The organism is Marinilabilia rubra, assembly GCF_003121985.1.
Lineage (GTDB): Bacteria > Bacteroidota > Bacteroidia > Bacteroidales > Marinilabiliaceae > Marinilabilia > Marinilabilia rubra.
Window position 1 is genome coordinate 1 of record NZ_QEWP01000015.1, and the last position, 57,671, is coordinate 57,671.

Annotated in this window: 43 protein-coding genes and 1 tRNA gene (1 of these 44 running past the window's edge); 16 read left to right on the top strand and 28 right to left on the bottom strand. The window is 42.0% G+C overall.

What is annotated here, in order from left to right; all coding sequences use genetic code 11:
- Positions 1-298 precede the first annotated feature (298 nt).
- From DDZ16_RS15570 to DDZ16_RS15610, 9 genes are all read left to right on the top strand, one after another.
- Entirely contained in the window at positions 299-913 is a 615-nt protein-coding gene (locus tag DDZ16_RS15570; protein WP_109265416.1) for a Spy/CpxP family protein refolding chaperone, read from the top strand.
- Between the two features lie 18 nt (positions 914-931).
- Complete coding sequence (locus tag DDZ16_RS15575) at positions 932-1,156, top strand: SHOCT domain-containing protein (RefSeq protein ID WP_449405532.1); 225 nt, start codon at positions 932-934, stop codon at positions 1,154-1,156.
- A gap of 114 nt (positions 1,157-1,270) precedes the next feature.
- The gene (locus tag DDZ16_RS15580) at positions 1,271-3,436 is read left to right on the top strand and encodes a copper-translocating P-type ATPase (RefSeq protein ID WP_198416736.1); all 2,166 of its coding nucleotides are present in this window, start codon (positions 1,271-1,273) and stop codon (positions 3,434-3,436) included.
- Between the two features lie 112 nt (positions 3,437-3,548).
- Complete coding sequence (locus DDZ16_RS15585) at positions 3,549-3,935, top strand: DUF302 domain-containing protein (protein WP_109265418.1); 387 nt, start codon at positions 3,549-3,551, stop codon at positions 3,933-3,935.
- A 229-nt stretch (positions 3,936-4,164) separates the two neighbouring features.
- Positions 4,165-5,712 (top strand): sensor histidine kinase, encoded by a 1,548-nt coding sequence (locus DDZ16_RS15590; RefSeq protein ID WP_109265419.1) that lies wholly within the window; start codon positions 4,165-4,167, stop codon positions 5,710-5,712.
- 39 nt (positions 5,713-5,751) lie between these two features.
- Complete coding sequence (locus tag DDZ16_RS15595; RefSeq protein ID WP_109265420.1) at positions 5,752-7,209, top strand: PAS domain S-box protein; 1,458 nt, start codon at positions 5,752-5,754, stop codon at positions 7,207-7,209.
- 1 nt (position 7,210) lies between these two features.
- Entirely contained in the window at positions 7,211-7,852 is a 642-nt protein-coding gene (locus tag DDZ16_RS15600) for a response regulator transcription factor (RefSeq protein ID WP_158275687.1), read from the top strand.
- A 351-nt stretch (positions 7,853-8,203) separates the two neighbouring features.
- Complete coding sequence (locus tag DDZ16_RS15605; protein WP_146192249.1) at positions 8,204-8,587, top strand: response regulator; 384 nt, start codon at positions 8,204-8,206, stop codon at positions 8,585-8,587.
- A 50-nt stretch (positions 8,588-8,637) separates the two neighbouring features.
- Positions 8,638-9,120, top strand: a complete 483-nt coding sequence (locus tag DDZ16_RS15610; protein ID WP_109265423.1) for a hypothetical protein — start codon at positions 8,638-8,640, stop codon at positions 9,118-9,120.
- A 1,720-nt stretch (positions 9,121-10,840) separates the two neighbouring features.
- Here DDZ16_RS15610 and rpoC read toward each other — a convergent pair.
- The 17 genes from rpoC to tamL form a co-directional block, all read right to left on the bottom strand.
- Positions 10,841-15,115, bottom strand: coding sequence for a DNA-directed RNA polymerase subunit beta' (gene rpoC / locus DDZ16_RS15620; RefSeq protein WP_109265425.1), 4,275 nt, complete (start codon positions 15,113-15,115; stop codon positions 10,841-10,843).
- A 73-nt stretch (positions 15,116-15,188) separates the two neighbouring features.
- Complete coding sequence (gene rpoB / locus DDZ16_RS15625; RefSeq protein WP_109265426.1) at positions 15,189-18,998, bottom strand: DNA-directed RNA polymerase subunit beta; 3,810 nt, start codon at positions 18,996-18,998, stop codon at positions 15,189-15,191.
- A 105-nt stretch (positions 18,999-19,103) separates the two neighbouring features.
- A complete protein-coding gene (gene rplL / locus DDZ16_RS15630; RefSeq protein WP_109265427.1) occupies positions 19,104-19,481 on the bottom strand; it encodes a 50S ribosomal protein L7/L12 in 378 nt (125 codons plus the stop codon).
- A gap of 42 nt (positions 19,482-19,523) precedes the next feature.
- Positions 19,524-20,042 (bottom strand): 50S ribosomal protein L10, encoded by a 519-nt coding sequence (gene rplJ / locus DDZ16_RS15635; protein WP_109265428.1) that lies wholly within the window; start codon positions 20,040-20,042, stop codon positions 19,524-19,526.
- A gap of 32 nt (positions 20,043-20,074) precedes the next feature.
- Positions 20,075-20,770: a 50S ribosomal protein L1 gene (gene rplA / locus DDZ16_RS15640; protein ID WP_109265429.1), complete on the bottom strand. Its 696-nt coding sequence runs from the start codon at positions 20,768-20,770 to the stop codon at positions 20,075-20,077.
- Positions 20,771-20,785: 15 nt separating this feature from the next.
- Positions 20,786-21,229 (bottom strand): 50S ribosomal protein L11, encoded by a 444-nt coding sequence (gene rplK, locus DDZ16_RS15645; protein WP_109265430.1) that lies wholly within the window; start codon positions 21,227-21,229, stop codon positions 20,786-20,788.
- Positions 21,230-21,345: 116 nt separating this feature from the next.
- A complete protein-coding gene (gene nusG, locus DDZ16_RS15650; RefSeq protein WP_109265431.1) occupies positions 21,346-21,885 on the bottom strand; it encodes a transcription termination/antitermination protein NusG in 540 nt (179 codons plus the stop codon).
- Positions 21,886-21,909: 24 nt separating this feature from the next.
- Positions 21,910-22,104 carry a preprotein translocase subunit SecE gene (secE, locus tag DDZ16_RS15655; protein WP_109265432.1) on the bottom strand — a complete coding sequence of 65 codons (195 nt, stop codon included), beginning with the start codon at positions 22,102-22,104 and terminating at the stop codon, positions 21,910-21,912.
- Positions 22,105-22,151: 47 nt separating this feature from the next.
- Positions 22,152-22,224, bottom strand: a tRNA-Trp gene (locus DDZ16_RS15660).
- 51 nt (positions 22,225-22,275) lie between these two features.
- Positions 22,276-23,463, bottom strand: coding sequence for an elongation factor Tu (gene tuf / locus DDZ16_RS15665; RefSeq protein ID WP_109265433.1), 1,188 nt, complete (start codon positions 23,461-23,463; stop codon positions 22,276-22,278).
- 383 nt (positions 23,464-23,846) lie between these two features.
- A complete protein-coding gene (hpf, locus tag DDZ16_RS15670) occupies positions 23,847-24,146 on the bottom strand; it encodes a ribosome hibernation-promoting factor, HPF/YfiA family (protein ID WP_109265434.1) in 300 nt (99 codons plus the stop codon).
- A 19-nt stretch (positions 24,147-24,165) separates the two neighbouring features.
- Positions 24,166-25,050, bottom strand: a complete 885-nt coding sequence (locus DDZ16_RS15675; protein WP_109265435.1) for a tyrosine-type recombinase/integrase — start codon at positions 25,048-25,050, stop codon at positions 24,166-24,168.
- Positions 25,051-25,137: 87 nt separating this feature from the next.
- Entirely contained in the window at positions 25,138-25,329 is a 192-nt protein-coding gene (gene rpsU / locus DDZ16_RS15680; RefSeq protein ID WP_109265436.1) for a 30S ribosomal protein S21, read from the bottom strand.
- A 241-nt stretch (positions 25,330-25,570) separates the two neighbouring features.
- On the bottom strand, positions 25,571-26,497 hold the full coding sequence (locus DDZ16_RS15685) for a helix-hairpin-helix domain-containing protein (protein WP_109265437.1): 927 nt from the start codon (positions 26,495-26,497) through the stop codon (positions 25,571-25,573).
- A gap of 67 nt (positions 26,498-26,564) precedes the next feature.
- A complete protein-coding gene (locus DDZ16_RS15690; protein ID WP_109265438.1) occupies positions 26,565-27,884 on the bottom strand; it encodes a sodium-dependent transporter in 1,320 nt (439 codons plus the stop codon).
- Between the two features lie 184 nt (positions 27,885-28,068).
- Positions 28,069-29,148, bottom strand: a complete 1,080-nt coding sequence (gene fbaA, locus DDZ16_RS15695) for a class II fructose-bisphosphate aldolase (protein ID WP_109265439.1) — start codon at positions 29,146-29,148, stop codon at positions 28,069-28,071.
- 326 nt (positions 29,149-29,474) lie between these two features.
- Positions 29,475-31,790, bottom strand: a complete 2,316-nt coding sequence (gene tamL / locus DDZ16_RS15700) for a translocation and assembly module lipoprotein TamL (RefSeq protein ID WP_232526759.1) — start codon at positions 31,788-31,790, stop codon at positions 29,475-29,477.
- A 28-nt stretch (positions 31,791-31,818) separates the two neighbouring features.
- Between tamL and DDZ16_RS15705 the strand changes: the two genes are divergently transcribed.
- A complete protein-coding gene (locus DDZ16_RS15705; RefSeq protein ID WP_232526761.1) occupies positions 31,819-32,661 on the top strand; it encodes a TrmH family RNA methyltransferase in 843 nt (280 codons plus the stop codon).
- Here the strand turns inward: DDZ16_RS15705 and DDZ16_RS15710 are convergent.
- The 4 genes from DDZ16_RS15710 to purL form a co-directional block, all read right to left on the bottom strand.
- Positions 32,648-34,213 carry an NAD(P)/FAD-dependent oxidoreductase gene (locus DDZ16_RS15710; protein ID WP_109265440.1) on the bottom strand — a complete coding sequence of 522 codons (1,566 nt, stop codon included), beginning with the start codon at positions 34,211-34,213 and terminating at the stop codon, positions 32,648-32,650. The two genes, DDZ16_RS15705 and DDZ16_RS15710, sit on opposite strands and share 14 nt — an antisense overlap.
- Positions 34,213-34,923, bottom strand: a complete 711-nt coding sequence (gene porT, locus DDZ16_RS15715) for a type IX secretion/gliding motility protein PorT/SprT (RefSeq protein WP_449405533.1) — start codon at positions 34,921-34,923, stop codon at positions 34,213-34,215. Before porT ends, DDZ16_RS15710 begins: the two co-directional genes overlap by 1 nt.
- 49 nt (positions 34,924-34,972) lie before the next feature.
- Entirely contained in the window at positions 34,973-35,695 is a 723-nt protein-coding gene (gene ubiE, locus DDZ16_RS15720; protein ID WP_109265442.1) for a bifunctional demethylmenaquinone methyltransferase/2-methoxy-6-polyprenyl-1,4-benzoquinol methylase UbiE, read from the bottom strand.
- A 580-nt stretch (positions 35,696-36,275) separates the two neighbouring features.
- Positions 36,276-38,507, bottom strand: a complete 2,232-nt coding sequence (gene purL, locus DDZ16_RS15725; protein WP_109265443.1) for a phosphoribosylformylglycinamidine synthase subunit PurL — start codon at positions 38,505-38,507, stop codon at positions 36,276-36,278.
- Between the two features lie 204 nt (positions 38,508-38,711).
- Between purL and DDZ16_RS15730 the strand changes: the two genes are divergently transcribed.
- Positions 38,712-39,467: an SDR family NAD(P)-dependent oxidoreductase gene (locus DDZ16_RS15730; RefSeq protein ID WP_109265444.1), complete on the top strand. Its 756-nt coding sequence runs from the start codon at positions 38,712-38,714 to the stop codon at positions 39,465-39,467.
- Between the two features lie 249 nt (positions 39,468-39,716).
- Here the strand turns inward: DDZ16_RS15730 and DDZ16_RS15735 are convergent, their stop codons facing one another.
- Positions 39,717-40,937: a serpin family protein gene (locus DDZ16_RS15735; RefSeq protein WP_109265445.1), complete on the bottom strand. Its 1,221-nt coding sequence runs from the start codon at positions 40,935-40,937 to the stop codon at positions 39,717-39,719.
- A gap of 436 nt (positions 40,938-41,373) precedes the next feature.
- Here DDZ16_RS15735 and DDZ16_RS15740 point away from each other — a divergent pair, with 436 nt between their 5' ends.
- Positions 41,374-42,456 carry an Ldh family oxidoreductase gene (locus DDZ16_RS15740; RefSeq protein ID WP_109265446.1) on the top strand — a complete coding sequence of 361 codons (1,083 nt, stop codon included), beginning with the start codon at positions 41,374-41,376 and terminating at the stop codon, positions 42,454-42,456.
- An 827-nt stretch (positions 42,457-43,283) separates the two neighbouring features.
- On the opposite strand, the gene DDZ16_RS15750 is transcribed toward DDZ16_RS15740, so the two are convergent.
- From DDZ16_RS15750 to DDZ16_RS15780, 6 genes are all read right to left on the bottom strand, one after another.
- A complete protein-coding gene (locus DDZ16_RS15750) occupies positions 43,284-43,592 on the bottom strand; it encodes a hypothetical protein (RefSeq protein ID WP_109265448.1) in 309 nt (102 codons plus the stop codon).
- A gap of 544 nt (positions 43,593-44,136) precedes the next feature.
- On the bottom strand, positions 44,137-47,373 hold the full coding sequence (locus DDZ16_RS15760; RefSeq protein WP_109265450.1) for an efflux RND transporter permease subunit: 3,237 nt from the start codon (positions 47,371-47,373) through the stop codon (positions 44,137-44,139).
- Between the two features lie 395 nt (positions 47,374-47,768).
- A complete protein-coding gene (locus tag DDZ16_RS15765; RefSeq protein WP_109265451.1) occupies positions 47,769-48,839 on the bottom strand; it encodes an efflux RND transporter periplasmic adaptor subunit in 1,071 nt (356 codons plus the stop codon).
- Between the two features lie 153 nt (positions 48,840-48,992).
- Entirely contained in the window at positions 48,993-50,330 is a 1,338-nt protein-coding gene (locus DDZ16_RS15770) for a TolC family protein (protein WP_109265452.1), read from the bottom strand.
- A 645-nt stretch (positions 50,331-50,975) separates the two neighbouring features.
- Positions 50,976-51,719, bottom strand: a complete 744-nt coding sequence (locus tag DDZ16_RS15775; protein WP_109265453.1) for an NADPH-dependent oxidoreductase — start codon at positions 51,717-51,719, stop codon at positions 50,976-50,978.
- A gap of 315 nt (positions 51,720-52,034) precedes the next feature.
- On the bottom strand, positions 52,035-52,955 hold the full coding sequence (locus tag DDZ16_RS15780; protein ID WP_109265454.1) for a helix-turn-helix domain-containing protein: 921 nt from the start codon (positions 52,953-52,955) through the stop codon (positions 52,035-52,037).
- Positions 52,956-53,320: 365 nt separating this feature from the next.
- Between DDZ16_RS15780 and DDZ16_RS15785 the strand changes: the two genes are divergently transcribed.
- The 4 genes from DDZ16_RS15785 to fucP form a co-directional block, all read left to right on the top strand.
- The gene (locus tag DDZ16_RS15785) at positions 53,321-55,108 is read left to right on the top strand and encodes an L-fucose isomerase (protein ID WP_109265455.1); all 1,788 of its coding nucleotides are present in this window, start codon (positions 53,321-53,323) and stop codon (positions 55,106-55,108) included.
- 185 nt (positions 55,109-55,293) lie between these two features.
- A complete protein-coding gene (fucK, locus tag DDZ16_RS15790; protein WP_109265456.1) occupies positions 55,294-56,775 on the top strand; it encodes an L-fuculokinase in 1,482 nt (493 codons plus the stop codon).
- A 17-nt stretch (positions 56,776-56,792) separates the two neighbouring features.
- The gene (fucU, locus tag DDZ16_RS15795; protein ID WP_109265457.1) at positions 56,793-57,224 is read left to right on the top strand and encodes an L-fucose mutarotase; all 432 of its coding nucleotides are present in this window, start codon (positions 56,793-56,795) and stop codon (positions 57,222-57,224) included.
- Positions 57,225-57,284: 60 nt separating this feature from the next.
- Positions 57,285-57,671, top strand: the start of a protein-coding gene (gene fucP, locus DDZ16_RS15800; RefSeq protein WP_109265458.1) for an L-fucose:H+ symporter permease. Its footprint extends 900 nt past the window's final position; only the first 387 of its 1,287 coding nucleotides appear in the window; it begins with the start codon at positions 57,285-57,287; its stop codon lies off the right edge, out of view.

Below are 57,671 nucleotides of genomic sequence, written 5' to 3' on the forward strand. Positions count from 1 at the left end.
TAGAAGTTAGAAGCTGGAAACTTTCGAAGTTAAGAAATTTTGATTCTTTTTGCGGCATATTTAAAAAACTAAGAAAATTATAAAAAACACGTTTTAAATGGTTTATGACTTTACTTAGATAAAAGATGTTGAGATTATAGCTAAAAAGATGTTTGAGTGCTATACACTTTAAAATTAGCAGACTAACTATCAGCTCTATTAAAATATCTTTTATCTAACAATCGAATTTCCTAACACCTCATCATCTTAAATCTCATTATCTCAAATCTAAAAATCTAACAAAACAGGAGGAATTATTATGAAAGCAACATTAATCGCAATCCTGATTATGCTATCAGGAACATTAACTGTGAATGCTCAGATGGACAAGCAGAAGAAAGAAAAATCCATGGAGCAAAAAGAGATGATGATGCATCAGGAAGAAAAAGAAATGTCGGGTATGCAGGGTATGGTGCCCGGAATGAAGATGATGCAAATGATGCAAAAGCACATGATGATGCCTGGGCAAGGCAACATGATGATGCAGGATATGCCCATGCGCCGTTATATGATGATGGTGAATAGGCTGCCAAAAATGCAGGACAAACTTTCCCTCTCTCCTGATCAGACAAAAGAACTGATCGACATGAAAGCTGAATTTGAAAAACAACAAGTGGACATGAAGTCTGAAATGGCCAAAAAACAAAAACAATTAAAAGAACTTCTGAAAAATGAAGCTTCTCCTTCTGAAGTTGAGGCTCAATTGCAGAAATGTGCCGAATCCAGAGTAAAAATGCACGTTGCTGCTTATGAGACAGCTATGAACATGCGGAACGTCCTCAACGAAGAGCAAAAAGAAAAAGCGTGTAAAATGATGAATGATGACTCGAAGGGTATGATGCCCGGAATGAGACAAGGCATGATGAATCAATAACCACAAACCTTCTATATTATGCAAGGACTAGGACACGGCTGGGGAATGGGCTTCGGATGGATTATTGGTATTATCATTTTACTGATAATCCTATGGTTGGCCTTCAGAACTTTTCGCTCCGGTGATACGAATCAAACTTCTTCCGGCCAGAAATCACCTTTAGACATCTTAAAGGAACGGTATGCAAAAGGTGAAATTGACAAAGAGGAGTTTGAACAGCGCAAAAAGGATTTGGAGAATTAGGTCTGGCGGATTCCGATCCGCCCAAATATTTGGCCGAAATGGCGAGGCTCAGTCCTTTCCGCTGAAATTATTTACCGAACTTATGACCGACCATAAACTCTAAAAGCAGACTTTATGCAACACAACCATAAAGATCACATAAATTCATCTCATCAGAATCATGGTCACGATCATAAAAAAGAAAAACATGATCATGAGCATCAACATAAAAACCATTCAAATCATAACCATGATGGTCACAACCATCAACACGATAATGGTGACAACAGGGGCCATGGGGGCAACGAAGACCACCAGGGACATGAGGGACATGGTGGGCACGACCACTCGCAGCACCATGCCATGATGATCAAAGATTTCCGGAAACGCTTCTGGATTTCTCTGGCCATCTCTATCCCCATATTGGTATTGTCTCCCATGATCCAGGGCCTTCTGGGCTTTGAATTCTCACTGACGCAGGGAGCTGACAATTATCTCCTGTTTGCACTTTCCACCATTGTATTCTTTTATGGTGGATGGCCCTTCCTCACCGGATTGGTGGACGAACTCAAAAAGAAACAACCCGGTATGATGACCCTCATTGCAGTGGCCATCACCGTAGCCTGGGGGTATAGTTCTGCTACTACTTTCGGACTTGAAGGAAGTACCTTCTTCTGGGAATTGGCAACATTAATAGACATAATGCTGCTGGGACACTGGATTGAGATGAAATCTGTAATGGGCGCATCCCAGTCTCTTCAAAAGCTTGTAGCACTCATGCCTTCAGAAGCTCATCGTCTTAAAGATGGAGAAACTGAGGACGTGAAAGTGGACGAACTAAAAAAGGATGATAAAGTATTGGTTCGTCCCGGGGAGAAAATCCCGGTTGATGGTGTTATTACGGACGGCGAAAGCAGTGTAAATGAGTCGATGGTAACCGGAGAATCCAAGCCGGTTAAGAAATCAAAAGATGACAAGGTAATTGGCGGTACCATTAATGGCAATGGTTCGCTCACCCTTTCGGTAGAGCAAATTGGAGAAGAGGCTTACCTCAACAAAGTCATCAATATGGTTCGGGAGGCACAAAGTAAAAAGTCAAAGACCCAAAATCTGGCCGATCGTATTGCTGCCTGGCTCACTATCATTGCGCTCACCACTGGTTTTGGAACCCTGGTAACCTGGTTGTTAGTGGGGGAAAGTTTTGTTTTTGCATTGGAACGTATGGCCAGTGTTATGGTTATTACCTGTCCGCATGCTCTCGGTCTTGCTGTGCCACTGGTAGTAGCCATATCAACATCGTTATCGGCAAGCAAAGGGTTACTTATACGCAACCGCACTGCCTTTGAGAACTCACGCAAAATATCGGTTCTCGCCTTCGACAAGACAGGAACTTTAACAAAAGGAAACTTTGCGGTAAGTCGTTACGATGCCCTTTCAGATGAATATGAGAAGGATGATATCCTTAAACTGGCCGGAGCTCTGGAATCAAAATCGGAACACCCTCTGGCAACCGGAATCATGCAAAAGATTAAAGAGCTTAACCTGGATGTCAAAGAGGCGGATGACTTTAATTCCATAAGCGGAAAAGGTATTGAGGGAAAGGTGGGCAACAAAAATGTGAAGGTTGTAAGTCCAGGCTATCTTAAGGAGAACAACATTGAGATACCCGAAAACGAAGAAGAAAACCAACAAGAAACGGTGATTTATGTGCTGGTAGATGATAAGGCTGCTGGTGTTATTGCCCTGGCTGATGAAATAAGACCCGAGTCACACAAAGCCATTTCAACGCTAAAAGAAAATGGCATTAAAGTGATAATGATGACCGGGGACAACGAGAAAGTGGCCAAAGCCGTAAGTGACGAACTCCAACTGGATGACTATTTTGCAGGTATCTTACCCGATCAAAAACTGGAGAAGGTAAAAGAGTTGCAAGACAAAGGCGAATTCGTAGCCATGACCGGCGACGGAATCAACGACGCCCCCGCCCTTGCCACTGCAAATGTAGGCATTGCTGTAGGCTCGGGGACCGATGTAGCTGCCGAAACGGCAGATATCATCCTGGTTAACAGCAATCCGCAAGACATTGCGTCACTCATCACCTTTGGTAAAGCCACTTATCGCAAAATGATTCAGAATTTCGTCTGGGCCACCGGCTACAACGTAGTGGCCATTCCCCTGGCAGCCGGGGTTTTATACAGCGCAGGCATTCTGATCAGTCCGGCTGCAGGTGCAGTTCTTATGAGTTTAAGCACGGTTGTTGTGGCCATTAATGCACAGTTATTGAAAAGAAAACTAAAATAGTGGCATAGAGCAGGGGAGCCAGGGGCATAGAGCATGGCGCAACAGCTAAATGCACCGTGCTCTCAGCTCCATGCCCTCTGCCCAAATTGTATAACAATAAAAATCCACGACTATGAACTATTACATTGAAACAACTCTGAACACAGATTTTGATTCTGCAGTAGAAAAAACCAAAGAAGCTTTAAGTGAGCAAGGTTTTGGTGTTTTATCAGAAATCGACATCCATGAGAAACTGAAAGCTAAGTTGGGTGTGGATTTCCGGAAATATAAGATTTTAGGGGCCTGCAATCCTCCAAATGCCTACAAAGCATTAGAGCAGGAAAACAAAATTGGAACCATGCTTCCGTGCAATGTTATTGTTCAGGATCTACAAGGTGGAAAAGTTGAAGTAGCAGCTGTAGACCCGGTTGCCTCAATGATGGCAGTTGAAAATGATAAACTGGCCCCCATTGCCCAAGAAATAAGAGAGCTTTTGAAGAAAGCCATTCAAGCCCTTTAATCAGAATCTTTAGTTTTAAGCTAAAAAGACAGGCAATGTTGCACTTAACAAATGTTTTTGCTAACATTGCCTGTTCTACGGCCCTACCCCATCTTATTCAATTGGTTACCACCAATTACTCCTTTTCGTTTATCAGCTACAACCTCCTCAATAAAATATTTCTAATAACTTAATTATTTTTACCCCGTAAAGTTTAAATCGTATAAAACCAATAATATTACGCGGGCGAATGGAGAAACTATGGAATTGGATTTCATTTAACGGACTGGCCAATGGCGAAAAAGACCGGCGTGACCTGATACTGCTCAATAAAATGGCCTTTATACTAGTGATTTTGACCCTCTTCATCACTCTGATTGAGGTCTTTAACCTAATGCTTTTTGACAACTCCATGGAGTATGGGAGTCAAAGAATCATTCTGGTATGGATGATCTCCTTATTCTGCTTAATACTTAACAGCAAAAGACTTTTCTTTTTCAGCAAATTAATATTATCGATAGTTCCGGTTTTTCTTCTTACGCTTTACCCCTTATTATTCAATGCTGCCAGAAATGAATACATATTGTACAACCCCATCATTGTCATTGCTTTTTCGATTATCCCACATGTATTATTTTCCTCGCCCGGGGAGAGACCATACTATTACGGGAGTTTGATATATTTGTTATTTCTGGTAATGATCGTGGATGTAATCTATCTAAAAGCCGGTGAAATAAGCCTGACTATTTATGACGAGGTTTCAAGCAACCTGTTTTACATGAAACTGGCCCACTTCATGACATTTATCTTCATCAACTCAGGCATAATATATTTCAAGCGCATTACAGAAAATTCTGAAGCCAAACTTGAAGCCAAAAACCTTCAACTTAAAGATCATAAGGAAGAATTACTGGCACAAAATGAAGAATTAATCTCCTTTCAGGAAGAATTGCAGTCAAAAAACGAGGCACTGACCGAATCTATGCAAAAACTGGAAAGTGCCCAAAGTCAACTTATCATTTCAGAGAAAATGGCTTCTCTGGGACAATTAATGGCAGGCATCGCTCATGAAATCAACAATCCGGTTAATTACATCCAAAGAGGGGTGACAGGATTAAAAGAGATTTTACGGGACTTTGAAGAACTTGTGGACATTATTAACAGCCACAAAGACGATCCACCGGGAGATACCTGCAGAAGAATAACCGCATTCACAGAATCACGTGATCTGACCTCTGCTAAAGAAGACATAAATACCATTGCAGACACCATTCTTACCGGTATTCAAAGAACTACTGAAATACTTAAGGGATTGAGGCATTTCTCTTACCACAATACAGAGAAATATGTACTGTACAACCTTCATGAAGCTATTGACACAGGCCTTATTTTACTGCATAGCAGGTATAAGGATCACCTCAACATCATTAAAGAATACGGTGAAATCCCATTAATTGAATGCTCACCCGACCTATTAAGCCAATTGATGCTGAATATTTTAGACAATGCCATAACGGCCTCACCAGATAATGGCAATATTAGAATTAGTACCACTCCTGAAAACAAAGGGGTCCTTATTGAAATACATGATGAAGGATCAGGAATTCCGAAAGTATTGCAGTCAAAAATATTCGAACCATTCTACACATCGAAAGAAATTGGACAAGGAACAGGACTTGGGCTATCTATCAGTTATGATATTATTGAAAAACACAAAGGAAAAATTTGGGTTGAAAGCGCCTCAAACAAAGGAACCAGTTTTTTCATTTATTTAAAAGAACGAATTGGGAACCAATAAATATATATTTTCACACAACCATTGAAATTAAGCACAAAAATGCCCAAAGATTCAATTCTTTACATTGATGACGAACCAGGAAATCTGACAGGTTTCACATATACATTCAAAAGATATTTTGATATCACTACCGCTCTCAGCGCTAAAGAAGCTTTGGCGATTTTGGACAAACAGCACTTCAAAGTTATTATTTCTGATCAGAGAATGCCTGAGATCACAGGACTGGAATTGTTTGCCAGACTTAACGAAACACATCCGGATGCTATACAAATCATTTTGAGTGCCTATGCCGACAATGCTATCATTATAAAAGCCATTAATGATATTGGTATTTACCGGTTTCTTACCAAACCCTGGGACAAGGATGACATGGAGGTTACCATCAGAAGTGCAATAGACAAATACAACCTTAAAAACGAAAATCAACAATTAATCCAAAACCTGCAAAAAGTTAATTCTGAACTCCATCGCTCTTACTCACTCCTGGAAGAGAGCGAAGAAAAATTTCGAAACATATTCAATCAAAGTCGCGATGCAATCGTTATTTCTGACATAGAAGGCACCTTCATTGATCTTAATCCCATGGCCCTCGATTTTATAGGCTATACCATTGAAGAAGCCCGCAAGCTATCCGCTGAAGACATAATAAGCCCTAAAAGTAAAGAGATCCTGCTCAAAAGACGGCAGAAACTAATTGATGAAAAGTTCGTGAAGGCCCGGGAAATGGATATCTTCAATAAAAAAGGGAAAAAAATGACTGTTGAAATTCAAAGCCAACTTCTTAAACTCAGAAACCGACCATTAATATTATCTCTTATCCGCGATATAAGCGACAGAAAACAAAAGGAAAGAGAAATACTTAAAACCATTATTGATACTGAGGAAAAAGAAAGAACTAAATTCTCCGCCGAGCTGCATGACGGCATGGGGCCACTGCTCTCAACACTAAATCTTTATATGGGATCACTAAAAAAAGATGAGGTTCCTAAACATGAAAAAAACCGACTCATCAATGAAATACAAAGCATTCTGGATGAAGCAATAACAACAACCAAAGAAATATCCAATAACCTGAAACCCTCCATTCTGAATGATTTTGGACTAATAGTTGCGTTGAATGCATTCATCCAAAGAATAAACAGCTCTCAACACCCTATAATTGAATTAGAGGCTGACAGATACACGCAAACTCACAACGAGAACATTGAGTTGAACCTATACAGAATAGCAACAGAGCTAATAAATAACACCTTAAAACATGCCCGGGCCACCGAAGCCCGATTATCTTTGGCGTCAGATAAAAACGAATTGTCGCTGAATTACTGTGACAACGGCTTAGGATTTGATCTTTTCAAAACAAACAGCCATAAGCCTCAACACGGCCTTAAGAATATTGCGTCCAGAGTGAGCTCCATTAATGGAACACTTGAAATCAAAACAGCAGAAAACAAAGGGTTTAAAATAAAAATTCAAATTCCTGAACCAAATGCCGGATAGTATGGATAAAATTTTCAAAACCGTCATTGTTGATGACCACAAGATTTTCAGAACCGGATTGGAGTATATCCTAAATAATCTTTCTTGCATAAAGGTTATTGGAGAAGCAGGCAATGCCAAAGACTTATTCAACCTCCTTAAAAGATCCCGGCCAGACCTAATATTCATGGATATAAAACTACCTGATACCGATGGAATTGAAACCACAAAAATGGTAAAAGAGAAATTTCCTGACGTAAATGTAATTGGCCTCACAATGTTTAGTGAAATTGAATATTTCAATAAGATGATTGAGGCTGGCGCCAGTGGTTTTTTGCTTAAACATACTCAGGAAGATGAGCTTGAAGAAGCCATAAAAACCGTAATGGATGGCGATTACTACTTCTCCAAAGAATTTCAGGCCAATACTCTTCAAAACCCCATTCTCAATAAAAAGAAACACAGTATAAGCTATACTAAAAGAGAAATAGAAATTCTGGAGTTGATTGCCAGAGGAATGAGCAACCATGAAATTGCCGACCAACTCAACATCAGCGTCTACACCGTGGACGGGCACCGTAGGAACCTCATCAGTAAAGCAGGGGTTAAAAATTCTGCCAATCTCATCTTCTTTGCTATTCAAAATGGTATTATAGACCCTTGATTATCATTGCCGGCAAAAGAAATCTCCGCACAAGAACTTTTAAACCCCATTTCCCTCATTTCACTACCCCCTGAAATCTGGTGTTTTTTAAAAAAAAGACATTTTCCTCATAAATACATAAAAAACTACTAATAAACACCTTAACTCAAACCACAAACATACCCCCACCAACATCCCCTTCAATACATTGATTTATTGATACATACCCACCCCCTCTTTTAAGGGGGTAAAATCAGGTACATTTTCACGTCTGTTTCAGCCTGTTTGCTCTCCTTACATTTGTAATGTGAAAAACCGGATAAATTACCATCCCAAAATTTCCGGAGATTGTTAGAAAAAAACAGAAAGGCTATGGCAAAACGAATAATAATTGTTGACGACTCAGAAAGCACGAGGTACGTGGTAAAACTCGCCCTTGCCCAAACTGATGCTACAATAATTGAAGCATCTGACGGAACTGAGGCCCTGGAGCTATTTGATGGTAGAAAAGTTGATTTGTTAATCACCGATTTTAACATGCCTGAAATGAATGGAGATGAACTCATTAGAGCCGTCAGAAAAAATGATAATTATCTGGAAACCCCTATTCTTCTATTAACAGGAAAAGAAAAAGAGTTCTCAGATAATCAACTGATGAATGAATTAAGAGGGTGGATAAAAAAACCATTCATCAAAGACAGTTTTGTCAAAGAGGTAAAAAACTGCCTTTATCAAGAATCACTTTGCTGCCGCTAATACAAACGAAAAACAAAATTGCATTACATAACTAATTAAAAGAAATTGAAATGTCAGGAAAAGTATTAATCACGGTACTGGTAGTAATTTTTGCTTTTGCACAAACAAGCCTGAATGCTCAGGAATGCCAGTCATCCGAAACACAATCACAGGAAATATGTGCTGAAAAAAAAGCCAGATTAGAACAACTTGCCGATATGGACTTTGAGGAATTAATGGATATGGCAGTTGTTTCTGAAAATTCAAAGGAAGCTATAAAGTCCAATTCCAGAGACTTAACCATTATTTCAGAAAATGAAATAAACCAATCCTCTGCAAAGAATCTGATTCAACTATTAAAGGAAGTTTCCGATTCAAAATGCTCAGAATATATTCTTGATGGAAAAAAATTGAATACAGAAACCAATCAGAATGAAAAACAGGCCTTAATTGATCTGCCTATTCAAAACATTCAGCGAATTGAAATAAAAAAAGAAAATACTGATAAAGAAAACCAAACAATTAAAACTGTCCGTATTTTCACAAAAGGATAGACAATGAAGCGTTTCTGAGTAATATCTTCTCTTTTAAGACAATAGATCGTTGGACTTTAGGATTTAAGTAAATCAGTCGCATGCCGTTAGACAGCAGAAAACAGGTTTGGCGGATACCAGTCCGCCACTGTTGAGCTGCCGTACGAAGCCCTTTTGCAGTATTCCCAAAGATCTAACAGTGGAACGTGTCTTGTCAATTGGAAGTGTAGCAGTTTGTAAAAACTCGTAATGTTCAGACCTTACGTTTCAATGGTGCCTTTGAGCCCATATGACGTATAGGGATATATGCTTTTAGAAAAAACCGGATGAGCTATCGTAAATGCCATAATCGAAGGAGAGCGGAGCCCCGCACGTTTAGCTTCATTTCGTAAAAGTAAAATCACGTCTCAGTCAAATCAAACAGCCCAAATTTAATGTAGCCCGGCATATTTTTAATGTTCATGGAGCTGATGTATTGGAGATTTATGGTTTTAAGCAAACGGCTGCTCTAACAGTATTATGAGAGACAGGCTCTGACCTTTAGGAAAAGTTCCAACTGTAAAACGATTTCTTTCCGGGTTAAATGTAATGCCTAATAATTAAATTTCCGGGGATAAACAATTAAACCCAAAAGTCAGAAAAAGGAAAAACAAGGCTGGTCAGCCCTTCAGAGAAGCTGCAAATAGATTATGAAATTCTCATACTCCTTTTGGTTGTTCCTGAGTCATCTTCAAAACTTTCTAACGTTGCAAAAATAAGAATTATTAACAACAAGACAAGGTTTTTATACAATTTCCTTCAGATCTTTTTTTCTCAAATTATAAATTAAAAATGAGAGAACCCTTTCTTTACGTTTTGCATAGCCCAAACCGTTGCCCCGTGAAATCAAAGTCTAACCTTATCCCTAAGCTTGTTTACACTCTTAGGATGGATTCTAAAGAGAACCTCACCTTTTACATGATAAAAGGAGTAGCTTTAGAATTTAATCCTACTGAAGAAAACTACCCGGGTTTTTGATTTATTGACTTTTAAAAACAGACGGTGCTCGATAAACTGAGTAACATCCAACTGCCTTTTACTCGCTTTATCCTTGGGTATTTCGACCCTGCGCACCGGATTCGGATGGTACTTTATGGATTTTATTCTACCCTTGACTTGACAATGGTGTCAAGTCAAGGGTAGAATGTCTGGTAAGCCGCCGCTATTTTTCACCTTGTGCAAAACAACAAAAAAGTAAGCATAGCCGTAGCTACGTGAGTCTTTTTTTTAAGAAGCACAAGGTAGAAAGAGCAAGGCTTGGGCCGGCAGACTATGCTTGACTTGACACTAGTTTTGACCATGTAGCATGTCCCGTTCCAAGATGTCCGAGATACCTCCCATGGTAAAATAAATGGTTTTCACACCATGTTCCCACCATATTTACATTCCTGTATCCGTATAGTTTTTGGACATCGTTTGGTTTGGCAAACTCATCCTACAGGATATGCCTGATGCGGTTCGTAATCCTAAGGACAGTAATTTGCTTCCAGCTTCCTTTATCCCGAAACATTGGGAGCCTCGCGATGGACACCATTGCCTTCAGCAAATGGCTTACACTATAAACCTCTACCGTGGACTTGCACCACCTAACAATTTAGCATGTACGACACAAAAAAAGCGCAACTCCCTAAAAAGGAATTGCGCTCTCTTTCTTATCTCGTTCCAATGATAATGAACCACTGGAAAGTAAATCTAATCAATGTTACTCTCCTACCTGTTCGGTCTCCCGTTTTGTGACAAGTTTATCGTACTCTTCCTGAGACCCGACAATAATCTTATCATATTCACGCAATCCCGTTCCGGCAGGAATAAGGTGACCACAGATAACATTCTCTTTAAGCCCGTCTAAGCGGTCAATTTTACCCTGTATGGCAGCCTCATTTAGCACTTTTGTGGTTTCCTGGAAGGATGCCGCAGACATAAAGCTCTTAGTCTGCAATGCTGCTCGGGTAATCCCCTGAAGAACCTGACCTGAGGTTGCAGGAACTGCGTCACGGGTTTGAACCAGTTTGAGGTCTTTACGCTTAAGCTGAGAATTTTCATCCCGTAAGCGACGAGCGTTAACAATTTGCCCCGGACGCAATGTACTTGAATCACCTGCATCCACAACAACCTTTTTGCCCCATATCTCATCGTTCTCTTCCATGAACTCAATCTTATCGACAATCTGACGTTCAAGGAATCGTGTATCACCAGCATCTGCAATCTCAACTTTACGCATCATCTGACGTACAATGATCTCAAAGTGCTTATCGTTGATTTTCACGCCCTGAAGACGATAAACATCCTGAACTTCATTTACGATATACTCCTGAACGGCGGTAGGTCCTTTAATGGCCAAAATATCTGAAGGTGTGGTAGCACCATCTGACAGAGGTGTACCTGCACGAACATAATCGTTTTCCTGAACAAGAATCTGCTTAGAAAGCGGAACCAGATATTTCTTCACTTCACCATTCTTGGAGGTCACAATGATCTCACGGTTTCCTCGCTTGATTTTACCGAAAGCCACTTCACCATCAATCTCAGAAACAACAGCAGGATTAGATGGATTACGAGCTTCAAACAACTCGGTAACACGCGGCAGACCACCGGTGATATCACCTGAACGTCCCATAGCGCGCGGAATCTTGGCAATGGTTTCACCTTGCTTGATTTCCTCTCCTTCATCAACAGAAACGTGAGCTCCTACAGGAATGTTGTAAACCTTAAGAACTTCTCCATTTGAATCCAGAATGTGAATAGCCGGGTTCTTCGTCTTGTCACGGGTCTCGATGATTACTTTCTCACGGTATCCGGTTTGTTCATCGGATTCCTCTTTATAAGTAATACCATCGATCATATTCTCGAATGAGATCTTACCTGTTTTTTCAGTAATGATCAAGGCATTAAACGGATCCCATTCACAAATCAAGTCGCCTTTCTTAAGTTCTGTACCATTCTTAATATAAAGCTTGGCACCATAAGGTATAGGCTGAGTGGTCAGTGATATATTTGTATTCTTGTCAACAGTCCGTAACTCAGCCAAACGACCAATTACTACATCCACTTCAAGACCTTCTTCAGTAGTATAAGGTACCGTTCTCAGTTCATCAATTTCGGCAACACCTTCATACTTAGCCAACATGCTATTCTCAGAAGTAACATTCGAAGCGGTACCCCCCACGTGGAAAGTACGCAATGTCAACTGAGTACCGGGTTCACCAATTGACTGTGCAGCAATAACACCAACAGATTCTCCTTTGTGGACAAGATTACCGGTAGAGAGGTTTCGACCATAACACTTGGTACAAACGCCTTTCTTGGACTCACAAGTCAATACAGAGCGGATCTCTACACGCTCAATTGGAGATTCATCCATGATTCGTGCTTCCTCTTCAGTGATTTCTTCACCGCTCTTAACGATGATTTCCCCTGTATTAGGATGATACACATCATGAACAGAAACACGTCCAAGAATACGTTCATAAAGCGAGGCAACGACTTCCTCGTTACTCTTAATAGCAGAGGCAGTCAATCCCCGAAGAGTACCACAGTCAACTTCGTTGATGATCACATCCTGAGAAACATCTACCAGACGACGAGTAAGGTATCCGGCATCGGCAGTTTTAAGGGCGGTATCGGCCAAACCTTTACGAGCACCGTGAGTAGATATAAAGTACTCAAGTACAGAAAGACCCTCCTTAAAGTTAGACAAAATCGGGTTCTCGATAATTTGTCCACCTTCGGCTCCTGACTTCTGCGGTTTTGCCATTAGACCACGCATTCCTGACAACTGACGAATCTGTTCTTTTGATCCCCTTGCACCTGAGTCGAGCATCATATAAACGGAGTTAAATCCATCTTTATCTGAACTCAGCTGATTCATCAGGGTCTGTGTCAATCGCGCATTTACATGCGTCCAGATATCAATGATCTGGTTATATCGCTCGTTATTGGTGATGAATCCCATGTTATAGTTATTCATCACTTCCTCAACTTCCTGATATCCATCGTCAACAAGGGTAACTTTCTCGGCAGGAATAATAACATCCTGAAGGTTAAATGAAAGTCCTCCTTCAAATGCCAGACGGTAACCAAGTGATTTGATATCGTCAAGGAAATTGGCAGTTTTGGGAGTACCACAGATTTTATGAACCTTACCAATAATATCCCTAAGTGCCTTCTTAGTCAACAATGTATTGATGTAGCCTACTTCTTTGGGAACAAATTCGTTAAACAGAATACGACCAACAGTAGTATCTAACATCACTTCTTCCAGCTCTCCTTCTTCATTAAGATCCTGAGTTTTCACTTTAACCTTAGTATGAAGCTCAACTTTTTTCTCATTGAAAGCAATTTTCGCCTCCTGAGGAGAATAGAAAACCAAACCTTCATTTCTTGCTCCCGGACGTGCTTTGGTCATATAATAAAGACCAAGTACCATATCCTGAGAAGGAACAGTAATAGGAGCACCGTTGGCAGGGTTCAATATGTTCTGGCTGGCAAGCATTAACATTTGGGCCTCGAGAATTGCAGCATTTCCAAGTGGTAAGTGAACCGCCATTTGGTCACCATCAAAGTCGGCGTTAAAGGCCGAACATGCTAACGGGTGCAACTGAATAGCTTTACCCTCAATCAGCTTTGGCTGGAAAGCCTGAATACCCAAACGGTGAAGTGTTGGAGCCCTGTTTAGCATAACCGGGTGTCCTTTAAGTACATTTTCAAGGATATCCCATACAACAGGATCTTTACGATCAACAATCTTCTTAGCCGATTTAACCGTTTTAACGATGCCTCTTTCGATCAACTTACGAATAACGAAAGGTTTATAAAGCTCGGCCGCCATTTCTTTAGGCAACCCACACTCATGCATCTTAAGCTCCGGCCCAACAACAATAACCGAACGAGCAGAATAGTCAACACGCTTACCAAGAAGGTTCTGACGGAAACGCCCCTGCTTACCTTTCAAACTGTCACTAAGAGATTTCAAAGGACGGTTAGCATCTGTTTTAACAGCATTCGATTTACGAGAGTTATCGAATAATGAATCAACCGATTCCTGAAGCATACGTTTCTCGTTTCGAAGAATTACTTCAGGCGCCTTAATCTCTATCAAACGCTTCAATCGGTTATTTCGAATAATAACACGACGGTACAAATCGTTCAAGTCAGAGGTGGCAAAACGACCACCATCCAACGGTACAAGAGGTCTCAATTCCGGTGGAATGACAGGAACAGTTTTCACCACCATCCACTCAGGACGATTAACCCCTTTGGACTCTCTAAAAGATTCAACAACCTGAAGACGCTTTAAAGCCTCGTTCTTACGCTGCTGAGAAGTTTCAGTATTGGCCTTATGACGTAAATTGTATGATAATTCATCCAAATTAAGACGAGAGAGGATCATATGCAATGCCTCAGCCCCCATTTTGGCAATGAATTTATTTGGGTCTTCATCTTCCAGGTGCTGATTGTCTTTTGGAAGGGTATCTAAAATATCCAAATATTCCTCTTCAGTGAGGAAATCCATATATTTAACACCATCCGCAGCAGTTACACCAGACTGAACAACCACATAACGTTCATAGTAAATAATAGAATCAAGCTTCTTGGTAGGAAGCCCCAAAAGGTATCCGATTTTGTTGGGCAATGAACGGAAGTACCAAATATGAGCTACCGGTACAACCAAGGAGATGTGCCCCATTCGCTCGCGACGCACCTTCTTCTCAGTAACTTCAACACCACATCGGTCACAAACGATACCGCGGTAACGAATTCTTTTATATTTTCCACAATGACACTCATAGTCCTTAACAGGTCCAAAAATGCGCTCGCAGAACAACCCGTCCCGCTCGGGTTTGTATGTACGATAGTTAATCGTTTCAGGTTTAAGTACCTCACCGCTTGATCTCTCAAGAATCTCTTCCGGAGAGGACAAACCAATTGTGATGCGGGTAAAATTACTCTTGACTTTCTGATCTCTTCTGAATGCCATATATAGCCGAGTATTAGAATTTAAAAACTAAAAGAGGCAAAGTGTGCTGCCACTGCAGCACACAGCCAGAGTATTATTCAAGATTCACGCTCAGTCCAAGACCGCGCATCTCATGTAACAGAACATTGAGTGACTCGGGGATACCCGGCATTGGGAGCGGGTCACCTTTTACAATGGTTTCATAGGCCTTGGCACGTCCAAGTACATCATCCGACTTAACAGTCAAAATTTCCTGCAATATATGCGATGCACCAAACGCCTCAAGTGCCCAAACCTCCATCTCACCAAATCTCTGTCCCCCAAACTGGGCTTTACCACCTAGTGGCTGCTGAGTAATAAGCGAGTATGGTCCTATTGAACGGGCGTGCATCTTATCCTCAACCATGTGTCCCAGCTTCAACATATAAATCACCCCTACAGTTGCAGGTTGGTGAAAACGTTCTCCGGTACCACCATCGTACAGATAGCTTTTACCAAAGTCAGGTACTTTAGCTTTGCGCGTCCAGTCAGTGAGATCTTCATTCGAAGCACCATCAAAGATAGGTGTAGCAAATTTCACACCAAGAACTTCTCCGGCCCATCCAAGAACGGTTTCATAGATCTGACCAAGGTTCATCCTTGATGGCACACCCAATGGGTTAAGCACAATGTCAACCGGTGTTCCGTCTTCAAGGAAAGGCATGTCTTCCTGACGTACGATACGGGAGACAATACCCTTGTTACCGTGACGACCGGCCATCTTATCTCCTACGGTAATCTTACGCTTCTTGGCAATGTAAACTTTAGCCAGCTGAACAATACCGGCCGGGAGTTCATCACCAATGGTGAGATTATACTTCTGACGTTTCTCCTTGGCTTCAAGTTCTTTATGCTTCATCCGGTAATTGTGAATCACCTTCTGAATGAGCTCGTTTTTATCCTTGTCAGTAGTCCACTTGTTTGGATTAACTGCAAGATAATCGATATCCTGGAGAATCTTTTGAGTAAATTTGGTTCCTTTGGAAATCAAATCAGCTCCAAGATAATCTTTAACTCCCTGGCTGGTTTTTCCATTAATCAAGGTGAACAATTTATCTACCAAACGGCCTCTCAATTCTTCAATAGAACGATTAAACTGCTCATCAATTTTAGCAAGAGCGGGTTTATCTGTAACGCGGTTTTTCCGGTCTTTAACCACTCTTGAAAAGAGCTTTTTATCTATAACCACACCAGATAAAGAAGGAGACGCTTTCAAAGAAGCATCCTTAACGTCACCAGCCTTTTCACCAAAAATGGCACGCAACAGTTTCTCTTCCGGTGTAGGATCACTTTCTCCTTTTGGAGTAATTTTACCAATCAGTATATCCCCAGGTTTAACGTGGGCACCAACTCTGATCAGACCATTTTCATCCAATTCTTTTGTTGCATCCTCACTAACGTTGGGAATATCTGAGGTAAGCTCCTCAAGTCCTCGTTTTGTATCACGTACTTCAAGTGAGTACTCATCAATGTGCACTGAAGTAAAAACGTCCTCCCGAACCAACCTCTCTGAGATAACGATGGCATCCTCAAAGTTATAACCTTTCCATGGCATAAAGGCTACCTTAAGGTTACGACCTAGAGCTAATTCACCTTTTTCAGTAGAGTATCCTTCCGTCAATATTTGACCAGGTTCAATACGATCCCCCTTCTTAACCAAAGGTTTCATATCTACTGTAGTACTCTGGTTGGTTTTTTGATATTTAATGAGGTTATATCGTTTGGTTTCCGGATCAAAGCTCACGAAACGTTCATCATCAGTAAGGTCATACCTCACGACAATTTCCTGAGCATCTACAAAGTCAACAACTCCATAACCTTCCGATACAATCTGGGTACGTGAATCACGAATCAGCTTACCTTCCAGTCCGGTTCCAACGATAGGCGAATCCGGTCTCAATAATGGAACTGCCTGGCGCATCATGTTAGATCCCATCAAGGCCCGGTTGGCGTCATCATGCTCAAGGAAAGGAATCAACGAGGCAGCAACAGAAGCAATTTGGTTTGGTGCAACGTCCATCAGATCGATCTCGTCCCTGTCCAAAAGCGGGAAGTCACCATCGTGACGTGCCTTAACCTTATTGTTAGCAAATACCCCCTCCTCATCCAACGGGGCGTTGGCCTGTGCAATAATCTTAGCTTCCTCTTCTTCAGCGGTAAGGTAATAAACACCCTCATTGGTAAGATCCACTTTACTGGATTCAACCCTTCTGTAAGGCGTCTCGATAAAACCAAGGGTATTGATCTTGGCAAAAACACACAATGAAGAAATCAATCCAATATTAGGTCCTTCAGGGGTCTCGATAGGACAAAGGCGTCCATAGTGCGTATAGTGAACATCCCTAACCTCAAAACCTGCTCTTTCACGTGAAAGACCACCAGGCCCAAGTGCTGACATACGGCGTTTATGCGTAATTTCAGCCAACGGGTTTGTCTGATCCATAAACTGGGACAAAGCGTTGGTTCCAAAGAAGCTATTTATAACCGATGACAGAGTTTTACTATTGATCAAGTCAATAGGGGTAAACACCTCATTATCCCTAACGTTCATCCGCTCACGGATGGTTCGTGCCATACGGGCAAGACCAACACCAAATTGATTGGCCATTTGCTCTCCAACGGTACGTACCCGGCGGTTACTCAAGTGGTCAATATCATCCACTTCAGTCTTAGAATTAATCAATTCGATCAGGTACTTTATAATGGCGATCATATCATCGCGTGTAAGCACCTTAGTGTCGAGGTCAATGTTTAGGTTAAGCTTTTTGTTTAAGCGGTAACGGCCAACATCTCCAAGATCGTAACGTTTATCAGAAAAGAAAAGTTTATCAATAACGTCACGGGCAGTAGCCTCATCTGGTGGTTCGGCATTACGTAATTGTCGATAGATGTGTACAACAGCCTCTTTTTCGGAGTTACAGGGGTCTTTCTGAAGTGTATTGTAGATAATGGCAAAGTCAGAAAGATTTTGGTCTTCTTTGTGAAGAAGAATGGTTTTAGTCCCTGAGTCAATAATCTCTTCTATATGCTCATCCTCGAGAACGGTCTCACGGTCTATTACAACCTCATTTCGTTCGATAGAAACAACCTCTCCGGTATCTTCATCCACAAAATCCTCAATCCAGGTTTTAAGAACCCTTGCAGCAAGTTTCCTGCCGATCACTTTCTTAAGACCGGTTTTCGAAACTTTGATTTCATCAGCGAGGTTAAATATTTCAAGGACGTCTTTATCGCTTTCATACCCGATAGCCCTTAACAATGTTGTAACCGGCAATTTCTTTTTCCGATCAATGTAGGCATACATAACATTGTTAATGTCGGTAGCAAATTCAATCCATGAACCTTTGAAAGGGATAATTCTGGCAGAATATAATTTGGTCCCGTTGGCATGTACACTTTGTCCGAAGAAAACACCGGGCGAACGGTGCAACTGAGACACGATGACCCTTTCGGCACCATTGATAATAAAGCTACCTTTATCGGTCATGTATGGTACAGTTCCCAAATAAACATCCTGTACAACGGTGTCAAAATCTTCGTGCTCCGGATCGGTACAATAAAGCTTCAACTTAGCTTTCAGGGGCACACAATAAGTAAGTCCTCTTTCAATGCATTCTTCGATGGTATAGCGGGCGGGGTCAACACCAAAATCAAGAAACTCCAGAACAAAGTTGTTCCGGGTATCTGTTATTGGGAAATTCTCCATAAAAACCTGCCACAACCCCTCTGTTTGCCTTTCCTCGGGGGTCGTTCCCATCTGGAAAAATTCACGGAAAGATTTCAGCTGAATTTCCAGAAAATCAGGATAGTCCAACTGGTTTTTGATGGTAGCAAAGCTAATCCTTTCGGTAGTAATTGGAGTCATCTATCAACTAATTATTTGAACTTAAACATATAAGCATAAAAAGGTTTAGGATCCCAAATGAATGGGTTCCTAAACCGTCACCATATTTCAGGTATATTGTCCTGTTTACTTAAGTTCAACTTCTGCTCCAGCTTCTTCTAATTGAGATTTAAGGCTTTCAGCTTCTTCTTTAGATACTTTTTCCTTAAGAGGAGCAGGTGCTTTGTCAACAAGTTCTTTTGCTTCTTTCAGGCCAACACCAGTCATTTCTTTAACCAGCTTTACGATAGCCAATTTAGAACCACCTGGTGAGTTCAAAATAACATCAAACTCAGTTTGTTCAGCAGCACCGCCTTCTTCACCACCGGCAGCACCACCAGCAACAGCAACAGCTGCAGCTGCAGGCTCAATGCCATATTCTTCCTTCAAAATTTCAGCAAGCTCGTTAACATCTTTCACAGTCAAATTTACTAATTCTTCTGCAAGTTTTTTAATATCTGCCATTGTCTTAGGTATTAAATAATTTCAATTTCAGTTTGTAAAAATTTATTCCTTTTCACTAAGGGTTTGAAGAATTCCGTGGATTTTAGTTCCGCCGGACTGCAAGGCTGAAATAACGTTCTTCGCAGGGGACTGCAGAAGAGAAATAACATCGCCAAGCAATTCTTCCTTCGACTTAATAGTAGTAAGTACTTCTAATTGATCACTGCCGAGATAAACGGATTCCTCAACATATGCTCCTTTCAATACGGGAAGCTCAGTTTTTTTCTGGAATTCTTTTATCAATTTGGCAGGAGCATTTCCTGTATTACAGAAAAGAACAGCAGAAGTACCTATAAAGGCTTCGTCCATGCCTTCAACCTCCTTGTCGCTCTGCTCAAGGGCCAATTTGAAGAGGGTATTCTTTACCATCATCATTTTAATGTCCTTCGCAAAGCAGGCGCGACGTAGATCACTGGTTTTACCGGCATCCAAACCAAGAGTATCTGTCACATAAAAATGACTGTACTCATTGAGTTTTTCCGATAGCTCTTTAATAAGTGCGCTTTTATCTGTTTTTTTCATGATTCCTAATACTCTTCAGTTAACATTAAAAATTAAACCTCAACCGATTTGGGTTCAACACGAATACCGGGACTCATGGTACTAGAAAGCGCGATGCTTTTAATGTAAGTACCTTTAGCAGCTGAAGGTTTCAGCTTAATAATATTACCTACAAATTCACGCACATTCTCAGCGAGCTTATCAGGGGAAAACGAGACTTTTCCAACAGTAGAATGGATAATACCATATTTATCTACTTTAAAGTCAATTTTACCTGCTTTAACTTCGCTTACAGCTTTTGCAATATCCATGGTAACAGTACCACTCTTGGGGTTAGGCATCAGACCACGAGGTCCGAGAATGCGTCCCAAGGCACCTACCTTAGCCATTACGCTGGGCATGGTGATGATAACATCAACGTCGGTCCATCCTTCTTTGATTTTATCAATATACTCATCCAAGCCAACATAATCAGCACCGGCAGCCTTTGCTTCCTCTTCCTTATCGGGAGTACAAAGTACCAAAACCTTAGTTTCTTTACCAGTACCATTAGGAAGGGTTACAACACCGCGCACCATTTGATTTGCTTTACGAGGGTCTACACCCAGACGTACGTCAATATCAACTGATGCATCAAACTTAGTATTGGTAACTTCCTTTACCAAGTTTGCAGCTTCTTCAATGGGATATTGCTTTCCGGCATCGATTTTTTCTAACGCTAACTTTCTATTCTTTGTTAGTTTTGTCATTGTTGCAAACGGATTTTAATTGTTAACCGGAAACTCACCATCTACGGTGATTCCCATACTTCTGGCAGTACCAGCAATCATCCTCATTGCAGAATCAACAGTAAAACAATTCAAGTCGCTCATTTTGTCCTCAGCAATGGCCTTAACCTGATCCCAGGATACTGAAGCCACCTTTTTACGGTTAGGTTCAGCTGAACCTGACTTCAATTTGGCCGATTCCAATAACTGCACAGCAGCCGGAGGAGTCTTTACTACAAAGTCAAATGATTTGTCTTTGTAAACTGTAATTACAACAGGTAAAACCTTACCGGCTTTTTCCTGAGTACGAGCATTGAATTGCTTACAGAATTCCATAATGTTCACACCTTTGGCACCCAATGCGGGTCCTACCGGTGGAGATGGATTTGCTGCGCCACCCTTAATCTGAAGTTTGATTAAAGTTTCTACTTCTTTAGCCATCGTAGCAATTCGTGTTGGTTATTAATAATCAGGATTAATCAAGAATAAGTTCCCTTTTCATCTGCAGAGGCAATTAAAACAATTGCCCTGGAAGCTCCGCTGCTCGATGAACAGTCCTATTCTTTTTCTACCTGTAAAAAGCTAAGTTCCAGGGGAGTTTTTCTTCCAAAAATCTTCACCATAACTTTCAACTTCCGCTTTTCTTCATTCACTTCTTCAATAACACCGTTAAAGCCATTAAATGGTCCATCAACAACTTTAACTGTCTCCCCAACATAAAACGGAATGTTGATTTCTTCTTCGTTCTCAGTCAACTCATCTACTTTACCAAGCATGCGATTGACTTCAGACTCACGCATTGGAACCGGACTATCGTCGCCGAGAAATCCAATTACGTGCGTAATATTTTTTAGAATATGAGGTATTTCTCCAACCAAAGCAGCCTCTATAAACACATAACCAGGATAAAAAGTTCGTTCTTTATTAATCTTTTTACCGTTACGTATTTGATAAACTTTTTCGGTGGGTATTAAAACCTGGCTAACATAGTCCTGAAGATCCCGGCTGGAAATCTCACTTTCAATAAATTCTTTGGCTTTTTTCTCTTTACCCGTGACAGCCCGGACTACATACCATTTTTTCTGAATTTCACTCATCGGAATAATTCCTTCTTCCTGTTTTTAATACAATTGCTGATAAACCCACTGCAAAACGTTGTCAAAAGAATAATCCATCACATAAACCACAGCAGCGATAATAACCGAAGCTACCATTACAACAATAGCACTGTTCTGCAGTTCTGACCAGGTTGGCCAGGAAGTTTTGTTTACTAGTTCATGATGAACATCCTGAAAATAGGCTTTTATCTTCTTCATATTCTATCTGGTGCTAATTTCTTTTCCCACATGGGAATTATATTTTGCACGGGAGGAGAGGCTCGAACTCCCGACACCTGGTTTTGGAGACCAGTGCTCTACCAACTGAGCTACACCCGTTTGTAAAGAAGGATGGAGAAATTCTCCATCCTTAATATAGTTGGGAATAAATTATTCCACGATTTCAGTTACCTGACCGGCACCTACAGTACGACCACCTTCGCGAATAGCGAAACGCAGACCTACGTTCAATGCTACAGGGTAAATCAGGTCAACAGTAATTGTTACGTTATCACCAGGCATTACCATTTCAGATCCTTCTGGAAGAGTGATCTCTCCGGTAACATCAAGAGTACGCAAGTAGAACTGAGGACGGTATTTATTATGGAAAGGAGTGTGACGTCCACCTTCTTCTTTTTTCAATACATAAACCTCAGCTTTAAACTTAGTGTGAGGAGTGATTGAACCAGGCTTAGCCAATACCATTCCACGCTTAATGTCTTTCTTGTCAACACCGCGAAGCAACAAACCTACGTTGTCACCAGCCTGACCATCATCAAGAATCTTACGGAACATCTCAACTCCGGTACATACAGTTTTCTTACCTTCTGCACCAAGACCAATCATTTCCATTTCGTCACCAGTATGAATCACACCAGTTTCGATACGACCAGTAGCAACAGTACCACGACCGGTAATTGAGAAAATATCCTCAACAGGCATCAAGAAGGGCTTCTCATTGTCACGCTCAGGAGTAGGAATCCACTCATCAACAGCGGCCATAAGTTCAATGATTTTCTCTTCCCACTTCTCATCGCCTTCCAATGCTCCAAGAGCAGAACCTTTGATAATGGGCACATTGTCTCCGTCAAATTCGTAAAAACCTAACAGATCACGTACTTCCATCTCAACAAGCTCAAGAAGCTCTTCGTCGTCAACCATATCAACTTTGTTCAGGAATACAACGATACTAGGAACGTTTACCTGACGAGCCAGAAGAATGTGTTCACGAGTCTGAGGCATGGGACCATCAGTACCGGCAACTACCAAAATAGCACCGTCCATCTGAGCAGCACCAGTTACCATGTTCTTAACATAGTCGGCGTGACCAGGACAGTCAACGTGAGCATAGTGACGGTTTTCAGTCTGATACTCTACGTGAGCAGTGTTAATTGTAATACCCCTTTCTTTCTCTTCAGGAGCATTGTCAATAGAATCAAATTCTTTGATTTCGGACCAACCTTTCTTTGCCAACACTTTTGTGATAGCAGCAGTCAGAGTAGTCTTACCATGGTCTACGTGACCAATGGTACCAATATTAACGTGAGGCTTCGTCCTTTGAAATGTTTCTTTAGCCATAACTCGAAATTATTAGACAATTAGATATAAATTGAAACCACTTATTTTTATACAAAATAAATATCAGCACAAAACGCTTTATCTGCTTGATTATCTAAATCAAAGAAATAAAAACGCCTTTTTTGGGGGCATAAAGATAAACATTTTCAGAGCAATATTCCACAAATCAATATTCTTTTTTTCCAAAAGATCAGCGCAATACCCCAATCAAAAATCAATTTTTTTGCTCTGAAAAATCTTCGCCCTTTCATTTTAATAGGCTGATTATTAACTATAATCAGCCTATTAAAACAATCTCCGGAGGCCTTAAACGCCACCGAAAACGGTGTGCAAATGTATAATATTTTTCAAATAGCACCAAAAAATGTCACATTCTTTTTTGACTATTTGGCTTTTAACTTTTCTTTTCGTTTAATCAACTGTTTTCTTAAAGCCTCGCAAGCCAAATCAACGGCTTCTTCAAATGTCTTATTTTGCTTTTTTGCAAAAAGATTACTTCCGGGAATATCCAATTGAACTTCAGCCAACTTGTTATCAGAACTCTCAGACTTATCCACTCGCAGAATAACTTCTGCAGTAATTATTTCATCCGAAAACTGATCCAGCTTGCCTACTTTCTGTTGAATAAATCCTTCAAGCCTTTCAGAGGCATCAAAATGCACCGATTGAATCGTAATATTCATAGACACTCCTCCAACTAATTTAAGCCCTTGGATGGGCTTGATTATAAATAGATGATAATTTCTCAAAAGTATTATGTGTGTAAACCTGGGTCGCATTAAGGTTAGCATGCCCAAGCAATTCTTTTATAGCGTTTATATCGGCTCCACGATTAAGCAATATGGTGGCATATGTATGTCTTAAAATATGCGGACTTTTTTTCGCTAATGTTGTCACACTTCTCAAATGCTTGTTTACAATCCTGTATACCAGTTTGTGATAAATGGCTTCTCCTTTATCGGTGAGAAAAAAACTCTTGGCTTTATTTTCTCCAAACTCTTGATTGCGCCTTAGCATATAATTTGAAACGCTGTTCAGGGTTGTTTGGTTCAGAGGCACAAGTCTCTCTTTGTTTCGTTTACCTAGCACCTTTACCAGACCACTCCCAAAATCAAAACTACGATCCTTTAAGGCAACCAATTCAGATAAACGAATACCGGTTCCATAAAACAAATCAATAATTGTGCGATCCCGAACCCCTGGGTAATCTTCACCAAAAGGAACATGATCTAACAATAAGTCCATTTCCTTTTCTTTAACAAAATCCGGAAGATTCTTGGATAATTTGGGAAGAATAACACCCTCAACAGGTGACGTTTCAATAACTTCTTCTCTCAAAAGATGCTTAAAATAGGCACGCAATGAAGCAATCTTACGATGAATAGATCTGGGTTTTAAGTTGTCGTAATGCAAAGCAACAACCCAATTTCTGATAAATCTGGTTTTCACCTCACGTTCATCCTTTACCCCCATCTCTTTCATGTATTCAGCAAACTGTTTCAAGTCCGCTTTATAGGCCACTACGGTGTGGTCGGAACTACGTTTTTCGAATTTGAGAAAATTTAAAAAAGAGTCGATATATAGCATAAAAAACGCCTGACTTTTCAACTAATGGTATTAACGAATATACGAAAAAACCTATGAAAAGTCAGGCGTTTTTTAAAAAGAATTTGTCTATTCAGTGTCTTCCTGTAGCTTCTGAATATATGCCGCTTTCTTCACTTCTTCCCTGCGCTCAACAGAGGGCTTGGTAAATGCCTGGCGACTACGAATTTCACGCATAGTTCCTGTTTTTTCAAACTTACGCTTAAACTTCTTCAGAGCTCTCTCAATATTTTCACCTTCTTTAATTGGTACTACGATCATAATTGTAGATTTAAGTATTTTCTAATTATTATTTTTTAAAAATCAAACTCCCCTTTTCACATGGGAATAAACATCGGGTTCAGGGTAAAAAATTTATCAACCTTTTAAAAAAGTCAACAACCTCCAATCTTTTAGAACGTTACACCTAAATAATTCAACTTTTCTCAGAAAAGCCGGTGCAAAGAAAAGGAAGATTATTGATTGAAGCAAGTTAATTTCCAATTTTCTATCACTAATTCTCTTAAAACGAAAAATATGGAAGGATTCTTTTTAATTCATTTCCATCAAAGGAGGCTAATTGCTCAAGAGTTTCAGGTTCCTCAAATGCCCCATTATTATTTCGATACTCAATAATATCACGAGCCTGATAAAAACTAATATATGGATGAGCTTTGAGCACTCTCAAAGAAGCTTCATTAATTTTAATTTTACGGAATGGCTCACCCTCTATTTCAAAATTTTCGCAAAGATCGTCAAAGAGCTCTTCTGAAATACCATAAACTTCTCTTATTTGATTTACAGAATAAAAACCACCCAATAAATTTCTGTAAGCCACTATGCGGCTGGAGTAAACCTCCCCAATGCCCCGAATCTGCCTAAAATCTTCTGGTGTTGCTGAATTTATTTCAACTTTTACAACTTCATGGTTAACATCGGTGCCTGGTTTGTCTGCATGGGATATATCCTGTTTTGCCTGGTTATACCTAAAATTTCGCGAATGAGATGGAGATGATTTAGAAGCTGGCTCTTCCCGGGAAATTGAAAAATGCACAAAAGGAGCCATCTGAACTAGAGCAATAGAATCGATACCATAAACTTTTCCAACATCAGATAAACTAGAAAAATGGCCTCCTGCCTCCAGGTATTTAATCCAATTTACTACCGCATAAGAAGAAAAGCCCATTTCATCTAATGCTGTAACATTTACTTTATTTGGATTAAAGTTTCCGGAGAAATGATATTGGCGAGTATCTTGTTGACTTTTAGCGGGTTCTTTGACTTCTTCAAATTCAATAAGGTCATTTATTTCAGCTTTTTCCACCCTTTGCGGAGGTTCATCCCAAATCCCCACCGACAATCTGACTATCAGTAAAATAAATATAAGAATAGTGAGCACTAAAATACCATACTGCTCTTTTCGGGTGAAGGCTAACCAATCTTTCCACATGATATGGTTTTTGGGAAGCAAGATAGAACATAACCTTCAAATAATCAAACCAAGATAAAAAGCTTTATCAAATCCAACCAAGTCCGTTTAAGAAAACAAGTGCTATAGCTATCGGGGCAATAAATTTGACTATAAACACAAAGCCCCGGTAGTACTTTGCCTTTTTCCCGTCAGCTTCAATCTCAGCACGGGTCAACTTTGATTGAAGAATCCATCCCACAAAAACAACGACCAACAGTCCACCTAAGGGCAGTAAAATATTTGAAGAGATATAATCAAAAGCACCAAAAACAGAACCATTTAATGCACATAAAACAGCCAGAATGGACATAATCCCAGCAGCAATCCAGGTTCCTTTTTTGCGGGGAAGCTTGAGTTCCTCGGTAAAATAAGCTACCACCACTTCCAGCAGCGAAATGGAAGAAGTAAAAGCAGCAATGGAAAGCAATACAAAAAACATAAGACCGAATAAATACCCTCCGGCCATTTGGTTAAAAATATTGGGCAATGTTACAAAAACTAACCCCGGCCCCTGATTGGGAGCCATGTCAAACGCGAAAGCTGCCGGAAAAATTGCAACTCCAGCTAAAACAGCAATGCCGGTATCTGCAAGAGAAACAGAAAGAGCGGTCCCTCCCAGGCTTTCAGTTTTCTTTATATAAGATCCGTAAGTAACAATCACACCCATCCCGATACTTAAGGAGAAAAACGCTTGTCCCAAAGCTTCAAGGACCACATCGGGGGTGATTTTTGAGAAATCGGGATTAAAAAGAAAGTCCAATCCTGCAGAAGCGCCTTCCAAAGTAACAGAACGAACATTAAGTATTAAAATTATCAGCAACAATAAAGGCATCAATATTTTAGTATACTTTTCAATGCCTTTCTCAACACCTGAACGAACAATGAAAGCTGTTCCTCCCATGAATAACAGAGTCCAAAAGATAGACATTCCTTTAGAGGATTGTACGCCCTCAAAAACAGCTATCATTTCATCGGGGGTATTACCTGCCAATGCGTTGGTTATTGAAAGATAAACATAGTGAAGTGTCCAACCTGCAACCACCGAATAGAATGCCAAAATAAGGAATGCAGCACCAACTCCCATCACACCAATCATATACCAATGCTGACCCGGAGCCAGTTTGCGAAACGCCCCAAAAACATTTTTTTGAGCGCTGCGTCCAATCAACAGTTCGGAAATCATCACCGGAACTCCAATTAAAAGCACAAAAGCAAGGTAAATCAAAAGAAAAGCCCCACCACCATTTTCACCTAAAACATAAGGAAATCTCCAGATATTTCCCAAACCAATGGCTGAACCTGCGGCAGCAGCGATAATTCCGAACTTTCCGGAAAAACTATCTCTTGATGGTGTATTGGATTGCATAGTATTTAAGTGGTTTTAGCAAATAGTAAATCTGATTAATAAACATCTGTAAATCACAGAAAAAACATCACATACTACAAATTGGAACTGAAAACTGTGATGTAATTTCAGGCAAGATTAGAGTATTAAAAAAACCCCCACGCAAAAGGTGGGGGGTTGAAAATAATGTCTGTAAAAGAAATTTCTACAATACATCAACGCAATTAAGGGCTTTGAAAGCAAGACCAAGACGCTTAGCCATAGCTTCTTCTCCGGATCTGAGCCATTTACGTGGATCGTAGTATTTTTTATTTGGCTTATCATCACCATCCGGATTACCAATCTGAGCCTGCAGGTAGTCATGGTTTTTAGCTTCGTATTCCCGAATGCCATCCCAGAATGCCCACTGAGTATCCGTATCAATATTCATTTTGATTACGCCATAGCTAACAGCCTCCTGAATCTCGGCATCAGAAGAACCTGAACCACCATGGAATACAAAGTTTACAGGTTTGCTTTCAGTTCCGAATTTCTCAGAAATAAAATCCTGAGATTTCTTCAGAATGTCGGGGCGCAATACAACGTTACCTGGCTTGTAAACACCATGAACATTACCAAATGAAGCAGCAATGGTGAAGTTAGGAGAAACTTTCTTCAACTCTTCATATGCAAAAGCAACTTCTTCCGGCTGCGTATAAAGCAGAGAGTTGTCAACATTAGTATTGTCAACACCATCTTCTTCTCCACCGGTAATACCAAGCTCTATTTCAAGAGTCATATCGATTTTGCTCATTCTTTCAAGATACTTTTTGCAAATATCGATGTTTTCCTGAAGAGGCTCTTCTGAAAGGTCAAGCATATGAGAACTAAACAAAGGCTTGCCAGTTTCTTTGTAATATTTTTCACCTTCGTCAAGCAACCCGTCAATCCAGGGCAACAATTTTTTAGCAGCATGGTCGGTATGCAGAATTACAGGTACGCCATAAGATTCAGCCAACATATGAACATGCTTGGCTGCAGCTACAGCACCTTTAATAGCCAGTTCCTGTCCTTCACCGCTAGCACCTTTTCCTGCATAGAAAGAAGCACCACCATTAGACAACTGGATAATAACAGGAGCCTTGGCAACTTTTGCAGCTTCCATAACAGCATTAGCAGAATTGGAACCAACAATATTTACCGCTGGCATAGCAAATTCGTTCTCACGTGCTACACGAAAAATTTCCTGAAGATCTTTTCCTGCAGCAACGCCTGGCTTTACAACATCCAAAATTCTTTCTTTCATAATCACTTTTATTTGATGAGATGTAAAATTAAAGACTTGTTAATTCGATCAAAGATTTGTATTAAAATGTAATTATATAACACAAAGTCAATTACAAATCCGTGCAAATTTAAAAATAAAATAGGAAAAAAAGCAACAGTAAAGTAAAATCCACTTTCAGTCTGGTTTCAAGTCAAGTATAGAATGTCGGGTAAGCCGCCGCTATTTTACAGCTTGTGTAAAACAACAAAAAAGTAAGCATAGCCGTAGCTACGTGAGTCTTTTTTTTGAGAAGCACAAGTTAGAAAGAGCAAGGCTTGGGCCGTCAGACTATACTTGACTTGACACTAGAAGGGATAACCTATAGCGAAGTTAAAACCAACATCTTCCCAAGTCCAGGGTCTGTTAACCGGAATCCACCTCTCATCCTTCGGCAATGAGGGATCATGGGTTTTTAATCCCATATCAAATCTGAATATAAAATATTTGAAGTCGAATCGGGTCCCAACCCCGGTGCCCACAGCTAATTCTTCATAAAAACGGTCAGGTTTAAACAAACCACCTTCCGGACTGGAGCTTTCTTTTATACTCCAGATATTGCCGACATCAAGAAACAAAGCACCCTCCAGTATCCAGAATAACTTAAACCGATATTCAAGGTTAAATTCCAGTTTTATATCTGCGGTCTGATTATAAAATCCAAAACCTTCATCTGAGTAACTGCCGGGACCAAGTCCTCTAACCGGCCAGGCACGTATGCTGTTGGCCCCACCAGAGAAATACCTCTTTTCAAAAGGCAGAACATCAAGATTACCATAGGGTAAACCCACACCAGCGAATAAACGCCAAACAAGTGAAGTGTAATTATCCAGGCGGTTATGATACCGCAGATCTACATCAGATTTTAAATACTGGGCATATCTGATTCCTAATAATTCATCATAATCTTTGTCTGTATTGTTATCCCACAAAGGGGAAGCCAGAGACAATAAATTTCCTGCTGACTCCACATTTGCCCTGAGATACCAGAAATCCGAATTAGTTCCCAATGTTTGCTGATTAAATAAAAAGGAATAATTCATATTCACAATCAGGTGATCCTCGTAGGTAAATTTTAAAAAAGTATCGCTGATTTGATCTCTAAATTGCGAACTGATCTCAGGAATGCTTACAAAGTTAAATTCAACCGGATAAAAGGCATGACTTATATACCTGGAAGATCGCCAATTATACCCCATCCTTGCATTAGCAATGGTCCGTGTATAATCCGGTCGTCGCTGAAAATTATAGGCCAGAGAAATATTGGTCTTAGGATTATACCTCTGTCTGAACTCCTTAATGCTCAACGGAATCCAAAATATTGGAACAACAATTGATGCTTCAGCCCCAAGCTCCAGCGTGTTAAATTCCTCAGTTGAAGACCTTACAAACTGGTTTTGTCGTGCAAGGCGAGTATTCAATGTAAAAAACTCCCCCCCCCGGAGTAAATTCTTGTGCTGATAAGTAAAATTGCCGGCTGCTCCCATGTTTCCGGAAGAATTGGTCCCCTCAATGTCAATCGAAAAGGACTGGTCCTTTCCGGGTGAAAGGCGGATAACACAATCAAGAAGAGGTTGACCAGAATCATTGATTTCACCGGTTTCCCGAAACCGGATATTAATATACTTAAAAAGACGAAGCCCGCTAAGGAGTTGATGCGTGCGGCTCACTAACCTGGAATTGTACAAATCTCCTGAATGAATATAACTTGAGTTAGTCAGCAACTGTGGCTTGAAAGACAATTCTTCCTCGTAGATAATATAGGCTCCGCTGTAACGAAGAGTATCAAATTCACTGGCTAAAGATCCCGAGTCTTCTTCAAGCAGATTGTCGGTTCCAATGCCGACATGAAACAACACATCGCGTATACGAAAACGGCGATGATGCTTAAGCCCGGTAACATCCTCGGGAGTCATAACCATTAAAGAATCCTTAACCTGATGTTCTCCTACAGTGGTATCAGACAGATAATAAATGTATTCCTCGGAAAAATTATAAAAGCCCTTACTCCTAAGGTTTTCTGTAATTCGCTCACGCTCCTGCTCATGGATTTCAAGGGTAAATGGCCGACCATCCTTTAAAAGGGTCTTGGTTGTATCTGCCATAATCTCGCCATAAACGCTATCATCCTCAATGCCATACCCCAGGTCTTTGAGATAATATCGGGGGCCGGGGGCTATCGTATAGACAACTTTGGCTTTCTTTTTTCCCGAATAAATAATGGTATCAGATACAGAGGGCTGAAAATATCCTTTATTTTGAAGGAACAACGACATTTGCTGAGAAGACTGAGCCACTAAAAAGGAATCAAAAACCACCGGTTCTTCCCCAATACTTCTCAACCATTTGTTTATTCCCTTTTCATCATCACGGCCGGATAAGTTATAAAGTCCAAGGTAGAATTTCCAAAAGCCCAATATCTTAGTATTCTCATGTTGCCGGATATAAGGCCTCAATTGTTCCTTACTTATATCAGCACCTTTATTTCTGATTCTAACATTGGAGAGTAAGTAATCATCATCGGGAACAAACCTGGTGGAAGAGCAGGCACTCAAAAACAAAAGCACCGCGATAAGCAGTCCCACAAAGACTTTTTGTAAGTATTTTAATATATAATTTCTCAAAACATTCACTATATACAAACAAATTCAGATGGGTTCTTTATGCAAAGAAACCAAATATATCGGTTATAATTATAATTTTGCAACCAAAGACAAAGCCAAAATGGTTGGAAAATCGAAAAAAAAACTCATTGCCTCGCTTTCGCAAAAAAAATATCGCGACAAGCATGGTCTTTTCGTTGCGGAGGGCCCCAAACTGGTAAACGACCTGCTTGATTCAGGATTATCTCCGGAATTTATAATATGTACAGAAAAAAATATCATCCTCAATTCCCGATTTCATGGAGTTGCAGAATTATCCGAAGCATCAGAAATTCGAAAAATAAGTTTCCTTAAAACGCCCCAAAACATCCTATGTGTGTTCCAAAAGCCGGAAACATCATTCACTTTTGGCGATCATTCTCAATCAATGAGTTTGTGCCTTGACGGCATTCAGGACCCCGGAAATATGGGCACAATCCTGAGATTAGCCGACTGGTTTGGAATTTCTTCCATCATCTGCAGCCCGGATACTGTGGATGTTTTTAATCCAAAAGTTGTTCAGGCTTCCATGGGGGCACTCGGCCGGGTAAATTTGCATTATACACCAATGGCTGAATTCTGCAAAAAATCCGCTCAAGAGCTTAACCTTCCTGTATTCGGAACTTTTATGAACGGCGAGAACATCTACAAAAGTGACCTCCCATCAAAAGGACTCATCATATTGGGAAATGAGGGGAAAGGCATTCGTCCGGAAACCGAGCAGTACATAACCAGGAAACTGACAATTCCGAGGTTCCCTAAAGGCAACAATTCTTCCGGGATGGAATCGTTGAATGTTGGTGTGGCGGCAGCTATAGTTTGCTCCGAATTTAAGCGGTCTATTTTGTCTTAACCGCAAGGGCTACTTTCTCAGCACACCTCTCTCCGTCCAGGGCTGAGGAGGCAATTCCACCGGCATAGCCAGCCCCTTCCCCACACGGATACAAACGACGGATGCGTATGTGCTCCAAAGATATTTTATCGCGTGGAATTCTTACAGGGGAAGATGTTCTTGATTCCGTACCGAGTATAATTGCATCTTCATCCAGGAAACCTTTTGCCCATTTTCCAAATTGCAGAAAACCTTCCTGAAGTCTCGTGGTAATATGCTCAGGTAAAATAAAATGCAACGGTGCCGAAACCGTTCCGGGAACATAGGAACACCCGGGAAGATCGAAAGAGAGACAACCATCCACAAAATCGACCAGCCGCTGGGCCGGAGCAATTACTCCCTGTCCCCCGTTAAGAAAGCAAAGACGCTCTATTTCCTGTTGATATTTCAGCCCTGCAACTGGTCCCAGTTTTTCATAGTCCGGAACGTCTTCAGGCCTCATTTCAACGACCATTCCACTATTGGCAAAAGGCGAATTTCTTTTGGAAGGCGACATCCCATTCACTACCATTTCGTCGGCACTTGTCATCGCAGGAACAATAAACCCACCCGGACACATGCAAAACGAATAAACACCACGATCCTCTGCCTGATGAGAAAAACTGTAGGAAGCAGCCGGCAGATACTGTCCCCTGCCATCGGGAGAATGATATTGAATCTGATCGATCAATTCCTGAGGATGCTCCACCCTGACCCCCATGGCCCAGGTTTTGGCTTCAAGCTCTATCCCTTTATCATTCAAAAGATAATAAATATCCTTTGCAGAGTGCCCGGTAGCCAGTATTACGGCTTCTGCTGATATGCGGGTTCCATCTCCGGTAATAACACCGGTGATTTCATCTCCTTTAAGGATTAAATCCACCACTTTTGAATTGAACTGAAAAACTCCCCCTGCTGAAGTAATCGTCTTTCTGATGTTTTGGATAACGCCGGGCAAGCGATCTGTGCCGATATGGGGATGTGAATCAATCAAAACATCTTCGGAAGCACCATGAAAATGGAGGATTTCCAGAAAGTTCTTAAAATCTCCACGTTTTTTACTCCTTGTATAAAGTTTTCCATCAGAGAAAGTTCCTGCTCCCCCTTCTCCGAATGCATAATTGGAATCTTCGTCAAGTTGCTCATTCCGGTTCAACAGAGCAATGTCTTTTTTCCGGTCACTGACCTCTTTTCCCCGTTCCAGAATAATTGGTTTTAAACCTAACTCCACAAGTTTCAGGGCTGCAAACAACCCTCCCGGTCCGGCCCCTACCACAATAACTTCGGGAGCATTTGAAACATCGGGCCAATGAAAACTTTTAGGTTTTACCGGTTCCGGCTTTTCGTTGATCCAAACATCTACATGGAGTTGCACCATCACCTGCTTCTGCCGGGCATCGATGGATCTGCGATGAACCCTGACACCCATGATTTTTGAAGGAGAAACCTTCATTTTGCGGGCGACAAATTTCTTATAGTTTTCTTCGCGTGACGCCTGTTCGGGCGTAAGTCGTAAAGCTACTTGTTGCTTCATTATTCAAAATAAAAAGTAAAAACAAACAGTCGGGATGTCAGCCGGTCAATAACATCTGTGTACATAACATCCTCTGGTTCTCCGGTCCCTGAAGGATCCAAAACATTTCGCAAACCTACTGAAAGTTTTGCTTCTGTTGAAAGTCTGAAATAATTCAGATACATATCAAGTCCGGCTCCCACTTCCAGATAGAGATCCGCAGAAGTAAGATTTAGTCCGTCATTTTCGGACTTAGCCAGATCAACCCTTGGGTTAATTCCGCCCACCACATAAGGTTTCAGGTTAGTCATTCGAGACCCGCTGAATTTCAATAAAAGAGGAAACTCCAAAAAAGTGGATTTGATTTCCAAAAGCCCTGCATCTTTTTCGCCATCCTGAATGTACCAAAGATCCCGTTGTCCGAAACTGATACCGGGCAGAAACCTGAGATTAAAATTCTTATTAAGACGCAGGCTGGTTACAATGCCAATATTGACCCCGGGGTTCAGATTTACAACTTCGGCATAACGGTTCTCCATTCCTTCCGGACGATCAGCAGGAGCCTTATGATACACTCTGAAATCCATCGTATTTAAACCAATCAGGAACCCAAAGTGCAAAGGACGATAATCAAATGCAGGAAGGTTGGGCACCTTCTTTTTGTCGGTGGCCTGGGAAAACCCGGGAGTCTGAATTATCAACAAAAGAATAAGCAAATATAGTAGTCGCAAGGGCATATTATTTTTGAGCCTAACGCAAAACGAGGTCACTTTATTGCCATTATGGCTTTGTGGAAACATAAATAGTTGCAATCCCAAAAGTTTGAGGTAAAGATGCTTGGGGTTGAAGTCCGGCTCTCCTTAATTTTTCTTCAAATTCTTTTCCCTCGGGAAATTGAAGAACAGAAGCAGGCAAATAAGCATAAGCCTCTTTATCTTTGGAGATTAATCCTCCCCACCAGGGCAATATTTTGGTGAAATAAAAATGATACAACTGTTTAAACGGGAATTTCTTCGGTTTCGAAAATTCCAGAACCACCAGACGTCCTCCAGGACGGAGAACACGGTGCATTTCTTCGAGTCCTTTGCTAAGATTCTCAAAGTTTCTTACCCCAAAAGCCACGGTAATGGCATCAAAAAAATCATCTTCGAAAGGCAGGTTTTCTGAATCTCCCTGCCGCAACTGCACCGTCATATGCAATTTTTTCCTAAAGATTTTTTCTTTGGCAAACGCCAGCATTTCGTTTGAAAGATCGAGCCCATAAACAGCAACAGGATCAATTTTGCAAATCTCAACAGCCAAATCTCCGGTTCCTGTAGCCACATCCAGCACCATGGGGCCTTTAAGCTCCTTAAGCTGTTTGACAACATTTCTTCGCCAGATTTTATCAATGCCAAATGAAAGTAATCGATTCAAAAGATCGTAGCGGGGTGCAATGCGGTCAAACATTGATTGAACCTGATCTTTCTTACTTCCTTCCAGAGTATTATAAGGTTTTACCATTTTCAGGGATAATTTTGTTCAAAAATACAAAGGTTTTACGAAATAATAGATCATCAGATTTTTTGATTTAATATTTTAGCTGTTTACTTTTCAAGAAAAGCAACCTTGTAACCCATAAATCTTTAGAAAAACAATAACAACCTGCGCAAACGGGTGGTTGAATGAGCAAGTTTATTATTTCCATTAAAAAACAATAGATCGTTAGATTTTTAGACATAAGATATAAGATGAATCGTATGATATTGAAAATCTGCATCTTATCACAAATAATCGTTTAAATATAAATAGCTGACTACAAGTGCCTTATAAAAGTTTAACGGAGTATTGAAAAAAGGGTTGATGAAAAAAGCACCAACCCATTCAAATAATTCTATAAATAGTGTTTGCAAGAAAACGACAATTGCTGCCCCGAAGGGTTGGGGTAAACTCAATGCTTGCCTTCAAAACAGTCATCCCGAAGCATCGGGACTCCTGATTTTCAGACATCGCATCCCGAAGCTTCGGGATTGCACTTGACGCCTTCTTGCAAACACAGATGAAAAACATGAGTTTTCTTGCTGGCCCTAAATAGAAAAACAAATCAGACTTTTCCTTCAGCCCACCATCTCAGTCGATTCTCAAATTTTGTTTTCATCTCATCAATGTAGCCGTAAGATTCATCATCCACTCTTATTTCTCCCTTAGTAACATGACCAAGAATCGAGAAAGGCATCTCTTTTTCAACCATGAAGTCAACAAAATCATCCTGCTTCTCGGGGGAGACAGAAACAATAACGCGCCCTTGTGACTCACCAAAAAGGAAAGCATCTTTTCTTATTTCGGCATCCGAAGTAATGTCAAAACCATAATCTAAAGGAATGCTGCTTTCTAACAATGTAAAAAAGAGGCCTCCGTTGGAAACATCATGAATAGATCTCACCAATTTCTGATCAACCATACCATTAATAACTCCGTATAGTTTTTTCTCTTCTTCCAGATTAAAGTATGGAGGCAAAGACTTATGAATATCGTGAACCACAGATAGATATTCCGAACCATTCAGATCGTCACGGGAACGTCCGATCAGGAATATCATATCACCTTTATGCTTAAAAGAGAGCGTGGTGTGTTTCTCTACATCATTAATAACTCCCACTACCCCAATCACAGGAGAAGCCACGACAGGTTCTATTTTTCCGTCCACCGACCTTTGATTGTAAAAACTGACATTTCCGCTTACCACCGGAATGTCGAAGAACTTACATGCATCAGCCAGACCTTTTACAGAATCTACAAAATCGGAATAAGCTTCGGGGTCATAAGGGTTGCCAAAGTTCAGACAATCTGAAACAGCCAGTGGTGTACCTCCACCGCATACAATATTGCGCATGGCCTCTGCCAAAGAGACTCTTGCACCATTGTACGGATCAGAAGTAAAATAAGAAGGATTGCTGTCCAACGTTGCCAGAAGCGCTTTTTTATCCTCGCCTAATTCAATGATGCCTGCATCAGAAGGGAACTTAGTGCTTGCAGCTTCGCGTCTCAAAGTTTTAGAAAACTTCTTGGTCAGCCATTTTTTGGAGGTTACATTCAGCGATTTCAGCATTTTTTCAACTACTGCCGGGTAATGATCGGGTTCGGGAAGCTCTTCAACGTTAATGCTATCCGGAAGCTTTCGTTCTTCCACCCTTTCGCGCTCATATACAGGTCCTAACTCTGCAAGACCAAGATATTTTACAGGGAACTCCACATCAGCATCTCCGTTTCGACCACATTTTAATATTTTGGAATCATTGACTTTCCCGACAATTCCCATGGTAAGATTACCAGCCTCTGCCACCTTGCGAATTTCAGCCTCATTTTCAGGAGTAAAACAAACGAGCATTCGCCCCCATGTTTCTGATATTAAGATCTCCCGAAGCGACATGTCCTTTTCACGCAAAGGCACCTCATCAGCATTAAACTCAACACCGCTGTTGCCTCGGGCTGCCATTTCGGTAAGAGCACCAACAATTCCCTGAGCACCAATGGTCTGAACCCCTACCAACAGGTTCTGGTCAATAAGTTTTCTGAGAACCTTGTACAAATGCTTTTCAGATTCAATGTTGCGCATTTGATTGGCAGAAATACTCTTAGTCTCATTGTCCGAAATCATATCGGCAACAAAAGCCTCCCCATCAATACCGTCTTTACCGGTAGGAACACCTATTACAGCCACCAGGTTACCGTCGCCTTTGGCAACAGCCGAAACCAGCTCATCTTTCCTGGCAACGCCAATGGACATGGTATTAACAATAGGATTTGTATTGAATGCATCACTAAAAAAGACCTCGCCTCCGATTACAGGAATCCCAAACCCTTTTTCAAAATCAGCAATTCCCTCGACTACTTCATCAAAAAGCCAGCGGGCAGTATCACGGTCAGAGTTTCCAAACCTTAAAGAGTTGAGCAATGCCACTGGTTTGGCCCCCAATGAAAAAATATCGCGGTTCACCACACGCATACCCGTTGATGCGCCCAACCGGGGCTGAACGGCACAGGGATGGTTGTGGGATTCCAGTTTAAAAACAGCCACCTGTCCATCACCAATATCTACAACACCGGCACTTTCCTGACCGGCTTCAACCAACACATGCTCGCCTTTACGAGGTAAGAGTTCTAGCCACTTTCTGGAGTTTTTGTAACTGGCGTGTTCTGACCAAAGGAGCGAGAAGAGCTCCAATTCTAATTTATTGGGCACGCGTCCCAATATGGTCTGAATTTTTTCATATTCGTCTGATGTCATATTCAATATTTCGACATCTTCTATTGTGGAAAGGTCTTCATTATTCATAACACGTCTATTTTAGAATGTCAAACAAGCAACTTAAGGGAAGTTTGTCTAACCCTGAAGTTAAAGAAATCTGTCATTGCAGAATTTACTGCTATTTTAGCCTATATTTGTGTATGTGCTTATACACATCGAACTACATCAAAACACCTCTTGTTTTGAATTGAAAAATAGCAAAAATTCTGCATAAAACAAACTAGTTGGATTATGAACAAAAAAGCAATTATAACCGGAGCCTCATCAGGAATAGGAGAAGCATGCGCTGCCATGTTGGCACGTATTGGTTACGATTTAATAATAACCGGAAGACGCAGTGAAAGGCTGGAAAATCTGGCCAACAAACTGGAAAACAAAAATACAGCCGTAAAAATTTTAACTTTTGATGTCAGAGACCGGAAGGCGTCCAAAGATGTCCTGGATACGCTGCCTGAAGACTGGAAAAAAATTGATCTGCTGATCAACAATGCGGGACTGGCGGCAGGTGCAGATCCCATCCAGGAGGGTGATTGGGATGATTGGGAACGAATGATTGACACCAACCTCAAGGGGCTTTTGACGGTAAGCCAGTTGGTGATTCCGGGTATGATTCAGCGAAAAAGCGGACACATCATAAATGTAAGTTCAATTGCGGGCTCGGAGGTATATGCAAATGGCAACGTTTATTGTGCCTCAAAACATGCAGTACATGCCCTTACTAAAGGGATGCGCATTGATTTGCTGCCTCATAATATAAAAGTGGGATCAATTGCCCCCGGTATGGTGGAAACAGAATTCTCAATTGTGAGGTACCATGGCGATCAGGAGAAAGCAGATAAGGTGTACGAAGGCTTGACTCCATTGTATGCCAATGACGTGGCTGATGCAGTTGAATTCATGGTTACCCGGCCGGCACACGTGAATGTCAATGATATGTTGCTGATGCCAACGGCTCAGGCGAGTGCGGTGTATAATTACAGGGAGTAGGAAGGCCTCCTAAATCCCCCAAAGGGGGACTTTGAATGATCAACGTAGTTCTGTGTTCGGGGGTTTGTCTGCCGGGTTCTGAGTTCGGGGTTTTGGGTTCTGAGTTTTGTGTTCGGGGTTCTGGGTTGCGGGATAGAGGTTCCCCCATCAGGGGGTTAGGGGATGCGGGATTGGGGTTTCTGAGATTGAAGTTCCGTTACCAATGATCAGATACTGTTTCATACCTGATCATTGGTTATTGCTCATTGATCATTGCTTTGGGTTCTCTATTTTCCCGGAGAAAAGGATGGCATCGCTCTCCTCCTCTGCTATGGCAAAGAAGAATGGCCGGTCAATTCTGAATGGCATGGGCCCTCCGCCTCCAACAGAAGTTACAACCACGCTCACACTGGTAACAGCAGCAGCCTCGGTTCCTTCCTCATCAGCCTTAATGTAAGTTTTATGCATCACTTCATCAATAAACACCTGAGCCTCTGTCATATTAGAAAAGTCGGCACCAAACTCGGAAAAAGGCAGTTCCATTCCCATATCTATAAGCGTCTGATTCAATTTAAACTTGCACTCCACCTCGAAACGCGGCATAAAGAGTGCCAATCCCCTCTCATGCATATTATCGGTTATGGTTGACCACTTGTTCGTATCCAATGAATTGATGAACTCATCAAGTTCAATGCCATTGGCTGGAAGAGCAATCACCATATAAAATGATCCATCGCCATAGGGCAATTTAACAGCCTGACAATCTTCTCCTGAGTAAAAGTCCAGATCTGTTTCCTGATTCATCATGGGTACCTGCATGGTGCTTCCATCCGACAAGGTAAAGTCTTCATCTTTGGTAGCAGACTTATCAAACTCATATTGCCACTTACCCAGGAAATAGACGGCATTAATCAGAAACATGTATTGCCCGGCACTGATTTCGTCTACAATAGAGGGTATCTTACCTTTCGTTTTGTCATTCACCCAGCCATTGATAAGATCTTTGGCTTCCTGTTTTTTAGAAAAATCGACTTCCCTAAAAGCAGCATCGTAATCCTCCTCCAATGCTTCACCAAAGCTCTCTTTGGCCGGCATTCCCTGACGGTACCAAACCGAATTGGCAATGTCCACCTGAACCTTAGGATCGGCTGTTTGCAGTACTTCCCGGATATTATGAAAGGCTTCATTCATCTCCGAAACCTCACCAAAATCCATGACATCCAGCATCTGACTGAGGGTTTCATTGGCAGCTCCGTTAGTGGTCATCCCAAGCGCCTGGGCCACACTCAATGATGATATCACCACATTTTGGCCGGGATCAGCCTCTTTGTTAACGGCTTGCAGTAATTCCCAGCCAAAACGGTCGGTGGCTTCAAGTACCTCTTTGGATTTTAATTCCAGCTCCTTTTTTTCCGGTTTTTCATCGTTTTCAGACTTATTGCAACCAGATAAGAAGGAGATCATGATTAAGAAAATAAGGGTAAGTTTCATGGTATGTTGTTTTTATTGATTTCTTGATTGCCAGAAAGGACTTTCCCCAAAAGGGATTTCATCCCTTAAACCCTGAATTCCTTTTTTGTCTTGATACAAAAAAGGAATCAAAAAAGATCAAGACTGTGGCAGTTTTCGCTCTAAAAGCTACGGTTCTTTTATCGAAATCGCCTAAACTCATCTCACTTGCTCCGCGCGCGAGATTCAAACAAAGACGATTTTACGATAAAACAACCTTGCTTTTAGGCTTATCTGCCAAGGTCCTCCGAAATTTGATCTCTATTATTTCAAAGTTCAGCAATTATTATAAAGATGCAAGAGGGATGTTGAGGTTGCGTTGAGATGCTATAAAAATGATAGATTTGCAGCAGCAAGACCAGGCTTTACCTTCCGAAAGCACCATTCTATTAAAAAGACATTGAACTATCAATTTATCATGAAACAATATTCCGCCACTTCATTAAAGCAATTTACCAGCCAGATTTTTCAAAAAATGGGAGCCTCCAAAGCTCAGGCTGAGCTGGCTGCAGAGGTGCTCAATTCGGCAGACTTGCGCGGAGTTGATTCGCATGGTGTGGCACGGCTGAGTGGCTATGTAAGGCTATGGGAGAAAGAGCGATTGAATGCTTGCCCCACCCCCACAATTGTGCATGAGACGCCTTCTACAGCAGTGATGGATGGAGATCAGGGTGCCGGATTAATGGTAGCCCCGGAAGCCATGAATATTGCCATAGAAAAGGCAAAAATAGCAGGAACGGGCTGGGTTGCCATCCGCAACAGCAATCATTACGGCATTGCCGGCTACCATGCTATGATGGCTTTGGAACACGATATGATTGGCATCTCCATGACCAATGCCAGTCCGCTGGTATCGCCCACTTTCTCCAAAAGCCGCTTATTGGGCACCAATCCCATTGCGGTGGCTATACCGGCATTATCAGAACCACCCGTGGTCGTTGATATGGCCACCACCCCGGTTGCCAACGGAAAACTGGAAGTACAACACCGAAAGGGTGAAGATATCCCGGAAGGCTGGGCGCAAACCCGGGAAGGACTCTCCACAACTGATGCCGAAGCCTTGAAAAAAGGAGGTGCTATGTTGCCGCTGGGAAGCGACCGCACTCATGGCAGTCATAAAGGTTACTGCCTGGGGGGCATGGTAGACATATTCTCGGCAGTATTATCGGGTGCCAATTACGGACCGTGGGTGCCACCATTTGTAGCTTTTCTGGAGCCGCCGGCCCAACAAGTAGGTGAAGGCATCGGACATTTCATTGGTGCCATGCGCATTGACGCTTTTCGTCCGGCGCAAGAATTCAAAGAACATATGGATAACTGGATCAAAGCCTTTCGGAGTGCCGAACCTGTTGAGCCTGATCAAAAAGTTTTAGTCCCCGGTGATCCCGAAAGGGCATTGGCACATGAGAGGTTGAAAAATGGAATTCCATTATTGGAACCGGTGGTAGAAGATCTCACGAATTTGGGGGAACAAATGGGGGTACCGTTTCAAAATTCCTGATTGAAGTAGTCAGTTTTTGAACCTTATCAGGCATATAAGGGGATATTAGTTGATAGTTATAGAAATAGTAAAGAGTCTTTTAACCTAAATCACTGGTGTCCGGGGAAAAAGATAATAAAATTATCTATGCCTTAATTCACGGAGTAATTAGCTATCTGAGCTATGAGGCGGGGTTGGAATCGCTTCAGCCAAATCCCGTGAAGAAAATCAAAACATTTTTCGTTAAGAAATCCGAACTGTTTGAGCGTAGCGAGTTTTCGGATTTTAGAAAAATGTTTTGATTTTTAGGGTATTTGGGTGAGCGACGGCATTTCTTGTTTACTTCTTTTTGCTGTAGAAAAGAAGTAAAAGCCCGCGCGGCTTGAGCGCATAAAAAGGAATATTATTTTTTAACCGGACAATAGTGAACCTAAATATTAAATTTGCTTCAGAGGCTGGTCATGAAACATACGACACCTTCGGCGTCGATTCTTTTTCTTTCTGACTTTTCTATAAACATGGGAGCCCTTCAGGCTCCGGAAGTGTGGAATGTCTGTTACGTGATTGAAAGGGCATATCCTCAATCGGAGAAAGATTGTTGCACGTCTGAAATACCATGACCACAACTGCGGGAAGGTTATGGCACGCCTGCAAGCAGGTTTCCGCAACGGAGGATGGTCGTTACAGAGCTGCGAGAACATGTCCGCAAAGGCGGAAAAGATGTTTCGCGACTGCAACACCATCTCCGCAACTGCGGGAAGGTTGTTGCATGTCTGCGAGGAGGTTTCCGCAACTGCGGGAAGGTTGTCGCAGACGTACTACAAACTATCTGTCAATCATTTAATCCATCAAACAGATTCCTCAACATTCACAGAAAAGGCATTCAGGATATTGCCATGCTCTTCATCAAATTCTTTGAGGGCCTGCATCAACTGAGAAGCCTTTTGGTTTTCGATAAAGGCAAATACCCCGAGAGAGTTTGTGGGTCGTTGGCGCGGACCTGAAACAAACCAATTTTCCTTGAAGGTCTCATTTTCTTCAAAGACTTTAAAGCCTTGTACATCCATCTCGAAGTAAGCAAGGACTTTTTTCTCACGAAGGAAACGTTCTATTTCCTTCGTAAATTCATAAAGGCTTGTGATTACAATTAACTTCATAATATTTAGATTTTTCTATTAGAGGTTGTCTCAAAAGTCCGATTACGATGTCATTCTGAGCTTGTCGAAGAATCTTTTTGTTTGAGAAACAGATGTTTCGCCTCCGCTCAACATGACATGCATTTTATATTTAATACTTTTGAGACAGCCCCGCTTTTTATTGAATACAGATATTAACCTACACCATGTTATTGAGGGGCTTTGCCCCTGTAACCTCCATAAAGCCTGTAAAAGCTTCATTGGGAGTGCCTACCCCAAAAAAAAGTTGGGGCATAATGGGTATATGACAAACTGAGATGCTCAATGTTAAAATCCCTCAGAAAAAATCATTCATTGAGCAAGGCGAAGCAATCTCCTTTCAAAAGAGATATTTTCTCCGGACAATAGTGATCTTATTTGTTCTTTTTGGCATCGCCCCAAAAAAGGCCAACGCTCCTATTAACAGTCACATTCATTCTACCCAAAAATATCCCTAATGAATACTAACCTGGGGAAAATGCACCTCCTGCTATATTCATAAGATATTTTCATAAATCAATTGGTACTATTTATCAGACTGAATTTCCTTCTCATCTTTATCTGATTCCGATGGCTCCTCATAACGCTTTCTCTCAGTCATATAGAAAATAAGCGGAACCAGAATCAGTGTCAGGAAGGTGGATGCAATGGTTCCTCCCATCAGCGAAATGGCCAGTCCCTGGAAGATCGGGTCGAACAGGATTACAAAGGCACCTATGACCACGGTTCCGGCTGTCAGCAAAATAGGGATGGTACGAACCGCACCTGCCTCAATCACTGCCTGTTTCAAGGGCACATCATCGGCCAGACGCAGGTTCACGAAATCAATCAACAGAATGGAATTTCGGACCATGATACCCGCCAGGGCAATCATTCCAATCATGGAGGTTGCCGTAAAGAAGGCCCCCAGAATCATGTGGCCCAGAATAATTCCCACAAGGGAAAGCGGAATGGCTACCATCATTACAAATGGCACTTTGGTATTCTGAAACCAGCCAACAATCAGCATGTATATAATGACCAATACCACGGCAAAAGCGGTTCCCAAATCACGGAATACTTCATAAGTAATTTGCCACTCTCCGTCCCACTTCAATCCATAATTGTCCTCTTTCTGAGGTTGCCCTTTGTAATATTCACCGAGCGAATATCCTTCAGGCAAGTCAATACTTTTGAGTCTTTCAGAAATATCCAGCATAGCATACACCGGACTCTCCAATTCCCCGGCCACATCGGCCGTAACATATACCACCCGTTTCTGATTCTTGCGGTAGATACTCTTACCTTTTACCCTCTCTTCAATGTCTGCGATGTCGCCAACCGGCACCATGGTTCCGTTTTTCGACATCAGCTTCAGCTTCTCCAAATCCCGGATACTGCTGCGTTGCTGCTCATCCAGACGTAAAGAGATACCTACCTGCTTGTACTCATCCTCATCGTAAAGCGTAGATACTTCGCGCCCGTGCAACGCCATGTTCAATGCGCCTACCACCTGCTCAGTGGAAATCCCGGCAAGGGCAGCTTTTTCTTTATCAACATTGAAAAAGAACTCTTTCTGATCATCTTCCATCTGCCAATCCACATCGACCACATTTTCAGTGTTGTGCAAGAGTGCTTTGACCTTCTCGGCAATTTGAATCTGTGTCTCACGGTCGGGGCCGTAGACTTCAGCCACCAGGGTTGACAACACCGGAGGTCCGGGAGGTACTTCCACCACCTTTACATTGGCATTGTAACGGGAAGCAATACGGTGAATCTCAGGTCGCAGAGCTTTGGCAATATCGTGACTCTGAAGATCGCGCTCCCCTTTTGGCAGCAAATTAACCTGAATATCGGCCACATTATCGCTTCGTCTCAGGTCGTAGTGACGTACCAATCCGTTAAAATTGATAGGCGCAGCAGTTCCCACGTAAGTCTGATAATCAGAAACCAGCTTGTCCTGCTTCAGATAAGTAGCGATCTCCTTGGTTACCATGGCCGTACGCTCAAGAGTCGTCCCCTCAGGCATATCCACCACCACCTGAAACTCGTTTTTATTATCGAAAGGCAGAATCTTCACCGTCACCACCTTCAGGGCAAACAACAGCATAGAGCCCATCAGCAGCACGGTAACACCACCAATAAATCCCCAACGCTTCCATTTAGAATCAATCAACGGCATCATGGAACGCTTATACAGGCGATAAATGCCGGTTTCTTCCAGCTTGTAAGGTTTATCTTCTTTTTTATCCTGATGCCTTAGTAGCCGGAATCCCAGCCATGGTGTTACCACCAACGCAATAATAAGCGACAGCATCATGGCAATGGAAGCCCCAATAGGCATGGGACTCATGTAAGGCCCCATCAAACCACTTACAAAAACCATCGGTATAACGGCGGCAATCACTGTAAAAGTGGCCAGAATGGTAGGGTTACCCACCTCATCGATGGATCGTATTGCAGCCTGCCACGGCGGCATCCGGTTCATCTTAAAGTGCCGGTGCATATTTTCGGCAATTATGATGGAGTCGTCTACCACAATACCGGTTACAAATACCAGTGCAAAAAGAGTGATTCGGTTGAGTGTATAATCAAGGAAATAGTAACTAAAGAGCGTAAGTGCAAAAGTGATGGGTACTGATATAAATACTACCAGACCGCCACGCCAGCCCATGGCCAGCATCACCACAAAAGTCACTGCTACAATAGCGCCCAAAAGGTGCATCAACAATTCCCCTACTTTGTGAGAGGCTGTGGCACCGTAATTTCGTGAGATGTCCACATTCACATCGGCAGGAATCAAATCATTGCGCAGATGGTCTACTTTATCCAATATCTGGTCGGAAACCCGCATGGCATCAGCCCCGCGACGTTTGGCTACCGAAATGGTAACCGCAGGATAATCACCGGGAGTCTGTTCCAGTTTCTCCTTTTTTCCCATTCCGTAACCAAAAGACACATAGGTTTCGGGCAATTCAGGACCGTCAGTCACATCGGCCACCTGTTTCAGGTAAACCGGATGTCCGTTTTGAACACCCACCACCAGATTCTTCAGTTCGCGTGCCGACTCAAAGAAACTGCCCGCTTTAACATTGATGGCTTCATCGTTCTTGTTGAAATCACCTGAAGTTACCTGCTTATTCGACTGATTGATTTGTTGGCTGATCATCAACGGGTCAATATGGTAAGCCTCCATCTTTTCTCTGTCGAGTACCACCCGCACACTGCGACTCCGGCCACCAATCACCTTGGTTTCGGCCACCTCATTCACTTTTTCAATCTCAGAGTTCAACTCCTGAGCCAGCCGCCTTAGCTGATAATCAGAATAATTCTCACTCCAAAGGGTCAGGCCCAAAACAGGAACATCGTCAATAGAGCGCGTCTTAATCAAAGGCATGGATATTCCCTTAGGCATTTTATCCATGTTTTTGATGATTTCGTTGTACATTTTCACGAGGCTTCGCTCGATGTCTTCCCCCACATAAAACTGCACAATCATCATGGCCCCGCCCGGCGATGAAGTTGAATAAACATATTCGATTCCTGTAACGTTGGAAATTACTTTTTCCAGTGGTTTGGTAATTCTGGCCTCCACTTCCTCCGGACCGGCCCCCGGATACCTTACAAAGATATCTGCAATGGGAACGTCAATCTGAGGTTCCTCCTCACGGGGTGTTAAATAAGAACTGTAAGCTCCTATCAACAGGAATACCACCATGAGCAGAGGTGTAAGCTTGGAGTTTATGAATAGTTTTGCTATTGTTCCGGCTATACCTGTCTTCATTATATATATTTTTCTTAGTTACCGACTGTTAGAGATTAGAGATTAGAGGTTAGAGATTAGAGGTTGGAGGTTAGAGGTTAGAGGTTAGAGGCTAGAGGTTGGATCCATATCAGGCATATTAGGGGATTTTAGTTGTGTTTTCTATCGATGGATCATGAGATTTTCCCTGAAGCACCGGGATTAGAAAAAACATTCCCATTCTTACATAGCCTCCTCTATCACAGAATATTCCAGTGTCAAGTCAAGCATAGTCTGATGGCCCAGGCCTTGCTCTTTCTACCTTGTGCTTCTCAAAAAAAAGACCCACGTAGCTACGGCTATGCTTACTTTTTTGTTGATTTGCACAAGGTGATAAATAGCGGCAGCTTACCCGACATTCTACACCTGACTTGACACTAGTTTACCTCCACCAAAATTCCATCATATAACCGGGCATCGTGTTCGGTAATGTACCTTTCACCGGATTTTACCCCTGATAGAATTTCTGTTTTACCGTTGAGTTCTCTACCCGGGCGAATCCAGCGCATCAAGGCTTTATCCTGAGGACTCACCATCCAGATACCGGTGAGCTGGCCTCTTTTAACGATCAAGTCAGAAGGCACTTCAATCACTTGCTCTGTACCATGATGCAGCTTGACATTGGCAAACATTCCTGATTTAACGGCGGATGCCTGACCCTCATCCGGCATTAATCCGATAAGAATTTCATACTGAGGTCCGGAGAATTTACTGGAAGGACTGATATTGGTAATAACACCTTTCACAGTCTCCTCTACTGAGGATATCTCAACCATAGCTGTATCTCCGGCAGACCAAAGATTCATTTCACTTTCCGGAATTCGCGACAATACTTCAAAAGCACCTGGCGCTTCAATGGCCAGCAAAGGCATGCCCGGAGAAGCCATATCGCCTGTATTCACAAATTTGTTAATTACAGTGCCATCGTAGGGCGACCGGATATTGGCATATTGCAACATCTCATCCACTTCCCTGCGACGCTGTTTGGCTGCCTCCAGGCGGGCTTCCGCCATTTTATACTGAGTTTTGATATCGTCGAACTCTTTCTGAGTTGCACTCTCTTTATCATAAAGGGTTTTAATGCGCCTGAAGTTGGTTTCCACATTTTCGAAAGCCGCTGTAGCTTCGGCAATACCGGCCTCCACTTGCTGTTCTTTGGCATTAATGGCATTGCTGCGAATGGATATCAGAAGATCACCTTTTTTTACCCGATCCCCCTTCTCCACCAATATTTGCTCAACCTGTCCCATGAGACGGGTGGCAACGGCAGATTGCTTTTGCGCCTGAACAATACCTGTATAATCATATACTTTGGGATTGCTGGAGGATTCAACGGTGGTGGCTTTCACCTTTGCACCGGCTTGCTTTTTAGTTTCTTTTTCAGAACCGGAGCAGGAGGATATCAAAACTCCGGCAACAATCAATATTAGTAAGGATATATTCTTCATAACTCTAAAAATTTTATTTGGTTAAGTTTTTTGCTGAAATTTTCTCTTCCAAACTGTAAGTAATTACTCATTAACAATTCTTTTGCGCTCAAGCTCCCGAAGGATCGGGACAGGCTGCGCGGGCTTTTACTTCTTTTCTTCATTCACCCGGTTCTATTCTGCTTCCATCAGATATTCCAGATAGAAAACAGCATTATTATAATTGTAAAGTGCATTCAGTCTTTCCAGTTGCTTTTGAGAGTAAGCAGCCTCGGCAGCCAGCAGATCAGATGTTCGTTCAAGTCCCTCCTTGTAGCGATCCTTCCTGATGCGCAAGGCTTCTTTCATTTGCTGTTCGGCAAGTTGACCGGCATTCAATGAATTCCCGGCCACTTTCAATTTTCTTCGTGCTTTATCGAGCTCCATGCGATTCTTGTCCACATATTCGTTTTTCCTGATTTCGGCCAGTTGTGCATTAGCCTTAGCCTTCTTTACTGATGCCAGGTTTTTGTTTCCGGAGAAGAGAGTCCATTGCAACTTGGCTCCTACAACCCAGCTTTCGGCATCAAAACCGGTAAGTTCATCACCATGAAAATTATACCCTCCAAACGCATTTAGACGAGGCAGAAACTTCATTTTTTGCATGCCAACCATCTTATTTCGGGCCTTCACGCCACTTGACATGGCCAAGACATCGCTACGGGTTTGCAAGTCAAATTCGGAGGCATTGACAGTGAGCAACACCTTAGAAAGTTCCTCCCCGGGAATAATACGCTCATCGATGTCACGTCCTAAAAGAAAAGCCAGCATTTGTCCGGCCGAAACCACATCGTTTTGGGCTTCTTCAATTTTTGCCTGAAGATCAAGCACCCTTACATTGGCTGCCATCACATCTGCCTTATTCACATAACCCTGATCCTGATTATCCCGGGCAATGCGATGATTTTCTTTGGCATGCTTTAGCGCTTCCTCCAAAACGTTATGTTTAGCCTGAGCCAGTTGTATGGCATAATAAGACTGCTTCACCATATATTTGATGTAATATTTCATATGAGCAGCTTTCTGTTTGGAAGCCTCCAGTTTGTGGGATACCGCCTTTCTGCCTGCAAAAGCATCGGGATTGATTAAAGGTTGCTCCACCATGACGCCCAGATTGAAATCTGTAATCTCTTCCGGATCATTCAACAACTCAGGATTAAAATCTGACTGGGCAACAATCTCCTGCTGCAGCTTGATACCAAAGGCAGCCAATGGATTATTGGTATGGGTAACGGTTTCTGACAGATTGATCCTGGGCAGGAACGTAGCCAGGGTTGAGCGGTACTCCGCTTTCTGGCTTAATACTTCCTGCGCAGACTTTTGAATTTGCCAGTTGTTGGCTTCTGCTACTTCAAGAACTTCATCCAGCGTCCAGGTTTTTGAAGTATCCTGTTGGGCCTTCAATGTTGCAGGTAACAACATCAGTGTTGCCATCAGTAATTTGATTTTAGCGCCTAAAAGTATTTTTCTCATAAATATTGAATATTTGCCGTTTCACTTTTAATTAATCTCTGCTTCAATTTGCCAGGATGACTACCTGGGATATTAATTGAGGGTGCAAAGTAAATAGATGGAGACCAATATTCCAATATTCACATATGTAAAAATGTAGATTAGTTGTTAAAATAGTAAAACAAAGGGCTAGGAGTAAATAATAGTCAGATAGTTACAAAAGAGATTGGCTTAAATTTAGAATAGCAATTTTTCCAAAGTCCCCGAATGGGGGCAAATATGAATAACCCCGGGTACACCTGCCCGGGGTTGAAAATAAGGGTATTATCGGTCTCTGAAAGAGGCCAAAATTTCATAAATCATTAAAATCCCCGGAATAGTTGGCCCCTTTTAGGGACCCTGCAGCTTCGACATCTCTCCCCCCCCGGGCATATCTGCCCGGGGTTATCTAAGTTTGCCCCTTTTCAGGGACTTGATGGATTAGCATTTTATGCATCATGTAGGTATTTAAAAGAAAAACCTAATTGTTAATATCATCGCAAGTATAAACTAGAGCCAAGAGATTTTAGTGGATAGATTTTGGAATACTAATAGTGAATAGTAAATACATAAAAAACACCCGTCGGTAATCCCACAGGTGCTATAAATCGTCCTTAAAAATAGCTTCTAATCCAAAAAGCCCTGTTTCTTCAAAACGTCGAGATAGACTTTACTGAAATGCTCATTGTTGGCTTTGGTATAACGAACATCGGTAAAGACCTGGGCAAGAGTTTCTTTTTCATTCTCCGCTACAAACTGCTTATTGGCTTCCAGCTCTTCTTTCTCTTGATACAAGCGATCGATGTCCTCCATAGAATAATCCTTGTAAGTTTCCTGATGCACCACTGCCTCAAGGGGAAGACGTTCAGTTTGTGCCGGATCTTCATCGGGCCAGCCCAGTGTTACGGTGGCCACCGGAACCACGCCTTTGGGCAGATTGAGGATATCAATAATTTTATCAGCGTTGTAAGTTACTGTGCCGAGGTAACAAATACCCAGGCCTCTAGATTCGGCAGCAACACAAACATTCTGGGCAACCAGCAACGCATCAATGGCGGCAGCCACAAAAGACTGGAAATTATCATATCCCGGCTCAGCATTTCGCTGTCGGCACCACTTGTTAAAACGGTTGAAATCGGCACAGAAAGTCAGGGAAACAGGAGCATTTTTAAAAACAGGCTGACCAAAATGGGTAGGCGCCAATTTCTCTTTCATCTCCTCATCGCGGGTAACCACAATGCTGTAAACCTGCATATTTCCGGTTGTCGATGCCCGGGTGCCGGCAGTAAGTATGTCACTCAGTAAAGTATCATCAATGGGTTGGTCGGTGTATTTTCTGATTGTGCGGTGATTAAGTAGTACGTCCATCATAATTACAGATCATTTATTTTTCCCGAGGAGTCGGGATTAGATATCCGGGTGAATAATTCAGCTTCATGGCAAAGCTACAAAAAAGCCAGAAAATGAGTCTTTAGATCATGAGATTTTGAGATTTAAGAAATCAACAGGCAGAAGTTTGAATGGGAATAGAAAAGCGAGGTTGTCACAAAAGTATAAAATATCAAATTGCATGTCATGTTGAGCGGAGGCGAAACATCTGTTTTTCAAACAAAAAGATTCTTCGACAAGCTCAGAATGACATCAAAATTGGACTTTTGAGACAGCTTCTCATGCAAATACGTTAGTTCACTCTTCCGGGGTCCACTCAAATTCTCTCCGGTAGCGGGCAGGAGAGACTCCGGTGATTTGTTTAAAAATTCTGGAGAAATGAAAACGATCGGCAAAACCAGTTTGAACAGCAATATCATCAATGGTGTAATTGGAATGGTGCAACAGGGCACAGGCATTTTCAATCCTTTTCTTTTTCACATAGCGCTGGGGAGATTCTCCGGTTTCCTTTGTAAAAAGCCGGGTAAAAGCATTGGTAGCCATACCGGCCTTTCGTGCCAAAACTTCGTTATGAAGGGGTTTATGCAAATTCTTTTCTATATACCCCAAAACCTCAAGAATTCTAAAATCATTAGACTTTAAATCCCATCGCGCTTCCGGAACATCGGCCAGCAAATCTCCAATAAGGGATTGAATATTGAGTGCTGAATAAAAATTAAATCGCGTAAAATCCACTGTAAGATTATCTATGATGGCATTTATCTTTTCCCTTAAATGAGGGGTCAGATCAAACACAAATACTCCGGAGGAAACATTGTCGTAAGGCATGCCAAGATTAAAATGGATAAATAAATGCAGAACGTTCCCCATGGCATCTATATCCTTTTCCGAAATCTGATCAGACATACGGGCACCCTCCAGTTCGTATTCTTTTCCTGACCCAATTTTCCCCGATAGAGCTGTGGAAAATGATGTATTGGGAGCAATCATAATGACTTTGTCAGGGTTTAATTCATATCTCTCCCCTTCAAAGAAGATGCTTGCACCAGCAATCTTATTGTAATAGATGCGCCAGTAAGGATATGCCAATTCTTTAAACTCCCATTTACGCAACCACCAGTAGCGGCAACATAGTAAACGCAAGTTAAACCGCGGAAACAACTGCAACACATCAGACGGGTCTCCCCGATCGGGAATTTTAAAAAAGGTATCCTTCATCTGAGTCAGGAGATTGTTAGATTTTTAGACATGAGATATAGTTTATTAACATTCAAGTCACACAGATCATCCCAACACCTATATATTACTGATTATCTATAGATTAACTACATTTCATTTAAATTATTCTCTTTCAAAAAACAGAGAAAAAAGGCGTAAATAATCGACAAACAAGTGCGACATGTTTAAAACAGATACAAAAATATCAAATTCGAACATTTATTAATAACAAAATACTGCCGAATTTTGAATTAGTTTTTTCAGCAACATATTTCATCAACTCATTTAATCAACACAAAGCTTCTTATCCCGCCCATTTTCCCTGAATATAAAACACTCAGCAACCAGTAAAAAAATCACAAAACATGTCAAAAAGATTAATAGGAAACTTGCCTAAAGTTGGTATTCGACCAGTCATTGACGGCCGAGAGAGAGGCGTTCGGGAATCACTTGAATCTCAGGTTATGGAATTGGCCAAAGCTGCAGCAGAGTTCATAAAAGAAAACCTGCGTTTCCCGGACGGAGAACCGGTAGAGTGCGTAATCGCTGACACCACAATTGGAGGCGTGGCCGAAGCAGCAATGTGTGCCGGTAAGTTTCAGAAAGAAGGCGTTGGCGTTTCATTGACTGTAACCCCCTGCTGGTGTTACGGCACAGAAGTAATGGACACCGACCCGCTTATTCCAAAGGCTGTATGGGGTTTTAACGGGACCGAACGCCCCGGAGCTGTTTACCTGGCGGCAGCCCTGGCCGGTTACACCCAGAAAGGGCTACCGGCATTTGGGATTTACGGACGTGATGTTCAGGATTCAGATGACAACAGCATTCCTCCGGATGTAAAAGAAAAAATACTCCGCTTCACAAAAGCAGCACTGGCCGTAGCCCAGATGAAAGGCAAATCCTATCTCTCTGTTGGATACAGCTCCATGGGCATTGCAGGATCGATGGTGGACAACAATTTCTTCCAGGATTACCTGGGCATCCGTACCGAATTCGTTGACTCAACCGAAATCATCCGTCGCATAGAAGAAAACATTTACGACAAAGAAGAGTTTGAAAAAGCCCTTGAGTGGACCCGCCAATACTGCAAAGAAGGCGAAGACCCAAACAAACGGGACATTCAGGTTGATCAAAAACAGAAAGTTCACGAATGGGAAACAGTCGTTAAAATGGCCATCATCATGCGGGATATGATGATTGGAAACCCCAAACTTGCAGAGATGGGCTTTCGCGAAGAAGGATTGGGACGTAATGCCATAGTTGCGGGTTTTCAGGGACAGCGCCAATGGACCGACTATATGCCAAATGGAGACTTTATGGAAGCCATCCTCAACTCCTCATTCGACTGGAACGGCATTCGTGAAGCCTTTGTGGTGGCTACAGAAAATGACAGTCTCAACGGGGTTGCCATGCTCTTCGGACATCTCGTATCCAATACCGCCCAAATGTTTTCGGATGTCAGAACTTACTGGAGTCCGGATGCCGTAAAACGTGTAACCGGAAAAGCTTTGTCAGGTCTGGCACGGGACGGGATTATTCACCTTATCAATTCAGGTTCAACGACACTGGACGCAACAGGTCAACAAAAAGACAGCTCATCAAAGCCAGCTATGAAGCCATTTTGGGAAATAACTGAAGAAGACAAAGAGAAATGTCTGAATAATACCCAATGGCCCCAGGCAGACCGCGAATACTTCCGCGGTGGTGGTTTTTCTTCTCTGTTTAAAACCGAAGGTGAAATGCCGGTAACGATGAGTCGCGTCAACCTGGTAAAAGGTCTGGGGCCGGTTCTTCAGATTGCAGAAGGATGGACCGTCGATATTCCCGAGGATATCCATGAAGTTTTGGATCAACGCACCAACCCTACATGGCCCACCACCTGGTTTGTACCACGGACCAATGGCAAAGGTGCTTTTGAGGACGTCTATTCGGTAATGGCCAACTGGGGTGCCAATCACGGGGCCATCAGTTACGGACACATCGGAGCTGACTTAATCACCCTGGCATCGATGCTGAGAATACCGGTATCTATGCACAATGTGGATGAGGGGCAGATATTCAGACCCAGCGCATGGGCCTCATTCGGAGCCGAAAAAGAGGGTGCCGATTACAGAGCTTGTGAGACTTACGGGCCATTATATGGCATTAAATAGATTAACATTTGTTTTTAGGTTAAAGGGAGAATGAGGTTGTCCGAAAAGTATAAAACAACTAAAACGTGTCATGTTGAAAGTAGTCGAATCAAAGGAAGAGATTCTTCGACAAGCTCAGAATGACATCAATTTTGGACTTTTCGGGCAGCCTCGTTTAAATCTAAATCAAATCAACACTTTTCTCTATGCACAAAAAGGACATTGCCATTGTCTTTGACTGTGGCGCTACCAATATCAGAGTTATTGCCATCGACACACGCGGAACAATTATCGCTTCGGAATCGTTCCCCAATGAAACCACAGAAGACCCCCACTTGCAAGGAGGAAGAATCTGGGATCTGGAAGCGCTATGGAATAAGTTCTGCAAGGCATCGAAAGCTGTAATGGCTAAAACAGATGCCAGCCGAATAGCTGGTGTTACAGTTACTACGTTTGGCGTTGATGGCGCCTTTCTGGATCAAAACCAGGAACTATTATACCCTGTGATTTCGTGGCAATGTGAGCGCACCAAACCAATTGCCGCCAATATAGAGAAGTATTTTCCCCTTGAGGAACTGTATGCCATAAGCGGTGTTTTTCCTTATGTTTTCAATACCATCTTTAAAATGATATGGTTTAAAGAAAACAAACCGGAGGTTATTGAAAATGCTGATCGTTTTGCGTTTATTCCATCACTGTTTATCCGGAAACTGGGAGGAAGCCCTTTGAACGATGCAACCATGACAGGGACATCCATGATGGCCGACCTGAAGCAAAGGAAATTCGCTAAAGGTATTCTTCAAAGGCTGGACCTCCCTCCTTCCCTATTTGGAGAAATTGCCGAACCCGGACAATTGGCCGGAGAGGTGGATGAAGTTGCTTCAAAAGCAACAGGGTTGCCTAAGGGTTCACCATTATTTTTTGCAGGACACGACACCCAGTTTGCACTCATAGGTTCGGGGGCCGCTTTAAATCAACCCGTACTGAGTTCCGGCACCTGGGAAATACTGATGGCCCGCAGCAGAGATTTCACAACAACCTCAAAGGAACTGGCATTAAACTTAACCACCGAAGCAGATGCAGAAAAAGGACTTTTCAACATCGGTCAAAACTGGATGGGTTCAGGGGTATTGGAATGGTTTTCCGGAAATTTTTATCCTGAGTTGAGTGGAGATGATTTATATGAAACCATGATAAGAGATGCCCAAAGTATACATCCCGGAAGCCACGGACTCATGGTCAATCCTACGTTTTTCAGCGACAGCAAAAATAAGGGGGGTACAATCCATGGTCTTTCACTCCGGACTTCCAGGGCCCACATATACCGCGCGTTACTGGAGAGTCTGGCCTATCAGCTTCGTGAAAGTCTGGAAACCCTCCAGAAAGCCGGCAATTTTAAGGCAGCACAAATCATCTGTGTAGGAGGCGGGTCTAAAAATCGCTTATGGAACCAGCTTAGGGCAGATGTGTGTAACCTGCCTCTGCAGGTCATCGATCACAAGGAAACGACCGTCCTTGGGGCAGCCCTTTTCGTCTTTAAAGGATCAGGACTTTATAGCAACATCGACGAAGCAAGATCGGGCATAAATTACCAACCTGAAACATTCACCCCATCAGAAGAAAAAGAGGTTTATGAGGAATTATTTCAGAAAAATCTTAGTTTTAAAAAGAAAACGCAGGATTTTTAAACAAAAATTAAACAACCATGCTAAAAGGAATATCTCCACTAATCAGTCCGGAATTGCTTCACGCTTTAGCCTCCATGGGGCATGGCGATGAAATTGTTCTGGCAGACGCCCACTTTCCCGGCCACAGCCTCAACCAACGTGTGCTAAGGGCCGACGGACTCAGGATCCCTGACTTACTGGAAGCTATTCTGCCTCTTTTTGAACTGGACAATTATGTACCACACCCATTAATCATGATGACCCCGGTTCAGGGAGACATCCCTGATTATCAAGTGGAAGAATCCTACCTCAAGAAAATCCACAAAACCAATCCGGAGGTGGCCCCGATTCAACGAATGGAAAGATATGCCTTTTATGAAAGTGTGAAAAACGCATATGCGGTTGTAATGACGGGTGAAACCGCCAAATATGGAAACATTATACTGAAAAAGGGGGTGACACCCATTTAGAATCACCTTCATCGCAGTTTTATCTAAAAATCTACACACCAAGTCTCAAAAAATCTACACATGACCACCAAATCAAAAGTTGTTGAAAAAAAATACTTAGTTCCCTTCATCCTTATCACAAGTTTGTTTGCCTTATGGGGATTTGCCAATGACATCACCAATCCTATGGTAGCAGCCTTTAAGACCGTAATGGAGATGTCGAATGCCAGGGCATCGCTTATTCAGTTTGCCTTTTACGGAGGCTATGCCACCATGGCCATTCCGGCAGCTTTGTTCGTGCAACGCTTCAGCTACAAAAAGGCAATTCTTCTGGGGTTGACACTTTATGCCATTGGAACATTGCTGTTTTGGCCGGCTGCCAAATATGAAGTATTCGAATTTTTCCTGATTGCCTTGTACATACTCACTTTTGGTTTGGCATTTCTTGAAACAACCGCCAATCCATAC

Coding starts and splice junctions, on each gene's coding strand:
- DDZ16_RS15570 (WP_109265416.1), top strand. CDS start 299: ATGAAAGCAACATTAATCGCAATCCTGATTATGCTATCAGGAACATTA.
- DDZ16_RS15575 (WP_449405532.1), top strand. CDS start 932: ATGCAAGGACTAGGACACGGCTGGGGAATGGGCTTCGGATGGATTATT.
- DDZ16_RS15580 (WP_198416736.1), top strand. CDS start 1,271: ATGCAACACAACCATAAAGATCACATAAATTCATCTCATCAGAATCAT.
- DDZ16_RS15585 (WP_109265418.1), top strand. CDS start 3,549: ATGAACTATTACATTGAAACAACTCTGAACACAGATTTTGATTCTGCA.
- DDZ16_RS15590 (WP_109265419.1), top strand. CDS start 4,165: ATGGAGAAACTATGGAATTGGATTTCATTTAACGGACTGGCCAATGGC.
- DDZ16_RS15595 (WP_109265420.1), top strand. CDS start 5,752: ATGCCCAAAGATTCAATTCTTTACATTGATGACGAACCAGGAAATCTG.
- DDZ16_RS15600 (WP_158275687.1), top strand. CDS start 7,211: ATGGATAAAATTTTCAAAACCGTCATTGTTGATGACCACAAGATTTTC.
- DDZ16_RS15605 (WP_146192249.1), top strand. CDS start 8,204: ATGGCAAAACGAATAATAATTGTTGACGACTCAGAAAGCACGAGGTAC.
- DDZ16_RS15610 (WP_109265423.1), top strand. CDS start 8,638: ATGTCAGGAAAAGTATTAATCACGGTACTGGTAGTAATTTTTGCTTTT.
- rpoC (WP_109265425.1), bottom strand. CDS start 15,115: ATGGCATTCAGAAGAGATCAGAAAGTCAAGAGTAATTTTACCCGCATC.
- rpoB (WP_109265426.1), bottom strand. CDS start 18,998: ATGACTCCAATTACTACCGAAAGGATTAGCTTTGCTACCATCAAAAAC.
- rplL (WP_109265427.1), bottom strand. CDS start 19,481: ATGGCAGATATTAAAAAACTTGCAGAAGAATTAGTAAATTTGACTGTG.
- rplJ (WP_109265428.1), bottom strand. CDS start 20,042: ATGAAAAAAACAGATAAAAGCGCACTTATTAAAGAGCTATCGGAAAAA.
- rplA (WP_109265429.1), bottom strand. CDS start 20,770: ATGACAAAACTAACAAAGAATAGAAAGTTAGCGTTAGAAAAAATCGAT.
- rplK (WP_109265430.1), bottom strand. CDS start 21,229: ATGGCTAAAGAAGTAGAAACTTTAATCAAACTTCAGATTAAGGGTGGC.
- nusG (WP_109265431.1), bottom strand. CDS start 21,885: ATGAGTGAAATTCAGAAAAAATGGTATGTAGTCCGGGCTGTCACGGGT.
- secE (WP_109265432.1), bottom strand. CDS start 22,104: ATGAAGAAGATAAAAGCCTATTTTCAGGATGTTCATCATGAACTAGTA.
- tuf (WP_109265433.1), bottom strand. CDS start 23,463: ATGGCTAAAGAAACATTTCAAAGGACGAAGCCTCACGTTAATATTGGT.
- hpf (WP_109265434.1), bottom strand. CDS start 24,146: ATGAATATTACGATTCAATCGGTGCATTTTGATGCCTCTGAAAGGCTT.
- DDZ16_RS15675 (WP_109265435.1), bottom strand. CDS start 25,050: ATGCTATATATCGACTCTTTTTTAAATTTTCTCAAATTCGAAAAACGT.
- rpsU (WP_109265436.1), bottom strand. CDS start 25,329: ATGATCGTAGTACCAATTAAAGAAGGTGAAAATATTGAGAGAGCTCTG.
- DDZ16_RS15685 (WP_109265437.1), bottom strand. CDS start 26,497: ATGTGGAAAGATTGGTTAGCCTTCACCCGAAAAGAGCAGTATGGTATT.
- DDZ16_RS15690 (WP_109265438.1), bottom strand. CDS start 27,884: ATGCAATCCAATACACCATCAAGAGATAGTTTTTCCGGAAAGTTCGGA.
- fbaA (WP_109265439.1), bottom strand. CDS start 29,148: ATGAAAGAAAGAATTTTGGATGTTGTAAAGCCAGGCGTTGCTGCAGGA.
- DDZ16_RS15705 (WP_232526761.1), top strand. CDS start 31,819: ATGGGTTCTTTATGCAAAGAAACCAAATATATCGGTTATAATTATAAT.
- DDZ16_RS15710 (WP_109265440.1), bottom strand. CDS start 34,213: ATGAAGCAACAAGTAGCTTTACGACTTACGCCCGAACAGGCGTCACGC.
- ubiE (WP_109265442.1), bottom strand. CDS start 35,695: ATGGTAAAACCTTATAATACTCTGGAAGGAAGTAAGAAAGATCAGGTT.
- purL (WP_109265443.1), bottom strand. CDS start 38,507: ATGAATAATGAAGACCTTTCCACAATAGAAGATGTCGAAATATTGAAT.
- DDZ16_RS15730 (WP_109265444.1), top strand. CDS start 38,712: ATGAACAAAAAAGCAATTATAACCGGAGCCTCATCAGGAATAGGAGAA.
- DDZ16_RS15735 (WP_109265445.1), bottom strand. CDS start 40,937: ATGAAACTTACCCTTATTTTCTTAATCATGATCTCCTTCTTATCTGGT.
- DDZ16_RS15740 (WP_109265446.1), top strand. CDS start 41,374: ATGAAACAATATTCCGCCACTTCATTAAAGCAATTTACCAGCCAGATT.
- DDZ16_RS15750 (WP_109265448.1), bottom strand. CDS start 43,592: ATGAAGTTAATTGTAATCACAAGCCTTTATGAATTTACGAAGGAAATA.
- DDZ16_RS15760 (WP_109265450.1), bottom strand. CDS start 47,373: ATGAAGACAGGTATAGCCGGAACAATAGCAAAACTATTCATAAACTCC.
- DDZ16_RS15765 (WP_109265451.1), bottom strand. CDS start 48,839: ATGAAGAATATATCCTTACTAATATTGATTGTTGCCGGAGTTTTGATA.
- DDZ16_RS15770 (WP_109265452.1), bottom strand. CDS start 50,330: ATGAGAAAAATACTTTTAGGCGCTAAAATCAAATTACTGATGGCAACA.
- DDZ16_RS15775 (WP_109265453.1), bottom strand. CDS start 51,719: ATGATGGACGTACTACTTAATCACCGCACAATCAGAAAATACACCGAC.
- DDZ16_RS15780 (WP_109265454.1), bottom strand. CDS start 52,955: ATGAAGGATACCTTTTTTAAAATTCCCGATCGGGGAGACCCGTCTGAT.
- DDZ16_RS15785 (WP_109265455.1), top strand. CDS start 53,321: ATGTCAAAAAGATTAATAGGAAACTTGCCTAAAGTTGGTATTCGACCA.
- fucK (WP_109265456.1), top strand. CDS start 55,294: ATGCACAAAAAGGACATTGCCATTGTCTTTGACTGTGGCGCTACCAAT.
- fucU (WP_109265457.1), top strand. CDS start 56,793: ATGCTAAAAGGAATATCTCCACTAATCAGTCCGGAATTGCTTCACGCT.